Source organism: Pseudomonas sp. NBRC 111139 (assembly GCF_001753955.1).
Lineage (GTDB): Bacteria > Pseudomonadota > Gammaproteobacteria > Pseudomonadales > Pseudomonadaceae > Aquipseudomonas > Aquipseudomonas alloputida.
The window spans coordinates 1-57,671 of record NZ_BCBP01000044.1; the positions used below are offsets into that span (position 1 = coordinate 1).

Consider the following 57,671-nt stretch of genomic DNA (forward strand, 5'->3'; position numbering starts at 1 on the left):
GGTAAATCACGGCCCTTGAGGCCTGTTTCATACCTGTGTGGGCGAGCCCGCGAAGAAGCCAGCGCAGTCGTTTAGCTGTCATACCCCAGGTTAGGCGCCAGCCAGCGCTCGCTTACGCTGATATCCTGGCCTTTGCGTGCGCTGTAACGTTCGATCTGGTCCTTGTCGACCTTGCCTACGGCAAAATACTTCGCCTGCGGGTGGGCGAAGTACCAGCCGCTGACCGCCGCCGCCGGGAACATCGCGAAGTGCTCGGTGAGGTACACCCCGCTTGGCCCGGTCTCACCGATGGCGGTGCCATCGAGCAGGCGGAACAGGGTTTCCTTTTCGGTGTGGTCGGGGCAGGCCGGGTAGCCCGGCGCAGGGCGGATGCCGCTGTACTGTTCCTTGATCAGCGCCTCGTTGTCCAGGTGCTCGTCGCGGGCATAGCCCCAGTGCTCTTTACGCACCTGCTCGTGCAGCCATTCGGCACAGGCTTCGGCCAGGCGGTCGGCCAGGGCCTTGACCATGATCGAGCTGTAGTCGTCGCCCTTGTCCTGGTAAGCCTTGGCCACTTCCTCGGCACCGATGCCGGCGGTGGTGATAAAACCACCTACGTAGTCGGTCACGCCGCTGTCTTTCGGTGCGACGAAGTCGGCCAGCGACCAGTTGGGCTTGCCGTCCGGCTTGATGGTCTGCTGGCGCAGATGGTGCAGGGTGGCCAGTGCCTGGCCGTCTTCGCCGTAGACTTCGATGTCGTCATCGGCCACCTGGTTGGCCGGCCAGAAGCCGAATACCGCGCGGGCGCTGATCAGCTTCTCGTCGATCAGCTTGTCGAGCATTTCGCGGGCATCCTTGTACAGCGCCGTAGCAGCCTCGCCAACCACCTCGTCGGTGAGGATGCGCGGGAACTTGCCGGCCAAGTCCCAGGAGATGAAGAACGGGGTCCAGTCGATGTACTCGGCCAGGGTGCGCAAATCGATGTCTTCCAGCACCTTGACGCCGGTGAAGGAGGGCACCGCTGGCTGGTAGCTGGCCCAGTCGTACTGCGGCTTGGCAGCGATCGCCTGGGCGTAGCTGAGGCGCTCGGTGCGGGCGCTGCGGTTGGCGGTGCGCTCGCGCACGTCCACGTATTCCAGGCGGGTCTTCTCGACGAAGCCCGGCTTGAGTTCTTTGGACAGCAACTGGGTGGCCACGCCGACCGCGCGCGAAGCGTCGGTGACGTAGATGACTGCGTCGTTGCTGTACTTGGGCTCGATCTTGACCGCCGTGTGCGCCTTGGAGGTGGTGGCGCCACCGATCATCAGCGGCAGTTCGAAGCCTTGGCGCTGCATTTCGCGGGCAACGTGGACCATTTCGTCCAGCGACGGGGTAATCAGGCCGGACAGGCCGATGATGTCGCACTTCTGCTCGCGGGCTGTCTGCAGGATCTTCTCCGCCGGCACCATCACGCCAAGGTCGACGATGTCGTAACCGTTACAGCCCAGCACCACGCCGACAATGTTCTTGCCGATGTCGTGCACGTCGCCTTTCACCGTGGCCATCAGGATCTTGCCCTTGGCTTCCGGCTTGTCGCCTTTTTCGGCTTCGATGAAGGGGATCAGGTGAGCAACGGCCTGTTTCATGACGCGGGCCGACTTGACCACCTGCGGCAGGAACATCTTGCCCGCGCCGAACAGGTCGCCGACCACGTTCATGCCGTTCATCAGCGGGCCTTCGATCACTTCGATGGGGCGCGCGCACTGCTGGCGGCATTCTTCGGTGTCTTCGACGATGAACGCGGTGATGCCCTTGACCAGCGCGTGCTCCAGGCGTTTTTCCACCGGCAGCGAGCGCCACTCTTCGTTTTCCACTTCCTTGGTTGCGCCGCCACCCTTGTAGTCGTCGGCGATGGCCAGCAGTGCATCGGTGCCATGCGGGGTGCGGTTGAGCACCACGTCCTCGACCTTTTCACGCAGCTGGGCCGGGATCTCGTCGTAGATCTCCAGCTGGCCGGCGTTGACGATACCCATGGTCAGGCCGTTCTGGATCGCGTGGTACAGGAACACCGAGTGGATCGCCTCACGCACCGGGTTGTTGCCACGGAACGAGAACGACACGTTGGACACGCCACCCGAGCTCAGGGCATGGGGCAGGTGATCGCGGATATAGGCACAGGCTTCGATGAAGTCGACGGCGTAGTTGTTGTGCTCTTCGATACCGGTGGCGACGGCGAAGATGTTCGGGTCGAAGATGATGTCTTCTGGCGGGAAGCCCACTTCGTTGACCAGGATGTCATAGCTGCGCTGGCAGATTTCCTTCTTGCGCGCGGCAGTGTCGGCCTGGCCGACTTCGTCGAAAGCCATGACCACCACGGCAGCGCCATAGCGCTTGCACAGGCGGGCGTGGTGCTTGAACTGCTCGACGCCTTCCTTCATGGAAATGGAGTTGACGATGCCCTTGCCCTGGATGCACTTGAGGCCGGCCTCGATCACTTCCCACTTGGACGAGTCGATCATGATCGGTACACGCGAAATGTCCGGTTCACCCGCGATCAGGTTGAGGAACCGGACCATGGCCGCCTGGGAGTCGAGCATCCCTTCGTCCATGTTGATGTCGATTACCTGAGCGCCGGCCTCGACTTGCTGCAGGGCGACTTCCAGGGCTTCGGTATAGTTCTCTTCGCGGATCAGCCGGGCGAATTTGGCGGAACCGGTGATGTTGGTGCGCTCACCGACGTTGACGAACAGCGACTGGCGGTCGATGGTGAACGGCTCCAGGCCCGACAGGCGGCAGGCCTTGGCGATTTCCGGGATCTCGCGCGGCTTGTACTTGGCCACGGCTTCGGCAATGGCCTGGATATGGCCTGGGGTGGTGCCGCAGCAACCGCCGATGATGTTGAGGAAACCGCTGGCGGCGAATTCTTCGACCACCGCGGCCATCTCGGCCGGGGTTTCGTCGTACTCACCGAAGGCGTTCGGCAGGCCTGCGTTGGGGTGGGCGGACACGTGGGTGTCGGCCTTGGTGGCCAGCTCTTCCAGGTACGGGCGCAGGTCCTTGGCGCCGAGGGCGCAGTTAAGGCCCACGGAAATCGGCTTGGCGTGGCGCACCGAGTTCCAGAACGCTTCGGTGGTCTGCCCCGACAGGGTACGGCCGGAGGCGTCGGTGATGGTGCCGGAGATCATGATCGGCAGTTCGACGTTGTCGTCCTCGAACACTTGCTGCACGGCGAAGATCGCCGCCTTGGCGTTGAGGGTGTCGAAGATGGTTTCGATCAGGATCAGGTCGGCGCCGCCTTCGATCAGGCCGCGGGTGGCCTCGATGTAGTTTTCTACCAACTCGTCGAAGGTGACGTTGCGAAACCCTGGGTCGTTGACGTCTGGGGAAATCGAACAGGTTCGGCTGGTAGGGCCGAGCACGCCGGCAACGAAGCGCGGCTTGTCGGGCGTTTCCAAGGTCTTGGCATCGGCAACCTGGCGAGCGATGCGCGCGCCTTCGACGTTCAGCTCGTAAACCAGCGACTCCATGCCGTAGTCGGCCTGGGAAATCTGCGTGGCGTTGAAGGTGTTGGTTTCGAGAATATCGGCACCGGCATCCAGATAGGCCTTCTCGATGGCGGCGATCACGTCCGGGCGGCTGAGCAGCAACAAGTCGTTGTTACCCTTCACATCGCTTGGCCAATCGGCAAAACGCGTGCCACGATAGTCGTGTTCCTCCAGACGGTAGCTTTGGATCATAGTACCCATGCCGCCGTCGAGGATCAGGATGCGCTCTTTGAGTGCGTTCTGGAGTGCTTGGAGACGAGCGCTGCGGTCGGACATAGGAACTACCTGGTCGGGCGAATATCAGAAGGTGCCGAATCATAACAAAGCTGCGCGGTTTTTAGGCATGTCGCCCATTTGCATGAAAACTGCTCATGTTGGGCGGGTGGAGGCAGCGCAAAGCACCCAGGACGACCAGGCAACAAATCGTGATGGCTTTCAAGAACCAGGACTTTCCGCACATGGTGCATCGTATCCTTGCCGGCGCCTTCGCCTTGCTCATCAGCGGCGCGGTATTCGGGCAGGCCCCCCAGTCGAGCCCGGCTATTTCCTACACCCGGGACATTCAACCGATCTTCACCGAGAAGTGCGTGGCCTGCCACGCCTGCAACGACGCCGCCTGCCAGCTCAAGCTGGAAAGCCCTGAAGGCGCGGTACGCGGGGCCAGCAAGGTCCCGGTGTACCAGGGCGAGCGGAGCAAGGCGGTGCCCACCACGCGGCTGTTCTACGACGCACACAGCGAAGAGCAGTGGCGCAAGAAGGGCTTCTACTCGGTGCTCGACAATCAGGGCGGTCAGGCCGCGTTGATGGCGCGCATGCTGGAATTGGGCCACAAGACCCCGCTTACGCCCAACGCCAAGCTGCCCGAAGAGATCGTCCTGGGCCTGAGCCGCAACAACATGTGCCCGTTGCCCCATGAATTCGACGCCTATGCCGGCGCACACCCCAAGGAGGGCATGCCGCTGGCGGTGACCGGGCTGACCGACGACGAATACGCCACCCTGCGCCGCTGGCTGGCGGCCGGTGCGCCGGTGGAGTACCAGCCGATCCAGCCTAGCGCGGCCGAAGCCAGGCAGATCGCAGAGTGGGAAGAACTGCTCAACCGCCCGGGTTCCACCGAGGCGCTGGTGGGCCGCTGGCTGTACGAGCACCTGTTTTTGGCGCACATCCATTTCGCTGGCGGCGAGCAGGGCCACTTCTTCCAGTGGGTGCGCTCGCGCACGCCAAGTGGCAAGCCGGTCGATATCATTGCCACCCGCCGCCCCAACGACCCACCGGGCACGGACTTCTACTACCGGTTGATCCCGGTGCAGGGCGTGATCGTGCACAAGACGCACATCACCTACCCGATGGGGCCGCAGAAGCTCAAGCGCGTGAAGCAGCTGTTCTATGCCGGCGACTGGCATGCTGCCGCGCTTCCGGGCTACGGCCCGCGCCACCGGGCCAATCCGTTTGAAACCTTCGAGGCGATCCCGGCGGTGGCGCGCTACCAGTTCATGCTGGATAACGCCGAGTACTTCGTGCGCACCTTCATCCGTGGCCCGGTGTGCCGCGGGCAAATTGCCACTGACGTGATCCGCGACAACTTCTGGGCGCTGTTCCAGGAGCCGGCCTTCGATCGCTACATCACCGATGCCAAGTACCGCGGCGAGGCTACCCCGCTGCTGGCCATGCCTGGTCAGATCGATGACGTGGGCAGTGTGCTGAGCCTGTGGCACGCTTATCGTGACAAGCGCAACGACTACGAGAAACTGCGCCGTGAAGCCTATGCCGAAATGCCGGCACCGAGATGGTCGACGCTGTGGGCCGGTAACGACAATGCGCTGCTGAGCATCTTCCGCCACTTCGACAGCGCATCGGTGACCAAGGGCCTGGTGGGGGATGTGCCGCTGACCGTGTGGCTGTTCGACTACCCGTTGTTCGAGCGCACGTATTACCAGCTGGCGGTCAACTTCGATGTGTATGGCAACGTTTCGCACCAGTTGCAGACGCGCCTGTACTTCGACCTGATCCGCAACGGCGCCGAGGTCAACTTCCTGCGCCTGATGCCGGCCGACCAGCGCAAGGCGATCCTTGGCGACTGGTACCAGAACAGTGGCAAGGTGAAGATGTGGATGGATTATGAAGACATCGACACCGACACCCCGAGTGGCATCAAGCTCGACCCGCGCAACCCCAAACGCGACTTTGGCCTGAAGCTGCTGCAGCGCACCGGCAGCCTGAATGCCGCACCGGACCCGATCAACCGCTGCCAGGGCGCGTTCTGCTCACGGCCGCAGATGAGCGAAGAATTCCGCAATGCCGAGCAGTCGCTCAGCCGTCTGGTGTCGCGCCCGGCGGCCGGACTGAAGGTGATCAACCAGTTGCCCGAGGCGACCATGCTGCGTATCGAAGGGCAGGACGGCCAACGTCAGGTGTACAGCCTGCTGCGCAACCGCGCGCACAGCAACGTGGCGTTCCTGCTGGGTGAGGCGTACCGCTACCAGCCGGGGCTGGATACCCTGACCCTGTACCCGGGGGTGCTCTCCAGCTACCCGAACTTCATCTTCAACATCCCGACCAAGGATGTGCCGGAGTTCGTCGAGGACATGGAGTACGCCAAAGATGACGCGGCGAAGTTCGAGCGCATTGTCATGCGCTGGGGTGTGCGCCGCAGTCACCCGGCGTTCTGGCGCTATTTCCATGACCTGAACAGCTATATCAAGGAAACCGAACCGGTCGAGGCGGGCGTGCTGGACATGAACCGGTACGAGAACCTCTGATCGGGTTGGCTGACCTTTCCGAGTACCTTGCGGTCGGAACGGGTGGGTGGTCTTGATCGATTGCAAAGGGGGCTGCTTTGCAGCCCTTCGCGGGTGAACCCGCTCCTACAACAGGTACGGCGCGGCTCTCAAGGCTGGCGCTGGCCTCTGCACTCGATACGGGCCTCAATGCACCGCCAAGCGCAGGGTATTCCATGCTGTATTCGCTTCAGGCACTGCGGGCGTTCGCCGCCTGGGTGGTGGTCTGCCACCATTTCATGCAGATCTTCTTCGACTTCCACGCCACCGGCCCCATCGGCCAACTGCTCACCGACCGTGGCGCCGTAGGCGTCGACATCTTCTTCGTCATCAGTGGGCTGGTCATCTACCTGTCGACCCGCGACAAAACCATCGAACCACGCCAGTTCCTGCTCAATCGGGCGCTGCGCATCGTCCCTGCCTACTGGTTCTACACAGCCCTGATGGCCATGTTGCTGCTGGCATTCAGCCAATGGATGCCACATCAGGCGTTTGACTGGCGGCACCTGTTCCTGTCGCTGCTGTTCATCCCGGCGGAAAACCCAGGTGGCTATGGCCTGTACCCAACCCTGAACGTGGGCTGGACGCTGAACTTCGAGATGTTCTTCTACCTGCTGTTCGGCCTGGCCTTCCTGGTACGCCAACGGCATCACCTGCTGCTGGTGACTGCCGCTCTGTTGCTGGTCAGTGAGGTACTGGGGCGCATGGGCGTGGTCAGCCGCTTCTACAACAACGGCATCATCTACGAGTTTCTGCTGGGCATTGGTGTCGGCGTACTGTACCGCCGCGGGCTGATCCGCCAGGGCCGGTGGTTGCCGCTGGCGTTGCTGGGTGTGGCGGGCATGGCGATCTACTATCTGGACGCTTCCCAGCGCTTGCTGCACTGGGGGTTACCGAGTGCGATGGTCGTCCTGGCCTTCGTGGCCATGGAGCCGCTGTTCCAGGGCAATCGGCTGCTCAAGGCCCTTGGCGACTGTTCGTACTCGGTGTACCTGATACATGTGCTGGTGCTGTATGCCGGTTGGTTCGCCAGTGAGCGCCTGCATCTGAACCCGTTCCTGACATTTGCCCTGTGCGTGCCGTCCATTGGACTAATGTCGTGGTTCAGCTACCAGTGGCTGGAGCGCGGCCTGTACCGGCGAATGCAGGCCTGGCTGGCGGCGCAACGGGGGCCGGCCCCTGAATATGCGCTTTCCCGAGTCAATTGCTAGGACTTTGTTCGAAGGCTGGGTTGGCGTACACTTGGCCGCAAGTCTGTGAGGAACCTACATGAGCGCTATAACCATTACCGACGCCGCCCATGACTACCTGGCCGATCTGCTCTCCAAGCAGAATACGCCCGGCATCGGCATTCGCATTTTCATCACCCAGCCGGGCACCCAGTACGCCGAGACGTGCATCGCCTACTGCAAGCCGGGCGAAGAGAAGCCTGACGACACCGCCGTGGGTCTGAAAAGCTTCACTGCCTACCTGGACGCCGTCAGCGTACCGTTCCTGGAAGACGCACTGGTCGACTACGCCACCGACCGCATGGGCGGCCAGCTGACCATCAAGGCGCCAAACGCCAAGGTGCCGATGGTCAACGAAGACAGCCCGATCAACGAGCGTATCAACTACTACCTGCAGACCGAGATCAACCCCGGCCTGGCCAGCCATGGCGGCCAGGTGAGCCTGGTGGACGTGGTCGATGACGGCATTGCCGTGCTGCAGTTCGGTGGTGGCTGCCAGGGTTGCGGCCAGGCCGATGTCACCCTGAAGGAAGGCATCGAGCGCACCCTGCTCGAGCGTATTCCGGAGCTGAAGGGCGTGCGCGACGTGACTGACCACAGCCAGAAAGAAAACGCCTACTACTGAGTTGAAGGCGGCTCCCTTAGCAACAAAGTGTTACGGTTTCAACCCCTGCGACAACAGGCCGCAGCCCGTATTCAAAGGGCTGCAGGCCATACCCGCCATGGTCGGGTAGAACCCCTCTGGGTGTCATGCCAGAATGCCCCGGTTTTTCGACCGGCCCGTCCCGAGGGCCGGCACCTTCCCTGTAAAGGATGGTTTCATGAATGATCTTTTGACCCGGCGTGCGGTTGTCGCCGGCATGGGCGTTCTCGGGCTTGGCCTGCTGGCAGGCTGCAGCCCGGCCCGGGGGCTCGAGTTCAAGTACGGCAAGAACATGAGCAACGAAATCCTCGGGCGCAAGTTCAGCCTCAAAGACCCGCAAGGTAACGTGCGCACCCTGTCGAGCTTCTACGGCAGCATGCCGATGGTCTTCTTCGGCTTCACCCAGTGCCCGGCCGTCTGCCCGACCACGCTGGCGCGGGCGGCGCAGATTCGCAAGCTGCTGAGGGGCCGCGACCGCGACCTGTTCCAGGTGGTATTCATCACCCTGGACCCGGAGCGCGACACGCCCGAGGTGCTCGATGCCTACGTCAAGGCCTTCGACCCGACGTTCACCGCGCTGACCGGCACCCCCGAGGAAATTGCCGCGGTGGCCAAGGAATTCAAGGTGTTCTACGAGAAGGTTCCGGCCGGAGACACCTACACCATTTCTCATTCGTCCACCAGCTACGTCTACGATACACGTGGCACCCTGCGCCTGAGCCTGGGCCATTCCCTGAACGCCAAGGAATGCGCCGAAGATCTGGTCACCCTGATGGAGATCTGCTGAATGTCGATGCAACCGATCAAACGCGGTTTGGCTGCCCTGGTACTGATGGGGCTGGCCCTGCCGGCCCTGGCCCAGACCACCGTGAGTGATGCCTGGGTGCGTGCCAGCGTGCCGCATCAGCAGTCCACCGGTGCGTTCATGGTCCTGACTGCCAGCAGCGACAGCAAGCTGGTGGGTGTGGCTTCGCCCGTGGCCAAGACCGTGCAGGTGCACGAGATGACCATGAACGGTGACGTGATGGGCATGCGTGAGGTCAAGGCTGTCGAATTGCCAGCCGGCAAGGCAGTGACCCTGGACCCGAATGGCCTGCATGTCATGCTGATGGGCCTGAACAATCAGGTGAAGGAGGGTGACAAAGTGCCACTGACCCTGACCATCGAGGATGCCAAGGGCGCCAAGGAAACCCTGGACGTTCAGGCGCAAGTGCGTGCACTCAACGCCGACGCGGGTGGTGGGCATGATCACATGCACATGAACCACTGACAGATCAAAGGGCCGCGTTCAGCGGCCCTTTTTTTCAACTGCGCCTTTCAGCTACGAAAGCGCGGCAGCGGTCTGTCGAGGGTCAGCGACGTCAGGGTCTTTCGAACCTGGGCCTCATCGGCCTCCAGTGCCTTCAGGCTAGCGCGGATCTTGCCGGCGGCGGGCACATCGCCCTGCCGGTCGATCCAGTCGGCAATCTCCTTGCAGGCACTGCTCAGACAGGCCTGGCGCTGGTTCATCAACGACAGAAGGGTGGTGAGCTCTCTTTCGGACATGACAGGATCCTCCATTCAGCCTTGTCAGTGTAGCAGAGGGTTGGCCAGGCTCTTGCGGCCTTTGCAAGGCGCGCTGCGGCAGCTGCCAGTGGTTGCTCTTGCGGCGCAGTAACAACTCGTTACTTATAAACGGCATGTTTAAAGTTGATGCTCGTGCCATGCAAGGGATTCAGGGCTCGGTATCTGAACGTGACCTGTTGAAGTGCTCAACTGCACAGTCGGGAAAATGCCGTCGGGTCTGCATTCAAAGCATGGTTGTTGTAGGAAAATTCCGCGTTTCTGATTTTCGCTTGCAGAAAGCATCGGCGTTGTTACAACTTTCATGTTGAGCTCAATCCTGGCCGAGTCTTAGATTGAGTTGGCCAATATTTGGCAATCTCAATCGGCTCAAAGGAGTGCCCATATGAATTTACAATCCGAGTGTTCAGGAGCGATGTCGCCAGGAAGTACCCGCTAATGCTGGCATTGCGCCTTAACCCCGGAACGCGTTCGCTGTCGCTGGGCTACAGCTTTTCCAAATGTGGTGAATTTGCCTTCGAGGCTGCATTTGCCGTGGCGATCGTGTCCATCACAGATGCGGATATGCTTTTGATCGGCATCGCCTACTTTTTTCGTTACTTGCCAAGTGTGGTGTTTTCGCCATTGGGTGGCTGGCTGGCAGATAACGCCAACAAGAAACACACACTATTAGCAATCGAGGTGACAAAAGGCCTGCTGGCACTTTCCTTCTTTGCCTTGTTCAGCGTGTTCACGCCAGTATTACTTGCGTTGGTGGGCCTCGCAATGGTCATGACAGCGCTCGAATGCCTTTATGTGCCCACGTTTCGCGCGTACTTTCCGGACCTTGTCGAAAAGGATGAGTTAGCCACGGTGAACAGCGGTATCCAGGTGATCGAGGACGCCGCCTCGATCCTCGGGCCGCTGGTCTTTTCGGCCTGTGTGTTACTGCTGTCTCGAGAAGCCACTTTCTTGTTTTTTGCAATGTGCCTTGTCGTGTCGGCCATTTGTATCGCTACCCTGACGCCTGCCAGGCGTAGTGTCCAACAGGCATTCGATGGGTGCGCCATAATCAGGGATGCGGCGAGCAGTGTGAGTCAGTTGAGGGCCGGCAATGCGCCGTTGTTCGCTGTCATTGGCTGCACCACACTCTGTGCGATGTTCGCCACGTCGGTGATTCGCTTTATCCTTCCAGCATCGGTGCTGGAGCACTTCGCCTCTGAAGCGGCGGTTGGATACGTGTTTTCACTGCTTGCGGCAGGCACGGTGGTGGGGGGCATGCTTTACACGCGCTTCAATCCTCGTACAACCGCAGCAATGGTGCTGCGCTACTGGATGCTCTATGGCGGGCTATTTTTTGCTGCAGCAGTGGCGCTGCAATTCAATAACTGGCTGTTCCTGTTGATTCTGTTCCTGGTTGGCTTCATTGGTGCATTTGTCGATATCGCAATCGTGACCAACATCCAGTGCTTGTCGAGGGAGCATGAAGTGGGCAGGAATTTTTCCCTCTATTACTTCACCGCCGTGATGGGTGATGCCGTATCAGGATTGATTGCCAGTTTGGTCTTCGTGCTTGCGGGGCCGGCAACCTTTATCTGGATGACGCTCATGTTATTCATCGCGCCAGTGCGCTGGAACATGAAAGGACGTGGCCCAGATGTCGACAGCCGTACATAGCTTGGGCCTGGCGTATAGATGCAAGTTGGAGAGGGCGCTGCCGCCCTTTCACGCGCGCAGAGCAGAGTGAACGCAGGCTTGCCGATACGCCCCCGGGGTCACCCCATAGGCTTGCTTGAACTGCCGGCTCAAATGGCTCTGGTCGGCAAAGCCGAGGTCGAACGCCACTTGCGAAGCGGCCAGGCCGTGCTTCAGCATTTCGCGGGCGCGGGCCAGGCGGCGTTGCTTCAGCCAGGCATGGGGTGGCAGTCCGGTGGCCTGGCGGAACACCCGGGCGAAGTGGAACGGCGACAGGTTGACTGCTGCCGCCAGCGCTTCCAGTGAGGGCGGGTCGGCCAGTTGGCTTTCCAGCAGTTCGCGGGCGCGGGCTACGGCCAGGGGTTCGTGGCCAGGGGCCGAAGGCTCGGCGCACTGCCCGTGCCGCTGCACCAGGGCCAGCACCGCCTGGCGCCAGGCCGTCTGCTGCTGCAAGGCGCTGGCGCTGGCTTCGGACAACTGATGCAGCTGGCTGAACGCGAGGGCCAGGGCCGGGTCATGGATCACGCTGTCCTTGAAGCTGGGCATGCCGTGGCGGCCCAGTTCCAGTTCGTCGAGCACACCGGTCACCCGCTCGTGCTCGGGATAGAAGCCGCGATAACGCCAGCCGGCTTCATGGGCCGTAGCGCCGGTGTGCAGTTCGTCGGGGTTGATCAGCACCATGCTGCCGACCGGTGCCAGGTGCTCGCTGCCGCGGTGCCAGAAGCGCTGAGCGCCCGACTCGATCACGGTGAATACATAGCCCTCGTGCACATGCGGGGCGAAGCGCTGCTGGTAGTAGCGAGCGTGCAGCATCTCGACGTCGCCAAGGGCTGGCGCCTGCCAGAGGTGTGTCTGCTCGCGCAAGGGCGGGCTCATGCCAGCCAGCTGCGCAGAAGGAAGAAGATCAACATGCTCACCAGCATGCTCAGCAATACGCTGCGGGTCAACAGCACCAGGGCGATGGCCACAAGGGAGCCCAGCAGGTAGGGGTTGAGCACGCTCAGGTTGAGCTGGTGGTCAGCCATGAAGATGATCGGGCCGCAGATGGCGGTGAGCATGCCCGGCACGGCAAAGCCGAGAAACTGCCGGGCATTCGAGCTCAGGCGCAAGGGCAGGCGCGGCTCCAGGAATGCGTACCGGTTAAGGAACACGATGGCGCCCATGGCGAAAATCAGGATCCAGATCATGCGCGGGCTCCGGCGAATTTCTGGCAGATGAACCCGGCGCTCATGCCCAGCAGGCCTGCGACCACCAGGGCGGTTTCCCAGTGCCAGTAGCTGAACAGCACCGAACAGAACAGCGACACGGCTACGCACACCACGGTGGCCAGGTTGCGCACCAGCGGCGCGATCAGGGCGACAAAAGTGGCGACAATGGAGAAATCCAGGCCGAACTGGTCCAGGTGTGGAATATTCTGGCCCAGCAGTATGCCGGCCAGGGTGAACAGGTTCCAGGCGATGTAGAAGGTCAGGCCCACCCCCAAGGCATACCAGCGGTTGAATTGCTGCTGGTCGTACTGGCTGGTCAGGGCGAAGAATTCGTCGGTCAGCAGAAAGCCCAGGCCCAGGCGCCAGCGCAGCGGCTGGCTGGACAGTAGCGGGCGCATCGACAGGCCATACAGCAGGTGCTGCGAGGTCAGCAGCAGGGTGGTGAGCAGGATCGACGCCAGGTTGGCACCCCCCTTGAGCATGCCAATGGCCACCAGCTGCGCGGCGCCGGCGAAGACGATGGCCGACAGCCCCTGCCCCTGCCAGGCGCTGAGGTTGGCCTCGATTGCCATGGAACCGGCCAGCAGGCCCCAAGGGGCAACGGCCAGGGACAACGGGAGAATGGCAATGGCGCCGTGAAGAAAGGCTTGGCGGGCGATGTGGGGCATGATGGCTGCATGACGGCTACGAGGCAGGCCAGCATGACAGACGGGGCAGGGGATGGCTTGAACGATCTTGCTGGTCTAGGCGTGTTCGCCTCAACCTCAGTGGCCAACTGACAACAGGGCCGCAAAGCGGCCCTGAATGACCCTGGGTTATGGGTGGCTGGTCAGCAGCTGTTGCGCCGTTGCGCAGCCATTGATGTCTACGGCTTTCTGCAGCAGGCTCTTGCGTTGCTGTGGGTCGAGGTCGCCAAGCAGGCGGTACACCTCGGCCTGGTAGTCGCGCTGTCGCCCCCACAGCATTTCCAGGCCTTGTGGCCGGCTGCGGTTGCAAGCCAGGCGTGTGGCCGGTTGCGGGTAGTAGGGGGCGTACACGGTGGCCATGCTGGGGATGGCCTCCAGCGCTGTACGGTACTCGCTGCTGACGTTGTAGGGCCGGCACCAGGTGGCAATGGCGGGCGCCGGTGCGGCAAACCCCTGCTGGAGGCTGGCTTCGAGCAACGGGCAGGCGGCGTCCGGGATTTGCGCGGCGGGCAGGTACGTCATGTAGTACAGCGCCAGACGGTACTGTGCGACCGGGTGGCCAAGCGCTACCGATTTTTTCAGCAGGGCTACCGCCGTTGGCAACGTGTGGGCCATGGCCTGGCCCTGGCGGCTAAGCTCTGGATCGCCGCCCGCTGCTGTGCGCAGCGTGCTGGCAGCGTCGTCCTGGTTATCGGCCTGCTCCAGTAGTGGCAAGGCCTGACGGTAGAGCAAGTCGGCATGAGGGTCGATGCGTACCTCCAGCGCTTGCGCGGCCAGTGGCAGCAGCGCAGCCAACAGCGGGGGCAGGCGTCGCACAAGGCTCACAGGCAAACCCCATGGATGGCCAGGTACGGATGGACGACTTCGGTGTTCATGGCGGTCAAACGTGCGCCTCGGGCAAATCGTAACGACGACGTATTCTAGCCACCCAAGGGGGGTGGCCGAAAGACCACCCGACAACTGTCAGACGAGCTTGATCGGCGTGACCTTGCGCTGGGCATGTTTTTCCTGGGCCAGCCCAAGCTTGGCGGTGATCACCTTGGCCAAGGCATTGTTGCCCAGATCGTTCAGGTGCAGGCGGTCGATGAACAGGTCTGCGCCGAACACGGGCGAGCTGTCGAGCATGCAGTTCATGTCGTAGCAGGGCACCGGGTCGGCCTGGCTTTTGATACGGCGGAAAAATGCCGAATGCAACTGTCTGTCGAATGCCCCCTCCAGCAGCCGGTCGAAGTTGGCCGGTTGTTGCTGCAGCGCGGTCAGCATGGCTTGCTCGCCGGCGGGCAGGGTATCCCGGCACCAGGGCAGCAGCGGTTGCAGGATGAAGGTGAGCGTGGCGTGGCTGTCTGCCAGCAGACGGTCCCATTGGCGCAAGGTGCGGCCAATGTTGTCGGCGGCACGGGCCAGTCGTTTTTCCGGGGAGGACAGTTGCCAGCTGACCGGGGCTGTGACCACGGGAGGGGCCAGCGCCTGGCCGATGCGCCGCCACAGCGACTGCCGACGGGGCGGTGCGCAGGGCTGCATGCCTTCGCTGAAACTGTTGAGAAAGGCCTGGTAGGCCTTGGCGTGCTGCGGGTCGTTGGTACCTGCGAGGACTTCACACAGGGCTTCGTGGGCCAGGCTGTTGAGGCCACTGAGCACCACCACATGGCCGAGCTGGCCAAGGCGGTGCTGGTGGGTCAGGAACATCATCAATTCCTGGGTGGCGTTGAGCCCGCAGCCGGCCAGGCTCAGCCAGACTTCGCCCGTGAGCATCGACAGGTGCGAGGCCACCGTGTGTTCGTCGGAGCTGGCGCCGATGCCCAGGGCTGTGGAGCCGCCGACCAGCAGGTTGATGCGCGACGCACCACCGTGCTCGGCCGCCGAAAAGCGCTTGCCGGCGCAATGGCTGTAGCGCAAGCCAAGGGCATCGGTGTTGATGGTGCCGGAGCGGTAGCCGGTTTCGTGCACATGCAGGGTATAGGGGGCACGGCGACTGCCCAGCAGGAGAAAGCGCTGGTAGTCCTGCTGCAGCGGCGAAGGAGACGGGCGCGTGTCAGTCGTGGTCATGGTCTCTCCTTCGCTTAAGCCGGGTACTTTGCAGCAGATTCAGGCCGCCAGTTCCTTGAGGTTGTACAGCAGGCCGCCGGCGGCGATCAGCAGCAGGGCGACGCCCGACGCCAGGCTGATGATGCGGTTGCTGCGCTGCGAGGCGATCTTGCCGATGGCGAAGATGTACAGGCTGAGCACGGCGAAATCGATGGCCACCCACAGCAGCGACAGCACCACCATGCTCTTGCCGAACGATTCGGTGATCTGAATGAACTGCGGGAAGAAGGCGATGAAGAAAATGATGTCTTTCGGGTTGGAAATGCCCACCATGAAGCCTTGCATCAGCCCACCGCGCCCAGCCTTGGGGGCCTCGCTCGCCGCGTCTGACGCGGGTGCCTGCAGGGCGTCCCTCAACGTGCCCATGGCAATGTAGCCGATGAACAGGCAGCCCAGCAGGCTCATGGTGCTGAGCCATGTTTTGTCGATGGCGGCACTGGTGAGGATGATCCACGCTGCCGCGCCGATCAGCACCAGTGATGCCCAGTTGGTGCCGACGGCGGTGAACATGGCCTTGCGCGAGCCGGAGGCGGCCGCAGTGTTGACGATCAGTGCCACCACCGGGCCGGGAGTGGCGATCAGTAGCAGCACGGTGAGGGCGTAGGTGGCGGTGAGTGCGGTATTCACGGTCAGTTCTCGATCAGTATGTCGGGTGTCGCCTGGTGTGCGGCATGGGCATGGAAGGGGCAGCGTGACGGGTTGAGCGAGCCTGCCTCCTGCAGTTGATACTGCTTCCACTCGTAGTTGTCGGTATCGCCGAAAAAGCCAAGGGTGTCGGGCACAACGCCGTCGTTGTAGTGGTGCACGCGCTCGCGAATCCGTTCGCGGATGCGCTTGCCACTCTCGGTGCTGGCGTTGGCCACTTCGTCGAAGTTCTCCCGCGGGTTGATGACGAAGGTGATGTGCTGGCCCAGATTGCGGCTTTTCATCTGCTGATGGCCGGGGAAGTTCATGTTGATGAACAGCGGCATGCCGGCATAGCAGAATGACCAGCCGGTATCGTCGGGATCGGTCGGGATGCCCTGCGGCCAAGGGTGCGGGTCGCGCGCATGCACGCCGCGCAGTACCTTCCAGGCCAAGGCCTGTTGCTCGGCCAGGCTGCTGCCGGCGGCGGTTTCGAGAAACACCACCAATGGGCTGCCGATGCGCTGCTTGGGTGCGATCGGTGCGACGGTGCGCACATAATTGGCCAGGCCCTGTGCGATATCATCGGCCAGTTGCTCGGCGCGGGCGAAGAGAATGTGGCAGGTTTCGCCGTTTACCGCCTTGCGGCCGAACAGGCAGGGGAATTCGGGGTTGGCGAGAATACTGCGAAAGTGTTCTATGGTTTTGAACGTCCAGTGTTGCATGGTGTGTCCATGTTCAGCGGCGAGCTCCAGCGCATCCAGGCGATAGCAATTTCCATATCCCGTAAACATGATTTCCCCAGGCGTTGATTTAAGTGAACGTTCCAGTCACATGCAGGCAGGATCTTGGTTATGTTTGTTATTTACCGGCATTTTCCGAGACGCTCCTGTCGTTGTAAAACGCGTGGAGTTATGACCTACTATTAGTCTTACTCATGCTCGGGACGCCGCCATGTCGGAACGGATTCAGGCCTTGCACGCGCTGCGTGCCTTTGAGGTGGCCTCTCGCTATGGCTCTTTCACCCGCGCTGCTGAGGAACTGGCCCTGACCCAGGGCGCCGTCAGCCACCACATCAAGACCCTCGAAGCCCTGTTCGGCTGCGACCTGTTCGAACGTCGGGGCCCGAAATTGAGCCTGACCGAGCACGGCCGCCTGCTGGCGCAAGAGCTGAAGGTAGGCTTCAAGATCATCGAAAATGCCTGCGCACTGCTGCGTCAGGATCGCTACGGCCTGCGCCTGAAGGCGCCGTCCACGCTCACGGTGCGCTGGCTGCTGCGGGCGCTGGATGCGTTCAAGAAAGTCGAGGACAACTGCAGCGTGCAGCTGTCCAGTGTGTGGATGGATATCGACAGCGTGGACTTCTATTCCGAGCCCTATGACTGCGCCATTCTCCTGGCCAGCGGGCGTTTTCCCGCCGATATCGAGAGTTTCAAGCTGTTCGATGAATGGCTGATCCCGGTATGCCATCCGGATTACATGACGCAGGCACAACCGCAACTGTCCGACCTGCCCCGATGCGAGTTCCTGCACCCGTCACCCGACCGGCGTGACTGGCGGCGTTGGCTGGCGCGAATGGATGCGCTGGACATCAGCATCGACCAGGGGCAGGTGTTCGATACCCTCGACCAGGGCATATCGGCCGCCCAGCAAGGCTTGGGCATTTCAGTGGTCGATCTGGTACTGGCCAGCACCGACCTGGCCGCCGGGCGCCTGGTCACGCCTTTCAAGCATGCCGTGGCCACCGGCGACGGTTACTACATGACCTGGCTCAAGGCCAGCCCAAAAGCGCGGCAAATGCACAAGCTGCGTGACTTCCTGCTCGGCCAGGTACCGCCGCTGGCCTACAAGGACATCAACTACCTGTACGGTTGAATACCCGATCGAGCATGAAGTCGATGAATACCCGTAACTTTGGCGGCATCTGCCGCCCGGACGGCCACAGCAGATAGAAGCTGCCGCGCCGTTCCATGAAGTCGTCGAGGACACTGACCAGTGAGCCATTGCCCAATTCACGACCCACGTTGAAGTCCGGCAGACAGGTAATGCCGCGGTGGTTCAAGGCAAAGCAGACGCGTGTTTCGACGTGGTTGCAGACCATCGAGATGGGGATGTCATAGGCGTGCTCGGGATGCTCCTGGCGCAGCGGCCAGGTTTCCAGCTTGCCGTTGCTGGGGAAGCGATAATGCAGGCAGGTATGCGCTGCCAGGTCGCGTGGGTGCAAGGGTGTGCCGCGTTCGCGCAGGTACTCGGGCGAGGCTACCAGGCGGTGCTGAAAGTGCCCGAGGAATTTGGCGCTGAGCCGGGAATCCACCGGCTGCCCGCCGCGCATCACCACATCGAAGCCTTCACCAACGATATCCACCATGCGGTCGGAGAAGTCCAGGTCCAGTTCAACCTGTGGGTACAGGGCCATGAACTCGGCCAGGGCCGGCATTACCAGTCTGGTCACCTGCGGCATGCTCACCCGCAGGCGCCCGCGCGGCGTTTCGCTGGCCTGCGACAGCTCCTGCTCGGTGGCTTCGATTTCGGCAAGGATGCGCCGGCTGCGTTCGAGGAACATCGTGCCCTCGGCGGTGAGGGTGATGCTGCGTGTGCTGCGGTGGAACAGGCGCACGCCCAGGCGGCTTTCCAGGCGCGCCACGCGCTTGCCCACTGCCGAGGCACTGATCCCCAGTGACTGGCTGGCGGCCATGAAGCTGCGGGTTTCGGCCACCCGATTGAAGACCACGAAGCCGCTGAGGCTGTCCATGTCGCACTCCTGATTACGGACGCTGATGTCCTGGGTGAGCGGCATTGTAACCGTCTTTTTCCGCAATGGCCTGGTCTTGCAGACTGTTCGCCTCGTCTCTCACTCAAGGCATTTGCAATGTCCCAGACATCTTCCGCACCGGTGCTGGCCGCCAGCAACGAACGTCTGCCCGTTGGCGGGCTGCTGGCGCTGGCCATGACCGGTTTCATCGCCATCCTCAGCGAAACCCTGCCGGCGGGTCTGCTCGACCAGATCGCTGATGGCATGCACATCAGCCAGGCCATGGCTGGGCAATGGGTCACGGCGTATGCCTTGGGCTCGTTACTGACCGCCATCCCGTTGGTGACATTGACCCAAGGCTGGTATCGGCGCCGGGCGCTGTTGCTGGCGATCATCGGCTTCGTGCTGTTCAACGGGCTGACGGCCCTATCGGACTCCAACAGCCTGACCCTGGTGCTGCGCTTTTTCACGGGGGCTGCGGCCGGCCTGGCATGGGGCCTGATCGCTGGCCATGCCCGGCGCATGGTGCCGGTACCGTTGCAGGGCCGGGCCATGGCGCTGGCCATGCTCGGGCAGCCGATTGCCTTGTCGCTCGGCTTGCCGATTGCGACCTGGCTGGGAGCGGGGCTGGGCTGGCGCGCGACGTTCGTGGTCGTCACGCTGGTGGCGTCGCTGCTGGTGGTGTGGGTGTTGCGATCCGTGCCGGACTACCCGGGGCAGGCTGCCGACAAGCGCCCGGCGGCCATGCAGGTATTGCGCACGCCGGGGGTGTTGGTCGTACTGCTGGTGATCCTCACCTGGATCCTTGGCCATAACATTCTCTACACCTATATCGTGCCGTTGCTGGCGGCGGCTGGCATGGCTGCGGACATTGGCCCGGTGCTGATGGTGTTTGGTCTGTCGGCGCTGGCCGGGATCGGCCTGGTAGGGCTGCTGGTCGACCGGCACCTGCGCAAGCTGGTGTTGCTGAGCCTGGCCGGTTTTGCCTTGGCCACGCTGGCATTGGGGCAGGCATCGTCGTGGCTTGTGTACCTGAGCATCGCCCTGTGGGGAATGACCTATGGCGGCGCCCCGACCCTGCTGCAGACAGCGTGCGCCGACGCCGCAGGCCAGGGTGGTGATGTGGCGCAGTCGATGCTGGTGACGGTGTGGAACTGCGCCATTGCCCTGGGCGGAATCATTGGCGGATTGCTGCTGGCTGGGGCCGGCGTGGCGTGGTTTGGCGGGGTGGTGCTGGGGTTGATCGCCTTGGCCTGGCTGCTGGCCGTGGCCGGGCGGGGAAGCGGTTTTGTGGCGGGGAGGCGCTAAAACACTCATGCCAGGCACGACACAGGTAGAATAACGCCATCTACAGACAATCCAGAGGTCGACGCAGTGGAGTTGCAGCAGGGTTTTGTCCTGACCCGGCACTGGCACGATACGCCGGAAGGCACCTGCGTGGAGTTCTGGCTGGCCACCGATGCCGGGCCGCGGCTGTTGCGGCTGGCGGCGCAGGAGTCGGTGGCTTTCATTCCTCAGGCGCAGGCCGAGCATGCCCGTGTGCTGCTGGCCAACGAAGCAGGGACCAAGCTCAAGCCACTGCGCCTGAAGGACTTCGAGCATCGCCCAATGCTCGGCCTCTACACCCGCCAGCATCGCCAGTTGATGCAACTGGAGCAGCGTCTGCGCACGGCCGGTATCGACGTGTTCGAGGCCGATATCCGCCCGCCGGAGCGTTACCTCATGGAGCGCTTCATCACGGCGTCGGTGCAGTTCACTGGTCAGCCGGATGCGCAGGGCGTTTACCGGGACGCCCAGCTCAAGCCGCAGCCAGGCTATCGCCCGGCGCTGCGCCTGGTGTCGCTGGACATCGAGACCAGCGAGCGTGGCGAGCTGTACAGCATCGCGCTGGAGGGCTGTGGTCAGCGCCAGGTGTACATGCTCGGCCCGGCCAACGGCGATGCCACCGGGCTTGACTTCGACCTGGAGTATTGCGCTGATCGCGCCGCCTTGATTACCCGGCTCAACCAGTGGATGGCCAGGCATGACCCGGACGCGATCATTGGCTGGAACCTGGTGCAGTTCGACCTGCGCCTGCTGCATGAGCATGCCAAGTCGTTGCAGGTGCCACTGGCCCTGGGGCGCAACGGTGCGGTCATGACCCTGCGCAGCCATGCCGGTGGCGGCCATGTTTTCGCCGATGCGCCGGGGCGGCTGCTGATCGATGGCATCGAGGCGTTGCGTTCGGCCACCTGGAGCTTTGCCTCGTTCAGCCTGGAGAACGTTGCCCAGACCCTGCTGGGTGAAGGCAAGGCCATCGACACGCCGTACCAACGCATGGACGAAATCAATCGCCGCTTCGCCGAAGACAAACCGGCCCTGGCGCGCTACAACCTGAAGGACTGTGAACTGGTCACGCGCATTTTCGCCCATACCCGGCTGCTCGACTTCCTGCTCGAACGTGCCTCGGTGACGGGATTGGCCGTGGACCGCAGCGGTGGGTCGGTAGCCGCGTTCTGTCACTTGTACATTCCACAGATGCACCGCCTTGGCTTTGTCGCGCCCAGCCTTGGCAGCCGCCCTGACGAAGCCAGCCCCGGCGGGTTTGTCATGGATTCGCGGCCAGGGCTTTACGACTCGGTGCTGGTGCTGGACTACAAGAGCCTGTACCCGTCGATCATCCGGACCTTTCTCATCGACCCGGTCGGGCTGATCGAAGGCCTGCGTCAGCCTGATGACGCACATTCGGTCGAGGGCTTTCGCGGTGGGCGTTTTTCACGCACACAGCACTGCCTGCCAGCCATCGTCGAACGGGTGTGGCAGGGCAGGGAAGCGGCCAAGCGCGAGGGCAATGCGCCGCTGTCGCAGGCCTTGAAAATCATCATGAATGCCTTTTATGGCGTGCTTGGCTCCAGCGGTTGCCGTTTCTTCGACCCGCGCCTGGCGTCGTCGATCACCATGCGCGGCCACCAGATCATGCGCCAGACCAGGTCCCTGATCGAGGCGTGTGGCTACGATGTAATCTACGGTGACACCGACTCCACCTTTGTCTGGCTCAAGGGTGCCCACGCCGAGGCAGACGCGGCGCGCATCGGCCGCGAGCTGGTGGCAAAGGTCAACCAATGGTGGCAAGCCCATCTGCACGAGACCATGAACCTGCAGAGCGCCCTCGAGCTGCAGTTCGAGGTGCATTACCGACGCTTCCTGATGCCCACCATCCGCGGTACCGATGAAGGCAGCAAAAAGCGCTATGCCGGCCTGGTGCAGCGGGCCGACGGTGCTGAAGAAATGGTTTACAAGGGCCTGGAATCGGTGCGCACCGACTGGTCACCGCTGGCCCGGCAGTTCCAGCAGGAACTCTACGGCCGAGTGTTCCGCAGCGAGCCCTACCGTGATTATGTCCGCGAGTACGTGCGGCGAACGTTGGCGGGCGAGCAGGACGAACTGCTGGTTTATCGCAAGCGCCTGCGTCGCCCGCTGGCCGATTACCAGCGCAACGTGCCGCCGCATGTGCGTGCCGCACGCCTTGCCGACGACTACAACAAGCGTCTGCAGCGCCCTCTGCAGTACCAGCGTGGGGGCTGGATCAGTTACGTGATCACCACCGCCGGCCCTGAGCCGCTGGAAAACCTGCAGGCACCGATCGATTACGATCACTACATCAGCCGTCAGCTACTGCCGGTGGCCGACGCCATCCTGCCCTTTGTCGGCGATGATTTCGCGCGCCTTACCGACCATCAGTTACTGCTGTTCTGAGCGGGTGGTAGATAGCTAGGCGTCAGCCTGACGCTACAGTCTTCAGACTCGGTCCTCCATGTCGTCGCGGAGGCAGAGATGCAGAACAATAGCCGTCAACCATCGGCTGCGGTCGATACCCTTGCCATGGCACAAGCATGCCAGGATCACTACATTGCACAGCGGCTGCCGGCCTGGATGAAGCGGCTGAGCATGGCCGAATTCACCTTGCTGAGCGAGGCGCTGCCTGAACTGCTGGCCTGCCGCGCAGGCTTGGTGTCATCGCTGGCGCGGCTACGCAACCTGAATGCATTTACCCAGCCCTTGCTGCAGCAAGCGCTCGGTGCCCACGGCGACCTTGACGTCGATCGCCTGTCCTTTCGCCAGTGGTACACCTTTACCTCGCCCACGATCCATTATGTAACCAGTCGGCTTCCGGTCGTCGGCAGCGATTACTACGACATCCCTCTGCTCGAGGCCGCTTTGAGCAATTTCACCGCAGAACAGCAGCGCGACCAGCCACAGGGCAATTGCCTGGTCGATGTGCGCGGCGCAAGGCGTAGTGAGCTGTCTGCACCGAGCTTCGCCAGGCTGTGTCGAGCGCTGGATCTTGGGCAGAAATACCAGGCGCATCTGGATTCGGTACTTCAGCCCGAAGTCAGGGGGTTGCTGACGCGACGGCAACGCTACAGCATGCTGGTGGATGCCCTGCAGGCCAGGGCGCAGGGCGTATTGAGCGCAGACGAACTGCAGTGGGTGGTGGCGCTCTGCACCAAGGACACGCTCGGCAAGCTCGAAGGCGCCTCGGTTCGCGTGCGCCAGTTGGCGGTGTTCGGTTGCCGCTTGCAGCAGATCGTCGTGCTGGACGTGATCGACGCGGGCCTGTTGTTCAACACCAGCAAGCGCGTGTTGGTCTATGTACCGGGTGACCCGCACGGCCCCTGGAGCGTGCGCAGCGACCTGGAAGATTATGCCCGCCGGGTGCTTGGCAAACGCCTGCGCGAAGATGACTACCGGCGCTTCTTCAACCGCTTCGTGCGCCGACGCGATAGCCAGCGATTCTTCTCGGCCGTCAGTGAGCGGCTCGATGACGTGCCCGGCTGGGCAACTCGCGACCTCGATGAGCAGACCTTTGCCTATCGCCTGCCATTGTTCGAACACCTTGCTGACGACTGGATTGCGCAGATCAAGGACGATGCTGCGGTCATCGCCCCGCCCGTAGCCTTGCTTGATCGCGAGGTCCAGGCCGAACACGCCCGCCGTTTGCGTGCTGAAGGCTGGACCCTGTTGGGTGTTGCAGGGTTTTTCGTTCCGGGCATCGGCGCGGTGTTGTTGGGGGGGATGGCCTGGGAACTGCTTGAGCAGACGTTCCAGGCTGTAGGGGATTGGCAGGACAACGAACGCAATGCGGCACTGGCGCACCTGCTGAATGTAGGCAAAGGACTGCTGGCTGTCGGGGCAACCGTTGCCGTAGTCGCCATGGCCCGACGCGCCTGGAGTGTGGTGGACAACCTGGTACCGGCGCAGCTGGAAAACGGTGAGGAAAAACTGTGGAACGCAGACCTCAGCCCCTATCGCTGCGAAAGCCCTTCAGACACGGCGGTGCTGGACATGGAGGGTGTGCACCGTGTTGGCGAGCGCCGCTGGATCAGCATGGACGGCCACTGGTATGAGGTGACCTGGCACAATGATGATGAACAGTGGCAATTGCTCCCTTACCAGGGCTATGCGCCGCCGCTCCGTCACAATGGGGCCGGCGCGTGGCGGCTGTGGTGTGAACAGCCCGCCGAGTGGGGCGACACACGCCAGTTGTTCCGCCGCCTGGGCGGGCCATTCAGCGACCTTGACGATGCGCAGATCGACCAGTCGCTGGCGATCCATGGCCTCGATGATCAGCACCTTCGGGCATGGCATGTGTATGGCCTTGCGCCGGAAGCAGCGCTGGTCGACACCGTCGCACGCGTGCGGCTCGCCGGCAGGATTGGGACGTTGATCAACCACTTGCGCGAGGGAGGGGTAACGGCAGACCCGCTACTGCTGGAGCAGGTCATGCGCCTTCCACAGGCCGCCGGCAAGGACGGAGCAGCGTTGGCCGATGTGGCTTGGGCCGAGCGACGAGCACTGCTGCAGGCGGTGTACGAAGAGCAGAATCCCGACACGGAAACGGGCCGTCTCTTACGGCAGAATTTTGCCAGCCTGCACCGCCTGGCTGCGGATGAGGTGCTACGCGATGCCAGCGAGGATGACCTGCAGCTTTTGCGTGAGACGGGGCGCGTGCCGTTGCCGATGGCCGAGGCAGCAAGGTTGCAGGTTGCGCGAATTCGAATGGCGCGGGTGTATGAGGCGCTGAGCATCGATACGCCGCAAAACCTCGACCTGGCGCGTGTGGTACTTAATCTGCTGGTGCATGTGCCGGGGGCTGGCGGGCCCGGGTGGCGATTGTACGACGGAGATGCCAGCGAGCCGTTATTGACGGTCGAGGGATCGGGGCAGACGTTTGACTTGCTTCATCATCATGGGCTGTTCCGCCTGCGCACCCGAATGCACACGGTTGCCGGTGAGAGGGGGGAGTTGTTCGAGACCTTGGCCGCAGCCTATGACGACGCATCGCAAGTGGCCATCGGCCAAGGCCGGTCGTTTGTGCCTGCGCTGCGCCAGGCGCTGACCGACGTTGCTATCGAGCAACGCCAGACCGTGGTGAATCTGCTCAGGTTGGAACAGCCGACCGGCTCGTTTCTCCCGCCACAACGTCTGGCGGATGGCAGGGTTGGCTACCCCTTGGCGGGCGGCAGGTTCTGGGGGGCGCTGGGGCGGAACAGGCCCAGGGCGCTTCAGGCTCGGCTGCGTGATCTGTACCCAGCTTTCAGTGACGAGCAGATCGGGCACTGGCTCGCATCAGGCGACGCGCAGGCCAGGTTACATAGGCTGGAACAGCAATACGGGGTGCTCAAGAGGCACTTGACCCAGTGGGCACGCAGTGCCTTGCTGTCACCAGAACTGGCCGCCCGGCGTGAATTCAGAAAGGGGTTGATCAACTGCTGGCGCTGTCTTGTGCCGGAACTGCAAGGGCAAGCGGCACTGGACGATGGGCGCTTCATGCTGACCCAGACCATCAGCCGCTTGGGCCACCTGCCGGCCCTGCCCGCGCAAGTGGGCTTTCCCCACGTTTCGATCCTGGCCTTGCGCGCCATGCGCGTGGAGCACGTTCCGGATGAGTTTCTGCGGGCGTTTCCCAACTTGCGCAACCTGGAAATCACCCATTGCCGACTCCGGCGTTTGCCATTGCCTCTGATGCTTGTCCAGAAGCTGGAGGTGCTCGACTTGTCTGGTAACCAGATCGCCCTCGACCAAGGCCAGGCGTTGGTCCTGGCAGATTGCCGATCCCTGGTGTACCTGAACCTTTCGGACAACCCGTTGCGCAGGGCATTTTCCGTCCAGGCAATGACCGAGCTGAATGCCCTCTACCTGTCGAACACCCAGTTGCCCGAGTGCCCCTACGGGCTGATGGACGCGCCAGAACTGCACACCCTGAACCTCCGCGACAACCGTATTTCTGAACTGCCCGAGGGTTTTCATCAGTCGCAGCTGTGGCGCTTGGGCAGGGTCGAGCTTTCCGGCAATCGGCTGGGGGGCGCGCAGGATGGGTTATCAAACTGGCATTTGCTTGAGGCCAGTCGCGTGCCTTACCGGTTGCGCATTCTGGATGCGCTGCCTGTCGAACGTCGAGATGAAATGGCTGCACTGTGGGCCTATCTGGAGGCCGAGGAGCAATCGGAAGCGTTCTTCAATACCCTGTCGATGCTGACAGAATCGGGCGCCTTCAGTTTCTCATCGACTGCATCCGCGCTCGCGGCCCGCATGTTCGACATGTTCCAGGCGATGTCTGAGCATGATGCCCTCAGGCAGGAGCTGTTCGAGCACGCTGCGGCGACCGGTTGCCAGGATAACGCCACCGCGCGTTTCGCCAACCTGGAACTGCGAGTGATGATATGGCGCACGAGGCACAGCGGATCTGCCCGGCCTGAACGGGCCTTGCTGAAGCTCGGTGCCCGGATGTGGCGGTTGGCGGTGCTTGAGCAAATTGCCGCTGAACATGCTCATCGGGTGGGGGCGAGCGCTGAATCGATCGAATTCGCCTTGGCCTATCGAATCGGCTTGCGCAAGTCTCTGGACTTGCCTGGCCAACCCGATGAAATGCTCTATGCAGGTATCCCTGCCTTGAGTAGCCAGGACCTTCTTCTGGCCCGTGAAAGGGTTCTGGCGCGACAGACCCGGGAGGGCATTGCTGATTACCTGTCACGCCAGTGGTTCTGGCAGGATTACTTGCGCAAGGCCTGCGCGGTTCGCTTGCAAGTGCCCCAATCCATGCACGCTGAGCTGGAACGGCTGATGGCGCTGGGGAATCGGGACGAGGAAATCGCGCGGCTGCAGATCCGCAATCAGCAACGCGAGCATGCGGTGTTGCTGCAGTTGACGCTGGAGGCGCTGGACCGGAACACGGTGCAGCGTCCGCTCAGCTAGCGGGTTGGCGGTTGTCTGAACGCAGGCATTAGCTATATAGCGCCTGGCGGGGAGCAGGCAACTTAGTCTGGCCTCTTTTCATGAAGAGGCCCCCGCTATGGACACCACTTTGCCGTCAGATGCGCAGGCCGCCATCGACGCGTTCCAGGACGGCATCATCGGCAGGCGCCTGCCACCCTGGTTGCGTCATGCACCCGCTGAGCAACTGCCTGAGATCGGCAGGGCATTGTCAAACAGCCTTCGCTGCTGTGAGCAAGTGAACACGGTGCTGCGAGGCATCGAAGGCCTCGACAGTTTCGTCGCATCAGCCCTGGGAAAGGCCCTCGACGAGCGTTACGGGCTTGGCCGTAACCCGCACGTGCTCAGGTTCCTGGAGGGCCGCCGGGAAGCTGTGATCAACAGTCAGCCGGTGGGCGCGCACCTGACTACCGTGGTCTATGAAGAAAAGCCGCTGCTCGAAGTGGCATTGCGCAACTTCACGGACGCGCAGGCGCAGGAAGGTGGCCAGCCGCGCGGTAACCGCCTGCTGCTTCCACGCCACGGCACGGTCAAACCCCCTACGAGCATCGAGTTTGCCGGACTGTGTCGTGAGCTGGACCTGGGTGAGCGCTATCAACGTCATTTGGATGCCATCCTCACGCCCACTGGCAGTGCCGAGCGCCTGGTATCGCAGCTTGTAGATGCCACGCGCTACACCATGCTTGTGGACGCCTACAAAGCCAGGCAAGAGGGAACGCTGGATGCCAGCGAACTCAATGTGATGGTGGCTGTGTGCGAGAAGGGTGAGCTGCCGCGCTTGGCGGGCGACCTTGTGCAGGCCAGGCAACTGAAATTGCTGGGTTGCCAGATTGAGCAGGTGACCGTGTTCGTAGTGGTTGAGCAGGGCGTTTTGTTCAACACGACGCGTCGGGTGTTGCTTTACGTGCCTGGAGACCCTTTTTCGCCCTGGCGCGCGTTCGAGAGCCTCGACAAACTGAACCGCGAACTGGGCCGTCGCTTGCGAGACAAGGCTTACCAGCGTTTTTTCAGCCGCTTCGTGCTGCGGCGCGACAGCCAGGCTTTTTTCGCCCAGGTCGCGGAGCGCTTCGATGGCCTGCCGGGCTGGGCTTTTCGCGATCTCGAACCGCGCTTGCAGGCTTACCCGCAGCCGTTGTTCATCAGCCTGGCACAGGCACGTATCCACCAGATCAAGGACGATGCGGCGATGATCGCAGTGCCTGTGGCCAGGCTGGATCGTGAGGTTCAGCGCCAGCATGACCTGCGCCTTGCAGCCGAAGGATGGGCGCTGCTCAACCTGGCCAGTTTCTTTCTGCCTGGGCTTGGCCTGGCGCTGCTGGCCGTGACGGCCTACGAACTACTGGGTGAGGTCTACCATGGCGCCGAGGCCTGGCAGCAAGGCGATCGTCAGGAGGCGCTCGACCATTTGACCCACGTGGCGACAGACCTTGCCGTGCTGGCGACCACGGTAGCCGGGGTGGGTGTCGCTCGACGGGTTTGGGCACGCTCTGCGAAGGTCGATGCCATGGTGCCGGCCCGGCTGGAGGACGGCACTGAGAAACTTTGGCAACACGACTTGACCCTGTTTCAAAGCCAGGCCCCCGTTGCGGCCTCGAGCCGGGATGCCTTGGGTATTCGGCGTCAGGACGGGCGGGCCTGGATCGAAATGGACGGGCATCACTATCGCGTGGCAGAGGCGGGTGATGATCAATGGCAGTTGTATCCGGTCGACGGCCACGGGCCGTTGCTGCGCCACAATGGCGCAGGTGCCTGGCGTTTGTGGAGCGAGCAACCGGCTCGGTGGACCGATAAATACCGCATGTTCCGGCGTTTGGGCGAACCCTTCAATAGGCTGAATGACGAACAGATCGATGAGGTTCTGCTGTTCCATGGCCTTGATGGCGACGACCTGCGTGGCCTGCATGTACACGCCCAGGCACCGAGCCCCGGGATGATCGACAGTGTGGAGCGGGTCAGGCTTGATCAACGCATCCGCAGCATGATTGGCCGTCTGCGCAGCGGCGAGCCGGTAGCAGATACAACAGTGCTCGATCACGCTCGGCGCCTGCCAGGCGCGAGTGGCCTGACAGATCAGGCACTGGCCGCGTTGGCATGGACACAGCGCCGAACACTGCTGCAGCACCTTTTCGAAGCCTTGCAGCCCAGCGACACCGCTGGCAGCGCGGCGTTGCGCCGGGTGTTCCCGGGGCTGAGCGCGCGCACTGCGCAAGCACTGGTACAGGCCGCCAGCAGCATTGATCGCACGCGGCTGCTGTCCAGCGGCAGGGTTGCACTGGGGCTCGCCGAAGCGGCAAGGGGCAGTGTGCTGGCTACCCGCCAGGCTCGGGTATTTGAAGCGTTGTACCTTGATACCCCGCAGCATGCAGACCTGGCACGGGTGGCCTTGGGCTTGTTGCGGTATCTACCCGGAGGTGAAGGTGTGTGCTGGCGCCTGTACGAAGGTTGCCTGGGCGGGCCGATGCTGGCGAAGACCGAGCAAGGGCAGCGGGCGTTCGATCTGGTGCACGTGAACGGTACGTTTCAACTGCATGGCAGCCAGGGCACGGCGCTGGGTGAGGCAGGTGAGTTGTTTGACGTCATGGCGCCAGCCTATACCGAAGCGCAGAGGGCGGCGATGGGGATCGGCGATCCATTTACGCACAACCTCAGGGTGATACTGGCGCGCGAAGCGGCACGCCATCGTGATGAGATCAGTCGTTTGCTTGGCGCGGTACGCCCAGGTGCTGTCCGAGGGCCCATGCGCTTGGCCGATGGACGTATTGGCTACCCACTGGGTGGTGGCGGAGTAGGTGGGTTCGCATCAAGGGGGAGTGCCCTGAGGGCAACGCTGCGCGATCTCTTTCCGTGGTTGAGTGATGAGCAGGTCGAGACCTTCGCCGATGACGCCAGGCGTTCAGGGCAGCAGATTGAACACGTACTGACTGACCTTCGCAATGAGTTCGCCATCCTGCGCATCACACTGAATACCTGGGTGGCACGAGGGCAGGGCGATGTCAGGGAAGATCGAGAGGCTTTACGCCAGACGTTGTTCAACTGTTGGCGGCGGTCGGTGGGCGTGGGGGAACTGCAGATCAATGCACAGGAAAACCTCCACGTCATGTTCTGCAATTTCAGATCGAGCGGCTTGCCCAACATACCCCCACAGGTCAGCTTCAGAGGTGTGACCAGCCTGTCGCTGCTGCACCTTGACCTTCTGGAGGTGCCCAGCAGCCTATTGCTGGCTTTCCCTAACCTGCTAACCCTCGATCTGGGAGGGAACCTGTTGACGCGCCTTCCGCAGCCGTTGCTGCAGATACCGCAGTTGCGGCATCTGAGCCTGACCAACAACCGGATCGTCCTGAACACTGCACAAACCGCCACATTGGCCAGTTGCACGAGCCTGCAGTCTCTCGACCTGTCCCACAACCCCCTGGGGAGCCGGTTCACGTTGGCGGGTTTGGCTGAGTTGCGTTGGCTGAACTTGCGCGACACACAGATCTCGCAGTTTCCACTGGGCGTGTTCGACAACGCTCAGTTGGTATCCGTTGACTTGCGGGATAACCGGATCAGGCACATTCCAGAGGGTTTCTACCAGTTGCCCGTGTGGCATCGGCGGCGGTTTCGCTTGAATGCGAACCCCTTGGGCGAGGCCCAGACGTTACGCTTGCAGGCTTCGTTGAGCAGCGTCGATCCGGCCCTCGACGAGGAGCAAGTGCTTCTGCGCCTGCAGCACGCGCGTGAAGTCTGGGGGGATGCCGTGGCCCCGGAGCATCGCGGCTTGATGCTTGCTGCCTGGGACTCGCTGGATGCAGGGCAGGACGCCGAGCGTTTTTTCCGTGTGCTTCGCCAGTTGTTGCTGTCCGAAGACTTTCGTGTCAATGCGCGTGCACTGGGCAATCGGGTAATGGCGGTATTGCAAGCGATGGCCATTACGCCAGAGCTGCGGCAGAACTTGCTGTCAGTAGCCAATGATGAGTGGGGGTGCCAGGACGGTGCAACCTGGTGCTTGAGCAACCTTGAACTGAATTTGCTGGTTTGGCAGGTTGAGCACGCGGCTCAGGGAGAAAGCGAACGCGCTTTGCTAGACCTGGGCAGACGTTTATGGCGCCAGGATGCAGTCGACATGTTCGCTACCCGATGGGCGCTACAGCATGGCAGGACGCTGGAAGGAAGCGAGGTGGGGTTGGCTTTCAGGATCGGGCTGAGGGAGCGTCTCGACCTGCCATTGCAGGTGGGAGAAATGAGCTTTCTTGCGATCTCAGGCGTCCTGGAGGCGGACCTTGCAGAGGCAGAGGCTGCGGTGCGGGATGCAGAAACACCGGAAGAGATTGCCCGCTCCATGGTTGACCGTGAATTTTGGCAGGCGCACCTGGAGCGTTCCCATCCTGAGCGATTCGCTGCGGTCGACCTGCCGTTCAGAAGGCAGCTTGAAACCGTGCTTGACGACGAAGCGCTGAGCGAAGGGGCCAGGATCGACCAGGCGGATGCCATTCGTGATGCTCAGCGCGCTGCACGCAGAGGACTGATGCTGGATATGACGATTCAAGCGATGGAAATGGGACCCAAGGGGCCCTCGATCGATGTACGTTGACATGCGCTCAGGGTAAGGGCTTGCCCGGCCCTGCCAAAGCGGCTTTGGGCTATGCTCAGTCAAGCTGAATGTGGTTTGTACCAGCGCCGTAGTCTTGGCTTCAGGTGGCTCGGAAATCGACAGTTACTTTTACACACCCCGTTCTGGAATGAAGTGGTTTAGGCTCCCTGTCGGATTTTTCTCCGTGATCTGTAGTCATTGGTTTATCGAGACAATAAGGAGATACGCATGCTTGTCCGGTCACTGACCCTCGCAACCTTGCTTGCTGTTGCCGGCCCCCTGTTTGCCGCAGACAGTGATGCGCCTCTAGCCAAGGAACTGGGCAAGGCCAGACCATTGGTGGTTATCGCTCCCAGCAGTGCCGACCCAACGTTGCGAGGGCTGAACAAAGCGCTCGAAGACCCGGCCACCCAGGCAGCGTTCAAGGAGCGCAACCTTGTCCTGTACAGCGTCGCCAACATGATGGGCAAGCGAGAGGACAAGAACCTCGAGCAGCAGACCACAATGGCCCTGATTCGGGAACTGAAGCTGGGTGCGAGCAAGGGTACCAAGGTGATCCTGGTGGGCAAGGACGGTGAGCGGCACATGCTCAAGGACGACGACACCGGTGAGGCCATCGACCCACAGGTGATCCTCAAAGCGGTCGATGAACTGCCTGCCAGCGAAAAGGCGGTGGCAGCGCCCGAGCCCGTAGCGGCGGCCCCGCAAGCCAAGGACAAGGACAGCAAGCCGGCCAAGCCCGCCAAGCCAGCGGCCCCGCCCAAACCGCTGGAAGACTGATCACGCCTCATGGCCCCAAGGCAACTTGGGGCCCGTTGCCGGGTGGTGTGTATCGCATTGTATCTGCCTGTGCTGCAGACCTACTGCCATACAAAAGTGCGCCTGGCACGATACATCCACGACAAACCGCAACGGCCTAATGGCTCCACTTTCCAACCCCAGTGGAGCTGCATCATGACTCAAGCAAAAAACACCCTCGGCCTGCTCGGCGCCGCCCTGATCGGCAGCATGGCATTGAGCAACAGTGCGTTCGCCGTCGAGCCGCTGGCTCAAGGTTACCAACTGGCCTCGGCCAAAGTGGCCGGCGAGGGCAAGTGTGGTGAGGGCAAGTGCGGGGGGAGCGGCAAGGCTTCCCAAAACGAAGGCAAGTGCGGTGAGGGTAAGTGCGGCGCCGGCGCCAAGGCTGGGGCTGAGGGCAAGTGTGGTGAAGGCAAGTGCGGTGACGCCTCGTTCGCCAAAACCGACAGCAATCACGATGGCAAGGTCTCGCGCGATGAGTTTCTGGCGGTGGCCAAGGACCGTGCCCGTGATTTCGACACGATCGACCGCAACCATGACGGTTTCATCTCCGAGCAGGAAGCGGCCGATCACCTCAAGGCGATTTATCAGGCCAATGGCAAAGCCATGCCTGATGGCTTGTTCAGCCACCTGACCGGCAAGCCCTGACGTTCTACCCCATGAAACGCCACAACGCTCCTCCTGCTGGCCAGGTGGGGCGTTGTGCTTGTTGGAGAACTTTTATGTGTCCTGCGATGTTGAACATCGGGCTAGGCTTGCGTCGCGGCCTGTTGCCGGAACTGCTGGCCATGGAGGCGGGTGCAGTGGACTTTCTCGAGTGTGCGCCGGAAAACTGGATTGCCGTGGGCGGCGCCTATGGCAAGGGCTTGGCCCAGTTGGCGGAGCGCTTTGCTGTCACCTGTCATGGGTTGTCTTTATCGCTGGGTGGCAGTGCCCCGCTGGACCGCCATTTCCTTGAGCAGACCCGGCAGTTTCTCGAGCGATACCAGGTGCGACTGTACAGCGAGCACCTGAGCTACTGCAGTGATGACGGGCACCTGTACGACCTGATGCCCATCCCGTTCACCGATGAAGCCGTACGCCATGTGGCCGCGCGCATACGCCAGGCTCAGGAGCAGCTGGAGCGGCGCATTGCCGTGGAGAACATCAGCTACTACGCCGCGCCGTATCAGGCGATGAGCGAACTCGACTTCATCCAGGCGGTGCTCGAAGAAGCGGATTGTGACCTGCTGCTGGACGTCAACAATGTCTATGTCAACGCCTGCAACCATGGCTACGACGCCCAGCAATTCCTTGCAGGCTTGCCCCCGGCGCGCGTGACCGGGATGCACGTTGCCGGGCATTACGATGAAGCGCCTGACCTCAAAGTGGATACCCACGGGGCGGCCGTGAAGGAGGATGTCTGGACGCTGTACGCCAGCGCTTGCGTGCGCTTTGGCGTAAAGCCGACGGTGCTTGAACGTGATTTCAACTACCCGCCCTTGGCCGAACTGTTGGCCGAGACGGCGCGTATGCGTGCTGTGCAATGCGCTGCCGGAGGGCAAGCAGATGAATGAGACCCTGCGTGCGCAGCAGTATGCCTTGGCCCGTCACCTGCGCGACCCACAGTGCCATGCCCCGCCGCCCGGCGTCGAGGCCCGCCGCCTGAAGGTTTACCGTGAGTTGTTCTATGGCGCCATCGAAGGGTTGCTGGCTGGCAGCTTCCCGGTCATGCGCCAGGCGTTGGGCGAGCAGCGCTGGCATGCCCGAGTACGTGATTTCTACGCCAGTTACCGTTGCCAGACGCCGTTGTTTACCGAAATTGCCGAGACGTTCGTCGACTACTTGCAACGTGTGGCGCTGGACACCCCTTGGCAGCTGGAGCTGGCGCACTATGAGTGGGTCGAGGCGCAACTGTACCTGAGCGATGCCGAGGACCCGGCGCATGATCCGGGTGGTGACCTGCTGGCGGGAGCGCCTTTGTTGTCTTGTGTGGCGCGGGTGCTGGCCTATCGTTGGCCGGTAGAAAGCATTGGCGTGGACTACCAGCCAACGGCTGCCCCAGCATCGCCGAGCTTGCTGCTGGTTTATCGCGATGCCCGGTTGCAGGTGCGTTTTGCCCGGTTGGCACCTATGGCGTATCGGTTGCTGGTGGAGCAGGGGACTGGAAGAGAGCGGCTGCAGGCATTGGGCGGGGATGTGCAGCAAGGGTTGGCATTGTTGGAGGCATTGCGCGAGCAGGGCGTCATTGTCGGAACCGTCTGAAGGCATAGGGGGCTGCGCAGCAGCCCCCAACTCTCATCTGCCGAACCGCATGCCAAGCCAATGATCCAGGCTAAGGCGCCCGGCGCCCTTGAGCAGCAGGGGTAGTAACGCCACCAGGTAGATCAATGGCAATTTGTAATTGCCGAAGCCCTGGTCGGTAATGGCATAGCCTTGGGCCAGCTCCGCCAGGCCCGACCAGTGCGCCGGCCAGTGCACTGCCGCTATCGCTACAACGGTGACCACCATCAAACCCAACGATGCCAGCCGGGTACCCAGGCCCAACAGCAGCAGCAACGGCAGCACCAACTCGGCCCACATCGACAGCTGCCAGTTCAGCTCCGCGGGCAGCAGGTTGAAGGGGAACGGGAAGTTGGACTGCAGGTCGGCGAACCAGTTGCTGCCGTTGAATTTCTCCAGGCCGGATTCGAAAAACTCCCAGGCCAAAAATACCCGTAATGGCACGTCGGCACTCCAGCTGCCGAGGCGATCAACGGTGGTCAGGGTACGGGTCAAGGTCGTCATTTGCGGTGCTCTCTTCAGGCAAGGGCGCGGGTGCTGCGGCGTTGTTTACGGGCCACTTTGGCGGTGAGCTTGACGGCGATGGCGCTGAACATCAGGGCGAACGCCAGCGGGTACCACCCCCCCATGGGGATGCGTTTGTAGAACGACAGGCAGAACACGGCAGCCAGTACCCACATGCCGCTGCTGTGCAGCGCTTGCCAGGCACGGCCGCCCAACAGCCGCATGGGGGGCTTGAACGAGGTGGCGGTGAGCAGCAGCACGAACAGGTAGCCGACTGTGCCGGGCAGGCTGGAAGTCAGTGTGCGGCCGGCCCAGAACAGCTCGGGAAATTGCTGGGCGTAGCGATAAATCAGCACGCCGTGCACGGTGTGGGAGAACGCGAATGCCAACCCCAGGTAGCGTCGCTCCTGAAGGATGCGGCGGCTTGATGTGCCAGGCAGCAAGGTCACCAGCGACGAGGCCAGGAACGCCAGCAGGAACAGTGCGAACGAGCTGCGTGCGGTGGCACGAATGGCACTGCGCAAGCCGTCCGGGTCGGGTTGGCTGGCCAGGACTATGGCGGTCATCGCCAAGGTCAGGCCGGCGAGGGCGGCGAACAGCTTCCAGCCGGAGGGCAAGGTGAGGGCTTTCATCAGGGACTCCCGGGGTGTGGTTGTGTGACCGGGAGTGTCTCGAGGCGGGGTATCTGCGGTGTGTCAGGGGGATGCAGTTGTGTATCTGTATGTAGAGGCGACCGCGCGTTTTACAGGAACGGCCCGATCGAAATTCAAGGCCGTTCCTGCCAGCGGTCGCAGTTCAGGAGAGTTCGATCTGCGCGCACAATCCGCCCTGTTCGCGGTTGCTCAGGGTCAGCCGGCCCCCCATGGCCTGGATCAGCTGGTGGGCAATGGCCAATCCCAAGCCGGTGCCACCCGTGCTGCGATTGCGTGAACCTTCCACCCGGTAGAACGGCTTGAGCACTTCATCCAGCTCGTCACCGGGTATCCCTGGCCCGTTGTCGAGCACGCGGATGATGGTGGTACTGCCCTCGCGTGACACTTGCAGCTCGGCAGCACCTGCAAACTTCAGGGCGTTGTCGACCAGGTTCACCAGTACCCGGCGCAGCGCATGCGGGCGGGTTTCCAGCAGAGTCCCGCTGCTGCCGTGGCGTTCAACCTGGGCGCCGCTGTCCTGGTAGTCGAATACCAGGCTGTCGAGAAAGGCATCAAGGTTGACCCGGCAGGTCGCTTCGGTGCTGCTGTCCATGCTGCGGGCGTAAGCCACGCCTTCGCGCACCAGGTGTTCCATTTCATCCAGGTCGCTCCCGAACTTGTCCTTTTCGACCCCCTCATCCATCACTTCGACCCGCAACTTCATGCGAGTGATCGGTGTTTGCAGGTCGTGGGAAATGGCTGCCAGCAACTGCATGCGTTCCTTGAGGTGGGCAGCAATGCGCGCCTGCAGGGCGTTGAAGGCCACGGCAGCGTAACGCACCTCGCGTGGGCCGCTTTCATCCAGTTGCACGCCGGGCTGGTCCGGGTCGAGGTTGTCCACTGCCTGGGCCAGACGGGTTAGCGGGCCGATGGCCAGGCGTACCGCCAGCCAGGTACACAGCAACAGCACAGCCAGCTGAATCAGCAGCACCACGGGCAACCAACGGGCTACCGGGACTGTTGCTGGCGTCACGTCGATGGTCAGTGGCGCGCCGTCGGCCAGGTTCAGGTGCGCCTGGAAGTGCGCATTGGGCCCCGGGATTTCCAGGAAGGTCAGGCGGTAGTCGCTGCCAATGGCCTTGACGATCGACGCGGCGGCCATCGGTGGGTCACTGCTGGCCATCGCTTCGCCTGCCAGGCCCTGGTCGAGGCGATAGCGGTAGGTGCGCCGTTCCAGGCGCGGCAGCCAGGCGGCACGCTCGGCTGCAGGCAGGCGATCGAGGATGGCAACCGAAGTCGCCACGTCCTGTTCGAGGTTGCTGAGCATCATCGAACGGCTGCTGATGTAGCGCTCGTAGGCCTGCAGGCCGAACGACAGACCATAAGCCAACACCAGGCCGGTGAAGAAGATCATCGCCAGGCGCGAGGCCAGGGTGCGCGGCCATTTCATGAGGGGGACTCGAGCAATTGCACCGGCAGCGAAAACACGTAGCCCTCGCTGCGCACGGTCTTGATGCAGCTGGGCTCGCGGGCATCGTCACCCAGGCGCTGGCGCAGGCGGCTGACCAGCAAGTCGATGGAGCGGTCGAAGATGTCGGCTTCGCGGCCCTGGGTCAGGTTAAGCAGCTGTTCGCGGCTGAGCACCCGCTGCGGGTGGTCGAGGAACACCCGCAGCAGGCGGTACTCGGCGCCACTCAGGGCCACCAGGGTGCCTTCGCTGTCGAGCAGGTGGCGCGCGGTGGTGTCCAGACGCCACTGACCGAAACCCAGCAGGCGGCTGCTTTCACTGATGGTCAGGTTGGGCGGCAGCATGCGTGTGCGGCGCAGCACGGCGTTGATGCGGGCGAGCAGTTCGCGGGCCGAGAATGGTTTGGTCAGGTAATCGTCGGCGCCCATTTCCAGGCCGATGATGCGGTCGGTTTCGTCATTGCGGGCGGTCAGCATCAGCACCGGCGTATTGCGGTGCTTGCCGGCGCGCAGCTCGCGGCACAACAGCAGGCCGTCGTCGCCAGGCATCATGATGTCGAGCACGATCAGGTCGACGCTGTTGGCTTCGAGAAAGGCGCGCATCTGCCGGCCGTCGGCAACGATACTGGTGCGCAGGCCGTTCTTCTTCAGGTAATTGCCGACCAGTTCGCGGATCTCGCGGTCGTCGTCGACGATCAGGATGTGATCGACGTGTTCCATGCGCTGGTTCCTGTGCAAAAGGGGGTTGGGCGCAGTGTACCGAGCGCGTTCGCCCTTGCCTGCGGGAGTTTGTATTGCAGTGTATCTGGCACGGGTAGGGATACAGCAGGACGCACATCACAACGTTGGGCGACACATGCGGGATACCTGGCTGACGTGAAATGGCTCTCGACCGGGGAGCAACACTCCCCACCCCCCAAGTGTTACCCAGGAGAGATGCCATGAACGTCAAGACTTTCGCCAGCGCCAGCCTGTTCGCCGTGCTCAGCTTCGGCGCCATCGCTGCCCAGGCCGCCACGGCCCCGATGCAGGATGGCGGGGTCATGCAGTACCGCTACGGTGAGCCTCTGGATGTGAAGAAAGTGCTGTCGGTGCAGGACGATCAGAGCAACGCCTGCGGCCTGGTGAACACCCGAATGGACTACCTTGACTCCCATGGCCAGCGGCAAAGCGTGCAGTACCGCACCTACGCCACGGGCGGTTGCCATGACAATTGATCGGCGCCGGATGCTCAAGGCAGGTGGTTTTGCGCTGGCGCTGATGGGGCTTGGGTTGGCTGGGCACCTGAAGGCACGCGACAGCTACGGCGCCATGCCGTCGCTGTCAGGCGCCAGCCAGTGGTTGAATTCGCCGCCCGTGGATGCCCCGGGGCTCAAGGGCAAGGTGGTGCTGGTGGACTTCTGGACCTGGGACTGCATCAACTGTCGGCGCAGCCTGCCGCATGTGAATGATTGGGCGCGGCGCTATGCCGATCAAGGGCTGGTGGTGGTGGGGGTACACACGCCCGAGTTCGACTACGAGCATGATGTGGCGACTTTGCGGGACAAGGTAGCCCGGTTGGGTATCGGGTATCCGGTGGCGGTAGATAATGACTACAAGGTGTGGAATGCCTGGGGCAACCAGTTCTGGCCGGCGCATTACTTTGTCGACCGCAAGGGGCAGGTGCGCCATGTGCACGTTGGCGAGGGGGATTATGGCGAGCAGGAACAGGTGATACAGGCGTTGCTGGATGAAAAAGGGTGATTGGCCTTTGTTGGCTGCTTCGCGGGTGAACCCGCGAAGCAGCCAACGGCGACCTACTCAGGTAAAACTGGCAAAGTGCGCCTGCATCCGCGCCGCATCCGCCTGCCGCCCGCTGAACAGCTCGAATGCCTTCACCGCCTGGAACACCGCCATGTAGCTGCCATCCAGTGTGCGGCAGCCCAGTGCCCGGGCCGCGCGCAGCAGTTCGGTCTCCAGCGGGAAGTAGATGATCTCTGCCACCCACAGGCGGGGATGCAGCAACGCCACCGGCAGTGGCGTGCCCGGTAGCTTGGCCATGCCCACCGGCGTGGTGTTGACCAGCCCGTCCGCTTCGGCCAGTGCTGTGGCCAGGTCGGTGCCAAGCACGGCGCGCTCCGCGCCGAAATGGGCGTTCAGGTTGTCCACCAGCGCCTGCGCACGGGTCGCATCCACTTCGAACAGCACCAGCCGCTCTACCCCTTCACCCAGCAGGGCATGGGCCACGGCCGAGCCAGCGCCACCGGCACCCATCTGCACCACCTGGCGCCGTGCAACGTCGGGCAGGCCGCGGCGCAAGCCTTCGGCAAAGCCCAGGCAATCGGTGTTGTGGCCGACGCGCTTGCCGTCCTTGAGCACCACGGTATTTACCGCGCCGATACCGCGGGCCTCGTCGGACAGTTCGTCGAGCAACGGCAGGATCGCCTGCTTGAACGGGTACGTAATGTTCAGCCCGGTGAAACCGGTATGTTGCGCGGCTTCGAGCAGGCCGGGCAGGGCGCTGTCGTCCAGTTGCAGCTGGTCGGCGTCGATCAGCCGGTACAGATAGCGCAGGGCCTGGGCGTCGCCTTCGTGTTCGTGCAGGGCCGGCGTACGTGACAGTTGGATGCCGCGGCCGATCAGGCCGGCGAGGATGGCTTGCTGGCTCATGCCGCACGCTCCTGCAACAGCTCGGCGAAGTGGCTCAGCGCCATGCGGTAGCCGTGGCTGCCCAGGCCGCAGATGACACCGACGGCGATGGACGATACGAACGACAAGTGACGGAACGGCTCGCGTTTGTGCACATTGGACAGGTGCACCTCGATCACCGGCAGTTCGCTGGCCACCAGGGCATCGCGGATGGCGACCGAGGTGTGCGTCCAGGCGCCGGGGTTGATCACGATGCCGGCGCAGCGGCCACGGGCGGCGTGGATCCAGTCGATCAGTTCACCTTCGTGGTTGGTCTGGCGGAATTCGATTTCCAGGCCGTGGGCGTGGGCAGTGTCGGCACATCCCTGAGCCAGGTCAGCGAGGGTTTCGTGGCCGTACTGGGCAGGCTCGCGGGTGCCCAGCATGTTCAGGTTGGGGCCGTTGAGCACGAGAATAAGGGGCTTCATGACGGGCATCGCTTTGTTGTTGTTGAATGCACGTAGTTTTGTACTGACTGGTTAGTTTCGTCAATTGGCCAAGATCGTCGCACCGGGAAAGTGGGCGATTATCGAACTTATTGGGCGTTGAATGCCCTGTACCCAGCCGTGCAAAGCTGCCCCTGCAACGAACCGCAGGGCGTCATTACAAAATTGTAATCTTGCCGCCACCGCCCCGATAACCAGCCCTTTCTACAGTCCCTCGCCAATGCTTCGCCCAGAGGACTGTTTCGTGCCCATCCCCCGCAAGATCGCCTTGCTCTGTCTGCTGCTGGCCAGTGCCACCGGCGCCCAGGCCAGCCAGGTGCTGAGCCTGCCCCAGGCGCTTACCGCCGCTTTCGCCCAGAACCCGGAGCTGGCAGCAGCCGGCCGTGAAATTGGCATTGCCGATGGCGAACGGCGCCAGGCCGGGCTGCTCCCCAACCCGGAGCTGGCCTGGGAGGTCGAGGACACCCGCCGCGACACCAGCACCACCACCGTCACCCTCAGCCAGCCGCTGGAGCTGGGCGGGAAGCGCGGCGCACGTCTCGCCGTGGCGGGTGCCGGCCAGGCCATTGCCCAGCTTGACCTGGAGCGCCAGCGCAACGCCCTGCGGGCCGATGTGGTGCAGGCTTTCCACGCTGCCTTGCGTGCACAGACCGCGCTGGAGTTGGCTCAGCAGTCGCAGGCGTTGACTGAACGAGGTCTGCGGGTGGTGCAAGGGCGGGTTACGGCAGGCCAGTCATCACCGGTGGAGGCCACCCGTGCCCAGGTGCAACTGGCCCAGGCCCAGGCCGAAGTGCGCCGCGCGAAAACCCAGCGCAGCGTGGCCTACCAGGCCTTGGCCCGGATGACGGGCAGCCCGCTGGCAAGCTTCGACCGGTTGCAGGCAGCCAACCTTTCGCCAGGCATTGCGCCGGGTGCCGACACCTTGCTTGACCAGGTCGAAAAGACTGCCGAATGGCGCCTGGCCGCTGCCCAGGTCGAGCGCGGCGACGCCTCCCTGGGGGCGGAAAAAGCCCAGCGTATCCCCAACCTCACCGTCAGCCTTGGCAGCCAGTACAGCCGCGAAGACCGGGAGCGAGTGAACGTGGTTGGCCTGTCCATGCCGTTGCCGCTGTTCGACCGCAACCAAGGCAATGTTCTGGCAGCTGCGCGCCGCGCCGACCAGGCGCGTGACCTGCGCAATGCCGTGGCGCTGCGTCTGCGCAGTGAAACCCGTAGTGCCATCAGCCAGTGGGAGACGGCGATGCAGGACGTTGAAGCCTATGACCGCACCATCCTGCCTGCTGCGCAGCAGGCCGTGGACACCGCCACCCGCGGTTTTGAAATGGGCAAGTTCGCTTTCCTCGATGTACTCGACGCCCAGCGCACGCTGATCGAGGCTCGCGGGCTGTACCTCGAGGCGCTGGCCTCGGCGACCGACGCGCGTGCACAAGTGGAGCGCATCTACGGCGATCTCGATGGCGTGAGCAACAAACCCAATAGCAGGAGCAACAATGACTAACCCACGCAAGCTAGCCCTTCTGGCTGCCGCCATTGCTGCGCTTGGCCTCACGGGCCTGGCCTGGACCGGCAACCTCGGCCAGGCGTCCAAGGCTCAAGCCCCCCATGACGACCATGGTGAAGACAGCCACGGCCATGCTGCAGCGCAGGCCGTCGAAGGCCATGCAGAGAAGGAGCACGGCGAAGAAGAAGGCCAGCTGCACCTGTCTATCGCGCAGATCGAATCGGCTGGCATACAACTGGCTGCCGCAGGCCCCCGTGAGCTGGGCACCGCCATCAGCTTCCCGGGTGAGATCCGCTTTGACGAGGACCGCACCGCTCATGTGGTACCCCGCGTGCCGGGTGTGGTCGAAGCGGTGCACGCCGAGCTGGGCCAGGCGGTCAAGCGCGGCCAGGTACTGGCGGTGATTGCCAGCCAGCAGATCTCCGACCTGCGCAGTGAGCAGCAGGCCGCTCAACGTCGCCTGGAACTGGCGCGGTTGACCTTTCAACGGGAACAACAGCTGTGGCAGGAGCGAATCAGCGCCGAGCAGGATTACCTGCAGGCACGTCAGGCGCTGCAGGAGGCCGAGATTGCCCTGGCCAATGCTCGGCAGAAGGTCGCAGCGGTGGGGCCGGCCGGTGCCGGCAACCGCTATGAACTGCGCGCCCCCTTCGATGCGGTCGTCGTGGAGAAGCACCTGACCGTGGGCGAGGTGGTCGACGAGACCAGCAACGCGTTCACCCTGTCTGACCTGAGCCGGGTGTGGGCCACCTTCGCCGTGGCCCCTCGTGACCTGGGCAAGGTGGTGACCGGCCGTGAAGTCACGGTCAGTGCGCCGGACCTGGGCGCCCAGGTTCTGGGCAAGGTCAACTACGTCGGCAGCCTGCTCGGCGAGCAGAACCGTGCCGCCACTGTGCGTGCCACACTGGCCAACCCCAATGGCGCCTGGCGCCCCGGGCTGTTCGTCAATGTGGCTGTCAGCGTCGACCGCTTCGATGCCGCCGTGGCGGTGCCGGAAAGCGCCCTGCAAACCTGGGAGGCGCAGACCGTGGTGTTCGCCCGCACGGAGGAAGGCTTCGAGGCGCGCCCGGTGAAGACTGGCCGTCGCGATGCTGGCCAGGTGGAAATCACCAGCGGCCTGGCCGCCGGTACTCAGGTTGCAGCCGCCGGCAGCTTTGTCCTCAAGTCGGAACTGGGCAAGGGCTCGGCCGAGCACAGCCACTGATCACGGGGACACCTGCATGTTCGAACGCCTGATTCAATTTGCCATCGAGCAGCGCCTGGTGGTGATGCTGGCCGTGGTCCTGATGGCCGCGGTGGGTATCCACAGCTACCAGAAACTGCCGATCGATGCTGTGCCGGACATCACTAACGTCCAGGTGCAGATCAACACCGCCGCCCCCGGCTATTCGCCGCTGGAGACCGAGCAGCGCATCACCTTTGCCATCGAGACCGCGATGGCTGGCCTGCCAGGGCTCAAGCAGACCCGCTCGCTGTCGCGCTCGGGCCTGTCGCAAGTCACGGTCATTTTCGATGATGGCACCGATATCTTCTTCGCCCGCCAACTGGTCAACGAGCGCCTGCAGGTGGCCCGCGAGCAATTGCCTGAGGGCATCGAGGCGGGCATGGGGCCGATCTCCACCGGGCTGGGGGAAATTTTCCTGTGGACGGTGGAAGCCCAGGAGGGGGCGCTCAAGGAAGACGGTACGCCTTACACCCCAACTGACCTGCGGGTGATTCAGGACTGGATCATCAAGCCGCAGCTGCGCAATGTACCGGGTGTGGCCGAGGTCAACAGCATCGGCGGCCATGCCAAGCAATACCTGATTGCACCAGAGCCCAAGCGCCTGGCGGCCTACAAGCTCACCCTCAACGACCTGATTGCAGCGCTGGAGCGCAATAACGCCAACATTGGCGCTGGCTATATCGAGCGCAATGGCGAGCAGTTGCTGATTCGCGCGCCGGGCCAGGTGGCCTCGGCCGAAGACATTGCCAACATCGTTATCTCCAGCGTCGACGGCACGCCGATCCGCGTCAGCCATGTCGCCCAGGTTGGCCTTGGCGAAGAGCTGCGCTCGGGGGCAGCCACCGAAAACGGTCGGGAAGTGGTGCTGGGCACGGTGTTCATGCTGATTGGCGAGAACAGCCGCACGGTGTCGCAGGCGGTCGCTGCAAAATTGGTCGAGATCAATCGCAACCTGCCCAAGGGCGTAGTCGCTGTGACGGTGTACGACCGCACCAACCTGGTGGAGAAAGCCATCGCCACGGTGAAGAAGAACCTGATCGAAGGTGCGATCCTGGTGATTGCCGTGCTGTTCCTGTTCCTCGGCAACATTCGCGCTGCGCTGATCACGGCCATGGTTATCCCGCTTTCGATGCTGTTCACCTTTACCGGCATGTTCAGCAACAAGGTCAGTGCCAACCTGATGAGCCTGGGCGCGCTGGACTTCGGCATCATCGTCGACGGCGCGGTGGTGATCGTGGAAAACGCCATCCGTCGCCTGGCCCATGCCCAGCAGCGCCACGGTCGCATGCTGACCCGCAGCGAACGGTTCCATGAGGTGTTTGCCGCTGCCCGCGAAGCACGCCGGCCGCTGATCTATGGGCAGTTGATCATCATGGTGGTGTACCTGCCGATCTTTGCCCTGACCGGGGTCGAGGGCAAGATGTTCCACCCTATGGCCTTTACCGTGGTCATGGCCCTGTTGGGCGCGATGATCCTTTCGGTCACGTTCGTTCCGGCAGCCATTGCCCTGTTCGTCACCGGCAAGGTCAAGGAAGAGGAGGGCCTGGTGATGCGTACGGCACGGCAGCGTTATGCCCCGGTGCTGGCCTGGGTGCTGGGCCGGCGCAAACTGGCATGTGCCGCCGCCGCCGCCCTGGTGCTGTTGTCGGGCGTGATGGCGAGCCGCATGGGCAGCGAGTTCATCCCCAGCCTCAGCGAGGGTGACTTCGCCCTGCAGGCCCTGCGCGTGCCGGGCACCAGCCTGTCGCAGTCGGTGGACATGCAACAGCGCCTGGAGCAGGCGATCATCGCTCAGGTGCCGGAGGTGGAGCGGGTGTTTGCCCGCACCGGCACTGCCGAGATTGCCTCCGACCCGATGCCGCCGAACATTTCCGATGCCTACGTGATGCTGCGCCCGCGCGAACAATGGGTTGACCCGGGCAAACCGCGGGATGAGCTGATCGCCCAGGTGCAACGCGCCGCTGCCAGTGTGCCGGGCAGCAACTACGAGCTGTCGCAGCCGATTCAGCTGCGGTTCAACGAGCTGATTTCCGGGGTGCGCAGTGATGTGGCGGTGAAGCTGTTCGGTGACGACATGGAGGTGCTCAACCGCACTGCCGCACAGATCGCTGCCAGCCTGCAAGGGGTGTCGGGCGCGTCCGAGGTGAAGGTGGAGCAGACGACGGGCCTGCCGGTACTGACCATCGACATCGACCGTGACAAGGCCGCCCGTCATGGCCTGAATGTGGGCGATGTGCAGGATGCCATCGCCATTGCCGTGGGCGGCCGCACCGCCGGTACGCTGTATGAAGGCGACCGCCGCTTCGACATGGTCGTGCGCCTGTCGGAGACCTTGCGTACCGATGTCGACGGGCTGGCCAGCCTGCTGATTCCGGTTCCGGCCAGTGCCGCTGAGGGGGCCGGGCAAATCGGTTTCATCCCGCTGTCGCAGGTCGCCACGCTGAACCTGCAACTGGGCCCGAATCAGGTGAGCCGCGAGGATGGCAAGCGCGTGGTGGTGGTCAGTGCCAACGTGCGTGGACGCGACCTGGGCTCGTTTGTGCAAGAGGCTGAGCAGGCCCTGATCGACCAGGTGCAGGTACCACCGGGTTACTGGACGCGTTGGGGAGGGCAGTTCGAACAGTTGCAGTCGGCAGCCGAGCGCTTGCAGGTGGTGGTGCCGGTGGCCTTGCTGCTGGTCATGGCGCTGTTGCTGATGATGTTCAACAACCTCAGGGATGGCCTGCTGGTGTTCACCGGCATCCCCTTTGCCCTGACCGGCGGGGTGCTGGCGCTGTGGGTGCGTGATATTCCGCTGTCTATTTCTGCCGGCGTCGGGTTCATTGCATTGTCGGGAGTGGCAGTGTTGAACGGGCTGGTGATGATTGCCTTTATCCGCGGGCTGCGCGAGGAAGGGCGCACGCTGCGGGCGGCGGTCGAGGAGGGGGCGCTGACCCGCTTGCGGCCAGTACTGATGACGGCGCTGGTGGCCTCGCTGGGGTTCATACCGATGGCCTTGGCCACCGGGACCGGGGCAGAGGTGCAGCGGCCACTGGCGACGGTGGTGATTGGTGGGATCTTGTCTTCTACCGCGCTGACGTTGCTGGTGTTGCCGGCGTTGTATCAGTGGGCGTATCGGCGGGATGAGCAGCAGGAAGGCTGAGTACGTGGGGCTGCAAGGCAGCCCCAACAACCTCAAACGGCCCTTCGGGCACCAGCCCGTACACCGTCCACACCCAGGTCGTCATGCAAAGAAATCCGCGACGTTTCCGGCAACGCCAACCCGCCCACCAACGCCACCAGCGCAATCACCACCAGGTAGAACGCCGGTGCCAGGCTGCTGCCGGTCTGTCCGATGAGCCAGGTTGCCACCAGCGGCGCTGTGCCGCCAAATAGCGTGTAGGCCACGTTGTAGGTAATTGCCGAAGCGGTGTAGCGGGTACGGGTAGGGAAGCTTTCCGAGAGCAAGGCTGCGGTAACCACGCCGCTGCACAATGCCCCCACCGCGAGCAGGATCACCCCCAGCAGCGCACCCGACATCGAGCCAGAGCTGGCCAGCCAGTACGCCGGGAACACGCACAGCATCACCCACAGGCAGGTAAAGCCGATGGTCTTGCGTCGCCCCACCCGGTCCGAAAATGCCCCGGCCAGCGGGCAGCCGACCGCAGCGAACAGCAGGGCCACGGTGGTTACCAGCAGTGACTGCGCGCGGGTCAGGTTGCCGACCAGTTGCAGGTAGGTGGCGAAGTAGGTGGTGAACATGTAGAACGACAATGCGGTCAGCGAAATGAACGCCCCCAGGTTGCGAATGACCCGGCCATGGTGGCGCAGGGTTTCCTTCAGCGGTGAATGCTCGTGCTCCTTGCCCTGGGCGACGGCTTCGCGGAACGCCGGGGTTTCTTCCATGCGCCAGCGCAGGTACAGGCCGACCAGGCCCAGCGGTGCTGCAATCAGGAACGGAATGCGCCAACCCCAGGCATTCATCGCCTCGGTCGACAGGCTGGCTTCCAGGCCATACGCGATCACCGCCGCACAGGCAAAGGCGGAAAAGGTCGACACAGGCACGAAGCTGCCATAAAAGGCGCGCTTGTTGTCAGGCGCGTGCTCCATCAGGTAGGCGCAGGCCCCGGCATATTCGCCACCGGCAGAAAAACCCTGCAGGCAGCGGGCCAGGGTCAGCAGCGCCGGGGCTGCCAGGCCGATACTGGCGTAGGTCGGCAGCAGGCCGATCAACGTGGTGGAGCCGGCCATCAGCAAGATGGTCAGCGACAGGATGCGCTTGCGTCCCAGGCGGTCGCCCAAGGCGCCGAAGACGATGCCGCCCAAGGGACGCAGGGCGAAGGCCACGGCGAACACCGCGAAGGTTTTGAGCAAGGCTACGCTGGCGTCTTCGCTGGCGAAAAACTGGCTGGCGATCAGCGTGGCGAGAAAGCCGTACACGGCGAAGTCGAACCATTCGACGAAATTGCCGATGGCCGAAGCGGCAATCACCCTGCGCAGGGTGGCGGGGGATACCTCATGATGTGCGGACATGCGGGTGCTCTCCGGTTTCCTTTGGCAGCCATGTTGAAAGTGGCGCAGTCGGGCCGCGCCATCGTTATTGTGCTTGCCAGTAGATAGCCGAGCGCTGCAACGCGCTTTGTCGAGGGCGACCTCGGTATACCTGATTCGACCGGTCCAGCAGGTTACAGCTGGAGTACCCCCAACGGCCTGTCAGGCCGCACGCTCAAGCACATCCAGCAAATCGATGAATTCCAGAGCCAGTTTATGCCGCGGCGCCAAATGCACCAATGGCACCGAGGCATGGTGCGATTCGCGCATCTTGATCGAACTGCTCAGGTACACCGGCAATACCGGCATGCCTTCGTTGCGCAGTTGATCGACCAAGGCCTGGTGCAGCGCCGTGCGCCCGGCGAACTGATTGACCACCACACCTTCCACCACCAGCGCGGGGTTGTGGTCCTGGCGCAGTTCTTCGACCTCGGCCATGACACTGTGCAGGGCCTGGCGCGAGAAACTGTCGCAGTCGAACGGAATCAACAGACGCTCGGCCGCCACCAGCGCGCTGAAGGTGTAGAAGTTCAGCGCGGGTGGGGTGTCGATGTAGATTCGCTCATAGTCCTCGCTCAGCGTTATCAGCAACTTGCGCAGCTTGTTGATCTTGAACTTGCTCTCCAGCTTGCTTTGCAGGTCGCTGAGGTCAGGGCTGGCGGTGACCAGGTGCAGGTTGCGGTAGCGGGTTTCGGTGATGGCCACGCGGTGCTTCTTGCCGGCGGCGGTAACCGGCGACAAGGTCTGGCGGAAGAAGTCGGCGATGCCGGCAGGAATGGTGTCGTTGACCAGCCCGGTGAGGTAGAAGGTGGCATTGGCCTGCGGGTCGAGGTCGACCAGCAAGGTCCGGTAGCCCTCGGCGGCACTGGCTGCGGCGAGGTTGCAGGCAATGCTGGATTTGCCGACGCCACCTTTCTGATTGAAAACCACACGACGCATGAGACGCTCATCCATGAAGTGAAAATGTCAGGTCGGGGTCAATCCTATGACTGAAACACTGCAGTTTTATGACAGGAATTGTTACAAGCCACCGATTCATCGTTGCCTGTAACGGCATTTCACGGGCAAGCCCGCCCCCTGCAGACAACTCAAGACGTTCAGGCAAAAGCGACCCGGTTGCGCCCCTCCTGCTTGGCCCGGTAAAGCGCCCGGTCAGCCTCGCCCAATGCGTTCATGGGCTCGCCGTGAGTCTCGCCATCCCAGTGCGTCACCCCCAGCGAAATCGTCACGGCGCCCACCGGTTCCACCGGCATATCCTGTACGGTCACACGCAACCGTTCGGCCACCGCGGCCGCCACGTTCAGGGTGGCCCCAGGCAGCAATATCAGGAACTCCTCGCCACCGGTGCGACACAGCAGGTCGCCCTCGCGGCAACAACGGCGCATGAGCTCCGCCAGCTGGCGCAGCACCTGGTCGCCCACTTCGTGTCCATGGCTGTCATTTATCCGCTTGAAGTGGTCGATATCCAGCGCAATGGCTGCAAACTCCCGGTTTTCAGCCTCCAGTAACGACAGGCTGATTTCCAGGCTGCGGCGGTTGCCCAGGCCGGTCAGCGGATCGGTCTGGGCGTCCCGATTGAGCCGGCCGATACGCTCTTGCAGCAAGTTCAGGCTGAACAGCAACGCGCGCTTGAGCTCTGCCGCCTCGAAGTACCAGGCCCGCACCTGATGCAAGTGCTCGGCGGTAGCGGCGCGGTCCATCGTGCGGGCACCGGCGGCAAGCTTCCAGAGCGGTCGGGCGATGGTACGGGCCAGCCACCACAGCAGCAGGCTGCCAACCAGCGCCAAGGGCGCCGAACTGGCGATCACGTTCAGCACCAGATGGTGCAACGGCGCCACCGTCTGCACCAAGGGCTGCTGCGCTACCACGCCCCAGCCGGCGCTGGGGACGGTGGCGAAGCCGGCGAGCATTTCCACGCCCAGGCTATTGGTCAGTTGCCGGGTACCGCTGTCCAGTGTCGCCAACTGGTCGACCAGCGCATTGCCCTCCACCACCGTGCCTACCCGCTCGCTATGGGGGTGGTACAGCAGGCGTCGGTTGCGGTCGACCACATACAGGTACGAACCGTCCTTGTAGAAATGCTCGCCCAGCAGGCTGTTGAGGATGTTGCGTTCACGCAGGTACAGGCTGCCACCCACATACCCCAGGTAGTTGCCGTTGCTGTCGAAAATGGGTTGCGATAAGGCTACCACCAGGTTGTCGGCCGCCGACAGGTAGGGCGTGGAAACCAGTGGACGGCGTTCGCGCAGGGCTTCCAGAGCACCGGGCGACTGCACGTGGGTGCCGAGCAGGTGGCGTAGCGGGGCGGGGGATACTGCCAGCAGTACACCGTTGGCATCGATCACGAAGGTGGAGTTGAAGGCCATGCTCTGGCCCAGTACGCGGTCGGTTTCCAACTGCAGCGCTGTGGTGTCGCTCAACTGCCGGCTTTGCACGCCGGCGCTGAACATCAGTTGCTGCAAGGCGTTGCCAATGAAGGTTTCGGTGATGCTGGCCAGCTTGGTCGCATACACCCGGTTGGCTTCCAGGGCATTGTCGATCAATAGCTGGCGCTGCACCCGGTAGCTGGCGAAATAGCTGGCGCACAGCATGACCACTGCGGTAAGGGCGCAGAGCACCAGAATGAGTGTACGTAGATCCAGGCGCAATCCATGCTTGGTGTGTGTCAATCCTGACCTCGGGTGATCGTAAAGGGCGGCTGAACAGAAGTTACCTTGCCGGGCAGCGGTCAAGAGCCTGCTTTGTCCAGCGCATCAAGCTCATCTTCCACCTCTTGCATACGCTGCTCCACCAAGGCTTGCACGTTCACATCGCGGGCGGTTTCGCGCATCAGGGCGGTGAGTTTTTCGCTCAAGCGTTTGCCGGCTTCGGTGTCTTCCAGGGCGCGAGCTTTGGCGGGGTCCTGGGTGGCGGCGACGATGGTGGCGAATTCGGCGTCGCTGAAGTTTTTTTCGCTGTACAGGCGGAACAGGTCCCGGCGCTGGTCCTCGACGGTGAGGTGCTTGCGCAGTACGTCCTGAATGGTCGCTTGCGACAGCTGCGGGTGAGTGCGGCCCAGCAGCGCGGACATGCGCTCGATGTTGTGCGTGTAGGCGTCCTGCAGCGGCAGCTGGCTGAGGATCTGATCTTCACGGGAGGGTTTCTGGTCGCAGGCGGTGAATGCAGCAGCCAGCAACAGGGGTAACAGCAACTTCGGGAGGCGAGGCATGGTGTGGCCTGGTCGGGCAGTGAAGACTGCCGATTATACCGATGTCCGCCTTGCCACGACGAGCCCTGTGATTTGCCTTGTGCGGCACGCTGCGGTAGAACCGTGCGCTCCCAACCACACTGGCAATAGCCCGATGCCGAACTGGACCCTGCAACCTGTGGCGCGTGACGCCATTGCCGAAGTGCTGGCGTTTGTCGACAGCGCCCGGCGCGCGCTTTTCCCGATGCTCGCCAACGCACCCTTGCCGCGTGACCTGGCGCATTTCGCCGACACTTACCTGGACGGTGCGGGCTGCTTTCTGGAAGCCCGTGAGGGTGGGCGGCTGGTCGCGGTGATCGGTTACTTGCCCTATGACCATCGCTTTGCCCAGCTTGATTACCGCGCAGAGCGGGTAGTCGAGGTGGTGCGGCTGTTCGTGTTGCCGGCCTACCGCAGGCATGGCCTGGCGGCTGCCTTGTTTGGTGCCTTGCGCGAACGGGCGATGCAAGCGGGCTTGGACTGCCTTTACTTGCATACTCATCCGTTTCTGCCGGGTGCCATTGCGTTCTGGGAGCGGCAAGGCTTCACGGTGGTGGATGTGGAGCAGGACCCGGTGTGGCAGACCACGCACATGCAGTTGCGATTACGCTGACCTGTGGGAACGTGCCTATTGGCGATGAAGATCGCGCCCTGGGTCACTGGGTCGAACGCACGGCGGTTGATGAGGTTCCAGGTGCCATCCTCGGTAAAGCCATTGCTGTGCAACGGGGCGGAGCCGGCCAGGGTGTGAGCGGCCCGAATAGCCGCCTCACTGCCCGGCCCCGAGTTTTTGCAACTGTGCGGCAAAGCGGGCTTTGGCCCGCGCCGGCAAGCTGGCCGGCAATTCGGCGGTAGGCGCATCACCGACCTGGATCACCATGACCATGCCCATGGCCACGTGCGGAATGCACTGGATACCGTATACGCCCGGCACGCGGAAGGTGTGCTCGAACGGCTGGTTCAGCTTGCTCTTGAACGGCTCGGCACCGGTGGGTAGCAGGCCCGCCACGCTGGCGGCATTATGCCCGCTGTGGCTCGGCAGGAAGCGCACGCTGTCGCCGGGGGCAATGCGCAAGTGGTCAGGCTCGTAGACCATGGCGCCGTCGCTGCCACGGTTGAGCATTTTCACTTCATGCACTTCGGCCAGTGCGGTCGGGGCAAGCAGGGTGCTGGTGAGCAGCAGGGCGACAGGGCGCAACAGCATGGGCAAGGCTACCAGGTTCAGGGGGCGCGAAAGCGCAGGATGCGCGCGCCGTCGAAAGGGTCGGTGAGGTAGTGGGCGTGGACGCCGAAGGTGCTCAACAGGCGCTCGGGGGTAAGCACTTCGAAGGGGTTGCCGAGGGCGACCAGACGGCCCTTGTCGAGAACCGCGACACGGTCGCAGGTCAGCGCCTGGTTGAGGTCATGCAGCGCTACCAGGGTGGTGACCGGCAGCGCCTGCACTTGTTGCAGCAGGCTTAGCTGATGCTGAATGTCCAGGTGGTTGGTCGGTTCGTCCAGCAGCAGCACCTGCGGCCGTTGGGCCAGCGCACGGGCGATGTGCACACGCTGGCGCTCGCCACCGGACAGCGACCCCCACAGGCGCGTGCGCAGGTGCAGGGCGTCGAGGTCGGCCAGGGCTTGCTCGACGATGGCGCAGTCCTGCCGGGAGAACGGTGCCAGGGCCGAGAGCCACGGCGTGCGGCCCAAGGCAACCGCGTCGAACACGCTGATCGCATCGAGTGTGTCGGCCTGTTGCTCGACCAGTGCCAGCGCTTGGGCAACACGGCGGCGGGGCATCTGTGCCAGTGGCTCACCCAGGAGCTGCACGCTGCCGCAGGCGGGTTTGCGCAGCCCTGCCAGCAACTTCAACAGCGAGGACTTACCCGAGCCGTTGGGGCCGACGATGCCCAGGGTTTCACCGGCGACAACGCTGAGATCGATAGCGCTGAGCACGGTAGTGCCGGCCAGTTGCAACCCCAGCCCATGGCAGGCCAGCGGGGGGATGCGAACAGCGGTCATGGCTGTCATGGGCGCCCCCGTCGGCTGACCAGAATCAGCGCGAATACCGGGGCACCGATCAGCGCCGTAACCACGCCCACCGGGATCACCTGGCCGGTGATCAGCGTGCGCGAAAGAATGTCCGCCACAATCAGAAACAGCGCACCACCCAGTGCGCTGGCGGGCAACAGACGGCTGTGCCCGGGGCCGAGCAGAAGGCGCAGGGCATGGGGTATAACCAGCCCGACAAAACCGATGGCGCCGACAATGGACACCATCACAGCCGTCACCAGCGCTGCACAACTGATCAGCAGCAACTGGGTGCGCCGCACCGGGATGCCCAGCGAGGCGGCCGAATCGGCACCGAAGGTAAAGGCATCCAGCGCACGGCGATGCCACAGGCACACCAGCAAGCCGAAAATCGCCACCGGTACGGCCAGCCACACCGAAGGCCAGCGCACGCCGCTCAGGTTGCCCAGCAGCCAGAACAGGATGCCGCGCGCCTGCTCGGCGGTGGCTGACTTGGTGATCAGGAAGGCGGTCAGTGCATTGAACAGCTGCGAGCCGGCGATACCGGCAAGGATGACCTGTGCATTGTTGCTGCTGGGGCCGGCCGCGCGGGCCAGCACCAGCACCAGGGCGAATGCGGCCCCGGCGCCGATGAAGGCCCCAGCAGACATGCTTAATGCCAGGCTACCCAGCCCCAGCAGGCCGACCAGTACCGCGCCGGTCGAGGCGCCGGCAGACAGCCCCAGCAGGTAGGGCTCGGCCAGTGGGTTGCGCAACATCGCCTGCAGGATGACACCGCAGGTGGCCAGCCCGGCGCCGCAAGCGGCGGCGACCAGGGTGCGGGTCAGGCGGTAGTTCCAGATGATGCCGGCGTCGATCGGGTCCACCGGGTAATCGGCTTGCCACAGGTGGTTGGCCAGCACCTGGCCAACCACGCTGGGCGACAGGTTGGTTTCGCCAATGGCGGTACCGGCCAGCAGGGCGGCCAACAGAGCGGCCAGGGCAACCGCGATGCAGGGTAACAGGCGGTTCATCACGGGGCTGCTTTACCGCTGGCGAAGGCCGTGGACAGCGTCTGCACGCCGCGGAACAGGCGAATGCCGGCCTGCATGGCGTCAGCGTCGAGGATAATGATGCGGTCGTGCTTCACCGCGTCCATGTTGCGGGTTACCGGGTCACTGCGCAGGAATTCGAGTTTTTTCTGGTAGTCGTCGGCGGGGAAACGGCGGCGGTCCATACGCGCGATGATCAGCCAGGTCGGATTGGCCTTGGCCAGGGTTTCCCAGCCTACGCTTGGCCATTCTTCGCTGGACTCGACCACGTTGCGCACACCGAGGGTGCGCAGCATGAAATCGGCGACACCTTGGCGGCCGGCCACATAGGGGTCGATGTCAAGGTCGGCGCTGGAGAACCAGAACAGCGCCGAAGTTGCCGACAGGTCCTTGCCGGCCAGTTGTGCCCTGGCGCTGTCGAGGCGCCCTTGCAACTCGGCGTTCAGGGCCGCGCCGCGCTCCTGAACGTCGAAGATCTCGGCCAGTTGGCTGACGCTCTTGTAGATGCTGTTTACTTGGAACGCTTGCAGGCGGGTGCCGTCTGCACCGACCAGGTTGTCCTTGCCCTCGCAGTCCGATGGCAGCACGTAGGTGGGGATCTTCAGCTCATCGAACTGCTCGCGGGTGGCGACCACGCCCTGGGTACCGACCATCCATTCGAACTGCGCCGCGACCAGTTGCGGGCGCTTGCCGACCACCGCCTCGAAGCTGGGGTCGTTGTCGGCCAGGCGCGGCACCTTGGCGTTCACCGCCTGGTATTCCGGCAATACATTGTTGAACCACAGCGAGGTGCCCGCCAGCTTGTCACCCAGCCCCAGGGCATAGAGCAGCTCGGTACCGGCCTGGCCGATGGTGACGGCGCGCTGCGGCGCCTGGGCAAAAACCTGCGGCTTGCCGCAGTTGTCGACCGTCAGCGGATAGTGGGTGGCAGCGGCCTGGGCCAGGCCAGTGAAGCCTAGGCCAGCGAGCAGGGTGGCGAAACGGGGCAGCATGCTGGGCGATCTCCTATCGGACAGTTCTGGTGAGGAACGCACGGACAGGCATCGCCGAGGCCCAGCGGGTGGCCGGGGCAACACGGATGGCCAATCCCGGACACCCCGCCGGTTGGTGAATGTAGGCCGGCAGGTCTCCTGACTGGTGCGTCACGGCCCGGCTCCGGCCTTCCCGGGCGGCAGGCCCAGTGGCATTGATGGAGCAGGCTCGGCACCTACAGTTGCGGGGGCAGTTCCGTTTGGCCCGTATTGGCAGGCCTGGGATTCCCTGTTAGTTCCGTGGTGGAAACCGGCGGCCCGCATGGTAGACCATCGCGTCGCCAGGTGAAAACGCTTTTCAGAAGTACTTCAGCCAACGGATGTCACGGCGGCGCTGCTTCAGTCGGGCGAACCCGCGCACCGGCAGGTACAGCGAAACCGCCAGCAGTACTGCGCCCAGCCATATCGCTGCAACACCGTTGAAACCGAAGTAGTCGCCATGGTTGAGCCCGAATAGCGCCACGCAGGCCAGGTACAGCAGCTTCAGCACATACAGGTGCAGCAGGTAGAAGAACATCGGTGCCGCACCGAACACCGCCAGGGCAGTGATCCAGCGCGCCAGGCCGGCCCGTTCGAACGCGCGTAACAACAACAGGCCGCAGCCCAGGGTCAGGGTCAGGAACAGCAGCGACGGTGGGTATTTGGTGATGTTGAAGAAGCTCATCAGGGTTTGCGTGAAGGTTGGGTAACCGCTCCACGGCGCCTCACCGTAACCGTTGAACATGCGCAGCAGGACAAAGCCAAGCAGCGCGAGCAAACCAGCCGCCAGCAGGTGTTGCTGGCGTTGCCCGGCATCGCTGCCGCGGGCGAACCAGGGCCCCAGGCCGTAACCCAAGGCGATGACGCCGATCCACGGCAGCACCGGGTAAGACGTGCGCAGGTGCAGGTTTTCGGAAAACGCCAGCCAGCCGCGATCATGCAGGATTGCCCACGGCACATGCAGGGCTGAATCCACGCCAAAGTGCAGGCCGTCGAGCAGGTTGTGGCCGGCGACGATGCTGGCGCCCAGGGCGAGCAGTGCGGCGCGTGGCAGCCACACCAGCAGCGACAGGGCGATCATGCTGACGCCGATGGCCCAGATCACTTGCAGGTAGATCACGCTCGGGGGCAACTGGAAGGTCCAGGCGAAGTTGACCAGGGTGAACTCCAGCACCACCAGGAACAGCCCGCGTTTGAACAGGAACGCCGAGACGTCGCCACGGCCCTGATGCTTCTCGCCATACAGCCAGGCCGACAGGCCGGTCAGCAGGACGAACACAGGCGCACACAGGTGGGCGAGGGTGCGGCTGAAGAAAAGCGCCGGTTCCGTGGTGTCGATGGCCATGGGGTCGCTGACCTGGCGGTGCAGGAGGAAAGTCTCGCGGACATGGTCCAGGAGCATGAACAGGATCACCAGGCCGCGCAGGGCATCGATGCTCTGCAGGCGCTGGGTGATCAGCGTGGGCGTGGCGCTGGCACTTGTCATGGGTTGTCTAATAGGAATGAATTTCATGTGAAACGTTATCGTATAACAATACGCTAAAAGGGAATAGAGGTTTTTGTGTGGCCTGTGCCGGGCTCTTCGCGGCACAAACCACCCAGATCAGAAGCTGTAATCCACCGTCGCGAAGTACGACCGCGGTATCCCCATCAACCACTGCTGCCCGCTGAACGCCGACTGCACATACTCGCGATCGAACAGGTTGTTCAACTGCAACCCCACCTTCACATCCGGCATCACCTGCCAGGCGATGTTGGCATCGACCACGGTGTACCCGGGGGCGCTCTGGGTATTGGCGGTATCGGCATAACGCTCATCCACATAGCGCGCCCCAATGCCAGCCTCCACCTGCTGGCCGAAGCCTTTGCTCAACCAAAGGTTGGCGGTACGCCGTGGCACGTTGGCCGGCCGGTTGCCTGCCCGATTCTGCGGCAGGCCGCCGACCATTTCGTCGAAGTCGTCGTACTTGGCGCGTACCAGCGATGCGTTGGCCGACACCTGCCACTGATGGGCCAGGGCCAGCTCCAGCGTCGCTTCCAGGCCATCGGAGGTCTGCTGCCCGGCTTGTTGCTTCTCGTGCGTGATGGGGTCGTCCACCAGCAGCTTTTTCTTGACGATGTGGTAGGCGGCAAGCGTCCATTCGCCGCGCCCCTCCCAAAAGCGCTGCTTGAGGCCGACCTCGGTCTGCTTCGCCTCGGTCAGGTCATAGTTCATCTGCGCGGGGCTGAGGCTGATGAGGTTGTTGACCCCATCCTCGCTGGTTGAGTACTGGCCGTACAACGACAGGTCGTCGCTGATTGCGTACACCAGCCCGACGCGCCAGTTGCCCCCTTGCAGGCTGCGATCGCTACGGCTGTCGTTGATCAAGTTGTTGCGGTCGATGTGGTTCTGGTCGCGACGCACGCCGGTAACCAAAGACAGGCGATCGCTCAATTGCAGGCGGTTCTCGGCAAACAGGGCAAAGGTATGGGTGGTCGAGAGCGTTTGCGGCCGCAACGGCGAGGCGCTATGGAACCCGCCGGGCTGCGGCTGCCATGGGTCGAGGTAGTCGCCGCCGACATCGTTGTAGGGTGAATTGCTGTCGACGTTGAAGCGCACCTTGTTGTATTCGGCACCGAGCACGGTCTTGCTGTCCAGGCCGAACAGGGTGTGGTCGAAGGTGAAGGTTTGACGGTCGCCGAACTGTTCCTGGTTGTGCTTGATTTCCAGGTAGCTGCCGCGCAGCAACTGCTGACGCCCGGCGTTCCAGCTGTAGTCCTCGGCGTTGCGCCAGTGGCGGCGGCTTTTGATGTAG

General features: G+C 63.0%; 47 protein-coding genes and 1 riboswitch (1 of these 48 running past the window's edge). Of the genes, 21 read left to right on the forward strand and 26 right to left on the reverse strand.

Features of this window, described 5'->3' with window-relative positions:
• Positions 1–71: 71 nt before the first annotated feature.
• On the reverse strand, positions 72–3,779 hold the full coding sequence (metH, locus tag BJQ17_RS17620; RefSeq protein WP_004573789.1) for a methionine synthase: 3,708 nt from the start codon (positions 3,777–3,779) through the stop codon (positions 72–74).
• A gap of 182 nt (positions 3,780–3,961) precedes the next feature.
• Between metH and BJQ17_RS17625 the strand changes: the two genes are divergently transcribed.
• The 5 genes from BJQ17_RS17625 to BJQ17_RS17645 all read left to right on the forward strand — a co-directional run bounded on the left by BJQ17_RS17625 (position 3,962) and on the right by BJQ17_RS17645 (position 9,422).
• Positions 3,962–6,262 (forward strand): fatty acid cis/trans isomerase, encoded by a 2,301-nt coding sequence (locus BJQ17_RS17625; protein WP_047604101.1) that lies wholly within the window; start codon positions 3,962–3,964, stop codon positions 6,260–6,262.
• Positions 6,263–6,456: 194 nt separating this feature from the next.
• On the forward strand, positions 6,457–7,491 hold the full coding sequence (locus BJQ17_RS17630) for an acyltransferase (RefSeq protein ID WP_004573784.1): 1,035 nt from the start codon (positions 6,457–6,459) through the stop codon (positions 7,489–7,491).
• A 58-nt stretch (positions 7,492–7,549) separates the two neighbouring features.
• The gene (nfuA, locus tag BJQ17_RS17635; protein ID WP_003250416.1) at positions 7,550–8,134 is read left to right on the forward strand and encodes a Fe-S biogenesis protein NfuA; all 585 of its coding nucleotides are present in this window, start codon (positions 7,550–7,552) and stop codon (positions 8,132–8,134) included.
• Between the two features lie 196 nt (positions 8,135–8,330).
• Complete coding sequence (locus tag BJQ17_RS17640) at positions 8,331–8,939, forward strand: SCO family protein (protein WP_003250418.1); 609 nt, start codon at positions 8,331–8,333, stop codon at positions 8,937–8,939.
• Positions 8,940–9,422 (forward strand): copper chaperone PCu(A)C, encoded by a 483-nt coding sequence (locus tag BJQ17_RS17645; protein WP_004573777.1) that lies wholly within the window; start codon positions 8,940–8,942, stop codon positions 9,420–9,422.
• Positions 9,423–9,469: 47 nt separating this feature from the next.
• Here BJQ17_RS17645 and BJQ17_RS17650 read toward each other — a convergent pair whose 3' ends face one another.
• Positions 9,470–9,697, reverse strand: a complete 228-nt coding sequence (locus tag BJQ17_RS17650; RefSeq protein WP_003250422.1) for a hypothetical protein — start codon at positions 9,695–9,697, stop codon at positions 9,470–9,472.
• A 456-nt stretch (positions 9,698–10,153) separates the two neighbouring features.
• Between BJQ17_RS17650 and BJQ17_RS17655 the strand changes: the two genes are divergently transcribed.
• Positions 10,154–11,371: an MFS transporter gene (locus BJQ17_RS17655; protein WP_012052945.1), complete on the forward strand. Its 1,218-nt coding sequence runs from the start codon at positions 10,154–10,156 to the stop codon at positions 11,369–11,371.
• Between the two features lie 48 nt (positions 11,372–11,419).
• Here BJQ17_RS17655 and BJQ17_RS17660 read toward each other — a convergent pair whose 3' ends face one another.
• The 7 genes from BJQ17_RS17660 to BJQ17_RS17690 all read right to left on the reverse strand — a co-directional run bounded on the left by BJQ17_RS17660 (position 11,420) and on the right by BJQ17_RS17690 (position 16,786).
• Complete coding sequence (locus BJQ17_RS17660; protein WP_003250425.1) at positions 11,420–12,265, reverse strand: AraC family transcriptional regulator; 846 nt, start codon at positions 12,263–12,265, stop codon at positions 11,420–11,422.
• Positions 12,262–12,576, reverse strand: coding sequence for an AzlD domain-containing protein (locus tag BJQ17_RS17665; RefSeq protein WP_003250427.1), 315 nt, complete (start codon positions 12,574–12,576; stop codon positions 12,262–12,264). Before BJQ17_RS17665 ends, BJQ17_RS17660 begins: the two co-directional genes overlap by 4 nt.
• Positions 12,573–13,265, reverse strand: coding sequence for an AzlC family ABC transporter permease (locus BJQ17_RS17670; RefSeq protein ID WP_003250429.1), 693 nt, complete (start codon positions 13,263–13,265; stop codon positions 12,573–12,575). The genes BJQ17_RS17665 and BJQ17_RS17670 overlap by 4 nt, the downstream gene beginning before the upstream one ends.
• A gap of 147 nt (positions 13,266–13,412) precedes the next feature.
• Complete coding sequence (locus BJQ17_RS17675) at positions 13,413–14,108, reverse strand: hypothetical protein (RefSeq protein ID WP_070096383.1); 696 nt, start codon at positions 14,106–14,108, stop codon at positions 13,413–13,415.
• Positions 14,109–14,246: 138 nt separating this feature from the next.
• Positions 14,247–15,329, reverse strand: a complete 1,083-nt coding sequence (locus BJQ17_RS17680) for a hypothetical protein (RefSeq protein ID WP_070096384.1) — start codon at positions 15,327–15,329, stop codon at positions 14,247–14,249.
• Positions 15,330–15,368: 39 nt separating this feature from the next.
• The gene (locus tag BJQ17_RS17685; RefSeq protein ID WP_003250434.1) at positions 15,369–15,995 is read right to left on the reverse strand and encodes a LysE family translocator; all 627 of its coding nucleotides are present in this window, start codon (positions 15,993–15,995) and stop codon (positions 15,369–15,371) included.
• Between the two features lie 2 nt (positions 15,996–15,997).
• A complete protein-coding gene (locus BJQ17_RS17690) occupies positions 15,998–16,786 on the reverse strand; it encodes a YqcI/YcgG family protein (protein WP_014861807.1) in 789 nt (262 codons plus the stop codon).
• 160 nt (positions 16,787–16,946) lie between these two features.
• Here BJQ17_RS17690 and BJQ17_RS17695 point away from each other — a divergent pair, with 160 nt between their 5' ends.
• A complete protein-coding gene (locus BJQ17_RS17695) occupies positions 16,947–17,867 on the forward strand; it encodes a LysR substrate-binding domain-containing protein (RefSeq protein WP_003250438.1) in 921 nt (306 codons plus the stop codon).
• On the opposite strand, the gene BJQ17_RS17700 is transcribed toward BJQ17_RS17695, so the two are convergent.
• Entirely contained in the window at positions 17,848–18,744 is an 897-nt protein-coding gene (locus BJQ17_RS17700; protein WP_070096385.1) for a LysR family transcriptional regulator, read from the reverse strand. The genes BJQ17_RS17695 and BJQ17_RS17700 overlap by 20 nt on opposite strands.
• A gap of 117 nt (positions 18,745–18,861) precedes the next feature.
• Here BJQ17_RS17700 and BJQ17_RS17705 point away from each other — a divergent pair, with 117 nt between their 5' ends.
• The 8 genes from BJQ17_RS17705 (at position 18,862) to BJQ17_RS17740 (ending at position 34,609) form a co-directional block, all read left to right on the forward strand.
• Positions 18,862–20,052, forward strand: a complete 1,191-nt coding sequence (locus tag BJQ17_RS17705) for an MFS transporter (protein WP_070096386.1) — start codon at positions 18,862–18,864, stop codon at positions 20,050–20,052.
• Between the two features lie 66 nt (positions 20,053–20,118).
• A complete protein-coding gene (locus BJQ17_RS17710) occupies positions 20,119–22,479 on the forward strand; it encodes a DNA polymerase II (protein ID WP_070096387.1) in 2,361 nt (786 codons plus the stop codon).
• 78 nt (positions 22,480–22,557) lie between these two features.
• Complete coding sequence (locus BJQ17_RS17715) at positions 22,558–26,979, forward strand: NEL-type E3 ubiquitin ligase domain-containing protein (protein WP_070096388.1); 4,422 nt, start codon at positions 22,558–22,560, stop codon at positions 26,977–26,979.
• A 97-nt stretch (positions 26,980–27,076) separates the two neighbouring features.
• Positions 27,077–31,567: an NEL-type E3 ubiquitin ligase domain-containing protein gene (locus BJQ17_RS17720; RefSeq protein WP_070096389.1), complete on the forward strand. Its 4,491-nt coding sequence runs from the start codon at positions 27,077–27,079 to the stop codon at positions 31,565–31,567.
• Positions 31,568–31,795: 228 nt separating this feature from the next.
• On the forward strand, positions 31,796–32,347 hold the full coding sequence (locus BJQ17_RS17725) for a DUF4174 domain-containing protein (protein WP_003250449.1): 552 nt from the start codon (positions 31,796–31,798) through the stop codon (positions 32,345–32,347).
• Between the two features lie 174 nt (positions 32,348–32,521).
• On the forward strand, positions 32,522–33,013 hold the full coding sequence (locus BJQ17_RS17730) for a hypothetical protein (RefSeq protein ID WP_070096390.1): 492 nt from the start codon (positions 32,522–32,524) through the stop codon (positions 33,011–33,013).
• Positions 33,014–33,087: 74 nt separating this feature from the next.
• Positions 33,088–33,921 (forward strand): DUF692 domain-containing protein, encoded by an 834-nt coding sequence (locus BJQ17_RS17735; RefSeq protein ID WP_033725554.1) that lies wholly within the window; start codon positions 33,088–33,090, stop codon positions 33,919–33,921.
• Entirely contained in the window at positions 33,914–34,609 is a 696-nt protein-coding gene (locus BJQ17_RS17740) for a DUF2063 domain-containing protein (RefSeq protein WP_070096391.1), read from the forward strand. Before BJQ17_RS17735 ends, BJQ17_RS17740 begins: the two co-directional genes overlap by 8 nt.
• A gap of 33 nt (positions 34,610–34,642) precedes the next feature.
• Here BJQ17_RS17740 and BJQ17_RS17745 read toward each other — a convergent pair whose 3' ends face one another.
• The 4 genes from BJQ17_RS17745 to BJQ17_RS17760 form a co-directional block, all read right to left on the reverse strand.
• Positions 34,643–35,131, reverse strand: a complete 489-nt coding sequence (locus tag BJQ17_RS17745) for a DoxX family membrane protein (protein ID WP_014591610.1) — start codon at positions 35,129–35,131, stop codon at positions 34,643–34,645.
• Positions 35,132–35,145: 14 nt separating this feature from the next.
• Positions 35,146–35,763 carry a ferric reductase-like transmembrane domain-containing protein gene (locus tag BJQ17_RS17750; RefSeq protein ID WP_014861799.1) on the reverse strand — a complete coding sequence of 206 codons (618 nt, stop codon included), beginning with the start codon at positions 35,761–35,763 and terminating at the stop codon, positions 35,146–35,148.
• 163 nt (positions 35,764–35,926) lie between these two features.
• Positions 35,927–37,213 carry a HAMP domain-containing sensor histidine kinase gene (locus BJQ17_RS17755; RefSeq protein WP_004573750.1) on the reverse strand — a complete coding sequence of 429 codons (1,287 nt, stop codon included), beginning with the start codon at positions 37,211–37,213 and terminating at the stop codon, positions 35,927–35,929.
• Entirely contained in the window at positions 37,210–37,950 is a 741-nt protein-coding gene (locus BJQ17_RS17760) for a response regulator (RefSeq protein ID WP_003250463.1), read from the reverse strand. The genes BJQ17_RS17755 and BJQ17_RS17760 overlap by 4 nt, the downstream gene beginning before the upstream one ends.
• A gap of 221 nt (positions 37,951–38,171) precedes the next feature.
• On the opposite strand from BJQ17_RS17760, the gene BJQ17_RS17765 reads away from it, so the two are divergent.
• Together BJQ17_RS17765 and BJQ17_RS17770 are read left to right on the forward strand one after the other, a co-directional pair.
• A complete protein-coding gene (locus BJQ17_RS17765; protein WP_003250465.1) occupies positions 38,172–38,447 on the forward strand; it encodes a DUF2790 domain-containing protein in 276 nt (91 codons plus the stop codon).
• A gap of 10 nt (positions 38,448–38,457) precedes the next feature.
• On the forward strand, positions 38,458–38,973 hold the full coding sequence (locus tag BJQ17_RS17770; RefSeq protein WP_003250466.1) for a thioredoxin family protein: 516 nt from the start codon (positions 38,458–38,460) through the stop codon (positions 38,971–38,973).
• 57 nt (positions 38,974–39,030) lie between these two features.
• On the opposite strand, the gene BJQ17_RS17775 is transcribed toward BJQ17_RS17770, so the two are convergent.
• Both BJQ17_RS17775 and aroQ read right to left on the reverse strand, forming a co-directional pair.
• Positions 39,031–39,879: a shikimate dehydrogenase gene (locus BJQ17_RS17775; protein ID WP_003250467.1), complete on the reverse strand. Its 849-nt coding sequence runs from the start codon at positions 39,877–39,879 to the stop codon at positions 39,031–39,033.
• Positions 39,876–40,325: a type II 3-dehydroquinate dehydratase gene (gene aroQ, locus BJQ17_RS17780; RefSeq protein ID WP_003250469.1), complete on the reverse strand. Its 450-nt coding sequence runs from the start codon at positions 40,323–40,325 to the stop codon at positions 39,876–39,878. Before aroQ ends, BJQ17_RS17775 begins: the two co-directional genes overlap by 4 nt.
• 262 nt (positions 40,326–40,587) lie before the next feature.
• Between aroQ and BJQ17_RS17785 the strand changes: the two genes are divergently transcribed.
• Genes BJQ17_RS17785 through BJQ17_RS17795 form a run of 3 tightly spaced genes read left to right on the forward strand, consistent with a single transcriptional unit; the run spans position 40,588 to position 46,211 of the window.
• Positions 40,588–41,841: a TolC family protein gene (locus tag BJQ17_RS17785; protein ID WP_004573747.1), complete on the forward strand. Its 1,254-nt coding sequence runs from the start codon at positions 40,588–40,590 to the stop codon at positions 41,839–41,841.
• Positions 41,834–43,048 carry an efflux RND transporter periplasmic adaptor subunit gene (locus BJQ17_RS17790; RefSeq protein WP_054888677.1) on the forward strand — a complete coding sequence of 405 codons (1,215 nt, stop codon included), beginning with the start codon at positions 41,834–41,836 and terminating at the stop codon, positions 43,046–43,048. Before BJQ17_RS17785 ends, BJQ17_RS17790 begins: the two co-directional genes overlap by 8 nt.
• A gap of 16 nt (positions 43,049–43,064) precedes the next feature.
• A complete protein-coding gene (locus BJQ17_RS17795) occupies positions 43,065–46,211 on the forward strand; it encodes an efflux RND transporter permease subunit (RefSeq protein ID WP_003250476.1) in 3,147 nt (1,048 codons plus the stop codon).
• Between the two features lie 32 nt (positions 46,212–46,243).
• On the opposite strand, the gene BJQ17_RS17800 is transcribed toward BJQ17_RS17795, so the two are convergent.
• The 4 genes from BJQ17_RS17800 to BJQ17_RS17815 form a co-directional block, all read right to left on the reverse strand.
• Positions 46,244–47,581 (reverse strand): MFS transporter, encoded by a 1,338-nt coding sequence (locus BJQ17_RS17800; protein WP_003250478.1) that lies wholly within the window; start codon positions 47,579–47,581, stop codon positions 46,244–46,246.
• A gap of 180 nt (positions 47,582–47,761) precedes the next feature.
• Positions 47,762–48,538 (reverse strand): ParA family protein, encoded by a 777-nt coding sequence (locus tag BJQ17_RS17805; RefSeq protein WP_003250480.1) that lies wholly within the window; start codon positions 48,536–48,538, stop codon positions 47,762–47,764.
• Positions 48,539–48,696: 158 nt separating this feature from the next.
• Positions 48,697–50,268, reverse strand: coding sequence for a sensor domain-containing diguanylate cyclase (locus BJQ17_RS17810; RefSeq protein ID WP_014861791.1), 1,572 nt, complete (start codon positions 50,266–50,268; stop codon positions 48,697–48,699).
• 59 nt (positions 50,269–50,327) lie between these two features.
• Positions 50,328–50,807 (reverse strand): hypothetical protein, encoded by a 480-nt coding sequence (locus BJQ17_RS17815; protein ID WP_003250484.1) that lies wholly within the window; start codon positions 50,805–50,807, stop codon positions 50,328–50,330.
• Between the two features lie 133 nt (positions 50,808–50,940).
• Between BJQ17_RS17815 and BJQ17_RS17820 the strand changes: the two genes are divergently transcribed.
• Positions 50,941–51,438, forward strand: coding sequence for a GNAT family N-acetyltransferase (locus tag BJQ17_RS17820; RefSeq protein WP_003250486.1), 498 nt, complete (start codon positions 50,941–50,943; stop codon positions 51,436–51,438).
• A gap of 156 nt (positions 51,439–51,594) precedes the next feature.
• Here BJQ17_RS17820 and BJQ17_RS17825 read toward each other — a convergent pair whose 3' ends face one another.
• From BJQ17_RS17825 to BJQ17_RS17850, 6 genes are all read right to left on the reverse strand, one after another.
• Positions 51,595–52,029 (reverse strand): pseudoazurin, encoded by a 435-nt coding sequence (locus BJQ17_RS17825; protein ID WP_054888681.1) that lies wholly within the window; start codon positions 52,027–52,029, stop codon positions 51,595–51,597.
• A 17-nt stretch (positions 52,030–52,046) separates the two neighbouring features.
• Positions 52,047–52,835: an ABC transporter ATP-binding protein gene (locus tag BJQ17_RS17830; protein WP_054888682.1), complete on the reverse strand. Its 789-nt coding sequence runs from the start codon at positions 52,833–52,835 to the stop codon at positions 52,047–52,049.
• Complete coding sequence (locus tag BJQ17_RS17835) at positions 52,832–53,848, reverse strand: iron ABC transporter permease (RefSeq protein WP_003250493.1); 1,017 nt, start codon at positions 53,846–53,848, stop codon at positions 52,832–52,834. Before BJQ17_RS17835 ends, BJQ17_RS17830 begins: the two co-directional genes overlap by 4 nt.
• Entirely contained in the window at positions 53,848–54,858 is a 1,011-nt protein-coding gene (locus tag BJQ17_RS17840) for an ABC transporter substrate-binding protein (protein ID WP_060544831.1), read from the reverse strand. The genes BJQ17_RS17835 and BJQ17_RS17840 overlap by 1 nt, the downstream gene beginning before the upstream one ends.
• A 110-nt stretch (positions 54,859–54,968) precedes the next feature.
• Positions 54,969–55,167: riboswitch (cobalamin riboswitch) on the reverse strand.
• A gap of 28 nt (positions 55,168–55,195) precedes the next feature.
• The gene (locus tag BJQ17_RS17845) at positions 55,196–56,362 is read right to left on the reverse strand and encodes a DUF1624 domain-containing protein (protein WP_060537704.1); all 1,167 of its coding nucleotides are present in this window, start codon (positions 56,360–56,362) and stop codon (positions 55,196–55,198) included.
• Between the two features lie 117 nt (positions 56,363–56,479).
• Positions 56,480–57,671, reverse strand: the 3' portion of a protein-coding gene (locus BJQ17_RS17850) for a TonB-dependent siderophore receptor (protein ID WP_070096395.1). The gene runs 935 nt beyond the window's last position; 1,192 of the gene's 2,127 nt are visible here — the last part of the coding sequence; the start codon falls outside the window, past its right edge; it ends in the stop codon at positions 56,480–56,482.

Coding starts and splice junctions, on each gene's coding strand:
- BJQ17_RS17630 (WP_004573784.1), top strand. CDS start 6,457: ATGCTGTATTCGCTTCAGGCACTGCGGGCGTTCGCCGCCTGGGTGGTG.
- BJQ17_RS17805 (WP_003250480.1), bottom strand. CDS start 48,538: ATGCGTCGTGTGGTTTTCAATCAGAAAGGTGGCGTCGGCAAATCCAGC.
- BJQ17_RS17705 (WP_070096386.1), top strand. CDS start 18,862: ATGTCCCAGACATCTTCCGCACCGGTGCTGGCCGCCAGCAACGAACGT.
- metH (WP_004573789.1), bottom strand. CDS start 3,779: ATGTCCGACCGCAGCGCTCGTCTCCAAGCACTCCAGAACGCACTCAAA.
- BJQ17_RS17825 (WP_054888681.1), bottom strand. CDS start 52,029: ATGCTGTTGCGCCCTGTCGCCCTGCTGCTCACCAGCACCCTGCTTGCC.
- BJQ17_RS17715 (WP_070096388.1), top strand. CDS start 22,558: ATGCAGAACAATAGCCGTCAACCATCGGCTGCGGTCGATACCCTTGCC.
- BJQ17_RS17670 (WP_003250429.1), bottom strand. CDS start 13,265: ATGCCCCACATCGCCCGCCAAGCCTTTCTTCACGGCGCCATTGCCATT.
- BJQ17_RS17700 (WP_070096385.1), bottom strand. CDS start 18,744: ATGGACAGCCTCAGCGGCTTCGTGGTCTTCAATCGGGTGGCCGAAACC.
- BJQ17_RS17795 (WP_003250476.1), top strand. CDS start 43,065: ATGTTCGAACGCCTGATTCAATTTGCCATCGAGCAGCGCCTGGTGGTG.
- BJQ17_RS17625 (WP_047604101.1), top strand. CDS start 3,962: ATGGTGCATCGTATCCTTGCCGGCGCCTTCGCCTTGCTCATCAGCGGC.
- nfuA (WP_003250416.1), top strand. CDS start 7,550: ATGAGCGCTATAACCATTACCGACGCCGCCCATGACTACCTGGCCGAT.
- BJQ17_RS17645 (WP_004573777.1), top strand. CDS start 8,940: ATGTCGATGCAACCGATCAAACGCGGTTTGGCTGCCCTGGTACTGATG.
- BJQ17_RS17660 (WP_003250425.1), bottom strand. CDS start 12,265: ATGAGCCCGCCCTTGCGCGAGCAGACACACCTCTGGCAGGCGCCAGCC.
- BJQ17_RS17770 (WP_003250466.1), top strand. CDS start 38,458: ATGCTCAAGGCAGGTGGTTTTGCGCTGGCGCTGATGGGGCTTGGGTTG.
- BJQ17_RS17840 (WP_060544831.1), bottom strand. CDS start 54,858: ATGCTGCCCCGTTTCGCCACCCTGCTCGCTGGCCTAGGCTTCACTGGC.
- aroQ (WP_003250469.1), bottom strand. CDS start 40,325: ATGAAGCCCCTTATTCTCGTGCTCAACGGCCCCAACCTGAACATGCTG.
- BJQ17_RS17790 (WP_054888677.1), top strand. CDS start 41,834: ATGACTAACCCACGCAAGCTAGCCCTTCTGGCTGCCGCCATTGCTGCG.
- BJQ17_RS17745 (WP_014591610.1), bottom strand. CDS start 35,131: ATGACGACCTTGACCCGTACCCTGACCACCGTTGATCGCCTCGGCAGC.
- BJQ17_RS17695 (WP_003250438.1), top strand. CDS start 16,947: ATGTCGGAACGGATTCAGGCCTTGCACGCGCTGCGTGCCTTTGAGGTG.
- BJQ17_RS17755 (WP_004573750.1), bottom strand. CDS start 37,213: ATGAAATGGCCGCGCACCCTGGCCTCGCGCCTGGCGATGATCTTCTTC.
- BJQ17_RS17725 (WP_003250449.1), top strand. CDS start 31,796: ATGCTTGTCCGGTCACTGACCCTCGCAACCTTGCTTGCTGTTGCCGGC.
- BJQ17_RS17665 (WP_003250427.1), bottom strand. CDS start 12,576: ATGATCTGGATCCTGATTTTCGCCATGGGCGCCATCGTGTTCCTTAAC.
- BJQ17_RS17690 (WP_014861807.1), bottom strand. CDS start 16,786: ATGTTTACGGGATATGGAAATTGCTATCGCCTGGATGCGCTGGAGCTC.
- BJQ17_RS17740 (WP_070096391.1), top strand. CDS start 33,914: ATGAATGAGACCCTGCGTGCGCAGCAGTATGCCTTGGCCCGTCACCTG.
- BJQ17_RS17830 (WP_054888682.1), bottom strand. CDS start 52,835: ATGACAGCCATGACCGCTGTTCGCATCCCCCCGCTGGCCTGCCATGGG.
- BJQ17_RS17640 (WP_003250418.1), top strand. CDS start 8,331: ATGAATGATCTTTTGACCCGGCGTGCGGTTGTCGCCGGCATGGGCGTT.
- BJQ17_RS17650 (WP_003250422.1), bottom strand. CDS start 9,697: ATGTCCGAAAGAGAGCTCACCACCCTTCTGTCGTTGATGAACCAGCGC.
- BJQ17_RS17800 (WP_003250478.1), bottom strand. CDS start 47,581: ATGTCCGCACATCATGAGGTATCCCCCGCCACCCTGCGCAGGGTGATT.
- BJQ17_RS17750 (WP_014861799.1), bottom strand. CDS start 35,763: ATGAAAGCCCTCACCTTGCCCTCCGGCTGGAAGCTGTTCGCCGCCCTC.
- BJQ17_RS17720 (WP_070096389.1), top strand. CDS start 27,077: ATGGACACCACTTTGCCGTCAGATGCGCAGGCCGCCATCGACGCGTTC.
- BJQ17_RS17655 (WP_012052945.1), top strand. CDS start 10,154: ATGCTGGCATTGCGCCTTAACCCCGGAACGCGTTCGCTGTCGCTGGGC.
- BJQ17_RS17760 (WP_003250463.1), bottom strand. CDS start 37,950: ATGGAACACGTCGATCACATCCTGATCGTCGACGACGACCGCGAGATC.
- BJQ17_RS17765 (WP_003250465.1), top strand. CDS start 38,172: ATGAACGTCAAGACTTTCGCCAGCGCCAGCCTGTTCGCCGTGCTCAGC.
- BJQ17_RS17845 (WP_060537704.1), bottom strand. CDS start 56,362: ATGACAAGTGCCAGCGCCACGCCCACGCTGATCACCCAGCGCCTGCAG.
- BJQ17_RS17735 (WP_033725554.1), top strand. CDS start 33,088: ATGTGTCCTGCGATGTTGAACATCGGGCTAGGCTTGCGTCGCGGCCTG.
- BJQ17_RS17820 (WP_003250486.1), top strand. CDS start 50,941: ATGCCGAACTGGACCCTGCAACCTGTGGCGCGTGACGCCATTGCCGAA.
- BJQ17_RS17775 (WP_003250467.1), bottom strand. CDS start 39,879: ATGAGCCAGCAAGCCATCCTCGCCGGCCTGATCGGCCGCGGCATCCAA.
- BJQ17_RS17680 (WP_070096384.1), bottom strand. CDS start 15,329: ATGACCACGACTGACACGCGCCCGTCTCCTTCGCCGCTGCAGCAGGAC.
- BJQ17_RS17815 (WP_003250484.1), bottom strand. CDS start 50,807: ATGCCTCGCCTCCCGAAGTTGCTGTTACCCCTGTTGCTGGCTGCTGCA.
- BJQ17_RS17835 (WP_003250493.1), bottom strand. CDS start 53,848: ATGAACCGCCTGTTACCCTGCATCGCGGTTGCCCTGGCCGCTCTGTTG.
- BJQ17_RS17730 (WP_070096390.1), top strand. CDS start 32,522: ATGACTCAAGCAAAAAACACCCTCGGCCTGCTCGGCGCCGCCCTGATC.